Annotated in this window: 55 protein-coding genes and 7 pseudogenes; 37 read left to right on the top strand and 25 right to left on the bottom strand. The window is 46.9% G+C overall.

What is annotated here, in order from left to right:
- Positions 1 to 324: 324 nt before the first annotated feature.
- Together QGT73_RS02135 and QGT73_RS02140 are read right to left on the bottom strand one after the other, a co-directional pair.
- Positions 325 to 1,542 (bottom strand): primase-helicase family protein, encoded by a 1,218-nt coding sequence (locus tag QGT73_RS02135; protein ID WP_280121216.1) that lies wholly within the window; start codon positions 1,540 to 1,542, stop codon positions 325 to 327.
- A gap of 4 nt (positions 1,543 to 1,546) precedes the next feature.
- Positions 1,547 to 1,876 carry a helix-turn-helix transcriptional regulator gene (locus tag QGT73_RS02140; protein WP_280121217.1) on the bottom strand — a complete coding sequence of 110 codons (330 nt, stop codon included), beginning with the start codon at positions 1,874 to 1,876 and terminating at the stop codon, positions 1,547 to 1,549.
- A gap of 495 nt (positions 1,877 to 2,371) precedes the next feature.
- On the opposite strand from QGT73_RS02140, the gene QGT73_RS02145 reads away from it, so the two are divergent.
- Positions 2,372 to 2,674: a hypothetical protein gene (locus tag QGT73_RS02145; protein ID WP_280121218.1), complete on the top strand. Its 303-nt coding sequence runs from the start codon at positions 2,372 to 2,374 to the stop codon at positions 2,672 to 2,674.
- Positions 2,675 to 3,262: 588 nt separating this feature from the next.
- Here QGT73_RS02145 and QGT73_RS02150 read toward each other — a convergent pair.
- The 3 genes from QGT73_RS02150 to QGT73_RS02160 form a co-directional block, all read right to left on the bottom strand.
- The gene (locus tag QGT73_RS02150; protein ID WP_280121219.1) at positions 3,263 to 5,896 is read right to left on the bottom strand and encodes an SIR2 family protein; all 2,634 of its coding nucleotides are present in this window, start codon (positions 5,894 to 5,896) and stop codon (positions 3,263 to 3,265) included.
- A 33-nt stretch (positions 5,897 to 5,929) separates the two neighbouring features.
- Positions 5,930 to 7,183, bottom strand: coding sequence for an ATP-binding protein (locus tag QGT73_RS02155; RefSeq protein WP_280121304.1), 1,254 nt, complete (start codon positions 7,181 to 7,183; stop codon positions 5,930 to 5,932).
- A gap of 137 nt (positions 7,184 to 7,320) precedes the next feature.
- Complete coding sequence (locus tag QGT73_RS02160; protein WP_280121220.1) at positions 7,321 to 8,814, bottom strand: tyrosine-type recombinase/integrase; 1,494 nt, start codon at positions 8,812 to 8,814, stop codon at positions 7,321 to 7,323.
- An 810-nt stretch (positions 8,815 to 9,624) separates the two neighbouring features.
- Between QGT73_RS02160 and QGT73_RS02165 the strand changes: the two genes are divergently transcribed.
- The 12 genes and pseudogenes from QGT73_RS02165 (at position 9,625) to QGT73_RS02215 (ending at position 16,379) form a co-directional block, all read left to right on the top strand.
- The gene (locus tag QGT73_RS02165) at positions 9,625 to 10,398 is read left to right on the top strand and encodes an IS5 family transposase (protein ID WP_280121221.1); all 774 of its coding nucleotides are present in this window, start codon (positions 9,625 to 9,627) and stop codon (positions 10,396 to 10,398) included.
- Positions 10,399 to 10,457: 59 nt separating this feature from the next.
- Positions 10,458 to 10,592 (top strand): annotated as a pseudogene (locus QGT73_RS17395) (Arm DNA-binding domain-containing protein); the annotation flags it as partial.
- 9 nt (positions 10,593 to 10,601) lie between these two features.
- Positions 10,602 to 11,093: pseudogene (locus QGT73_RS02170) on the top strand (site-specific integrase); the annotation flags it as partial.
- Positions 11,094 to 11,446: 353 nt separating this feature from the next.
- On the top strand, positions 11,447 to 11,704 hold the full coding sequence (locus QGT73_RS02175; protein ID WP_280121223.1) for a hypothetical protein: 258 nt from the start codon (positions 11,447 to 11,449) through the stop codon (positions 11,702 to 11,704).
- A 79-nt stretch (positions 11,705 to 11,783) separates the two neighbouring features.
- Positions 11,784 to 12,071, top strand: a complete 288-nt coding sequence (locus QGT73_RS02180) for a hypothetical protein (protein WP_280121224.1) — start codon at positions 11,784 to 11,786, stop codon at positions 12,069 to 12,071.
- A 231-nt stretch (positions 12,072 to 12,302) separates the two neighbouring features.
- Positions 12,303 to 12,512, top strand: a complete 210-nt coding sequence (locus QGT73_RS02185; protein WP_123615793.1) for a helix-turn-helix transcriptional regulator — start codon at positions 12,303 to 12,305, stop codon at positions 12,510 to 12,512.
- Positions 12,513 to 12,514: 2 nt separating this feature from the next.
- Positions 12,515 to 12,739: a DUF3791 domain-containing protein gene (locus QGT73_RS02190; RefSeq protein WP_251621000.1), complete on the top strand. Its 225-nt coding sequence runs from the start codon at positions 12,515 to 12,517 to the stop codon at positions 12,737 to 12,739.
- Positions 12,736 to 13,224, top strand: coding sequence for a DUF3990 domain-containing protein (locus tag QGT73_RS02195; RefSeq protein WP_280121225.1), 489 nt, complete (start codon positions 12,736 to 12,738; stop codon positions 13,222 to 13,224). Before QGT73_RS02190 ends, QGT73_RS02195 begins: the two co-directional genes overlap by 4 nt.
- Positions 13,221 to 13,442, top strand: coding sequence for a hypothetical protein (locus tag QGT73_RS02200; RefSeq protein ID WP_123615796.1), 222 nt, complete (start codon positions 13,221 to 13,223; stop codon positions 13,440 to 13,442). The genes QGT73_RS02195 and QGT73_RS02200 overlap by 4 nt, the downstream gene beginning before the upstream one ends.
- Positions 13,443 to 13,446: 4 nt before the next feature.
- A complete protein-coding gene (locus QGT73_RS02205) occupies positions 13,447 to 13,890 on the top strand; it encodes a hypothetical protein (protein ID WP_280121226.1) in 444 nt (147 codons plus the stop codon).
- Between the two features lie 28 nt (positions 13,891 to 13,918).
- Positions 13,919 to 15,640: pseudogene (locus tag QGT73_RS02210) on the top strand (type IV secretory system conjugative DNA transfer family protein); the annotation flags it as partial.
- 10 nt (positions 15,641 to 15,650) lie between these two features.
- A complete protein-coding gene (locus QGT73_RS02215) occupies positions 15,651 to 16,379 on the top strand; it encodes a TraX family protein (RefSeq protein WP_280121227.1) in 729 nt (242 codons plus the stop codon).
- A 77-nt stretch (positions 16,380 to 16,456) separates the two neighbouring features.
- Here the strand turns inward: QGT73_RS02215 and QGT73_RS02220 are convergent.
- The 3 genes and pseudogenes from QGT73_RS02220 to QGT73_RS02230 form a co-directional block, all read right to left on the bottom strand.
- Positions 16,457 to 17,053 (bottom strand): annotated as a pseudogene (locus QGT73_RS02220) (RloB family protein); the annotation flags it as partial.
- 97 nt (positions 17,054 to 17,150) lie between these two features.
- Positions 17,151 to 18,458: an AAA family ATPase gene (locus QGT73_RS02225; RefSeq protein ID WP_280121228.1), complete on the bottom strand. Its 1,308-nt coding sequence runs from the start codon at positions 18,456 to 18,458 to the stop codon at positions 17,151 to 17,153.
- Positions 18,459 to 18,607: 149 nt separating this feature from the next.
- A complete protein-coding gene (locus QGT73_RS02230) occupies positions 18,608 to 19,237 on the bottom strand; it encodes a glucosaminidase domain-containing protein (protein WP_280121229.1) in 630 nt (209 codons plus the stop codon).
- Positions 19,238 to 19,301: 64 nt separating this feature from the next.
- Between QGT73_RS02230 and QGT73_RS02235 the strand changes: the two genes are divergently transcribed.
- From QGT73_RS02235 to QGT73_RS02325, 17 genes and pseudogenes are all read left to right on the top strand, one after another.
- Positions 19,302 to 20,087, top strand: a complete 786-nt coding sequence (locus QGT73_RS02235) for a DUF4099 domain-containing protein (RefSeq protein ID WP_280121230.1) — start codon at positions 19,302 to 19,304, stop codon at positions 20,085 to 20,087.
- Positions 20,088 to 20,160: 73 nt separating this feature from the next.
- Positions 20,161 to 21,074, top strand: a pseudogene (locus tag QGT73_RS02240) (MutS N-terminal domain-containing protein); the annotation flags it as partial.
- A 32-nt stretch (positions 21,075 to 21,106) separates the two neighbouring features.
- A complete protein-coding gene (locus QGT73_RS02245) occupies positions 21,107 to 21,334 on the top strand; it encodes a hypothetical protein (protein ID WP_280121231.1) in 228 nt (75 codons plus the stop codon).
- Complete coding sequence (locus QGT73_RS02250; RefSeq protein ID WP_280121232.1) at positions 21,318 to 22,637, top strand: ArdC family protein; 1,320 nt, start codon at positions 21,318 to 21,320, stop codon at positions 22,635 to 22,637. Before QGT73_RS02245 ends, QGT73_RS02250 begins: the two co-directional genes overlap by 17 nt.
- Positions 22,638 to 22,639: 2 nt before the next feature.
- Entirely contained in the window at positions 22,640 to 23,830 is a 1,191-nt protein-coding gene (locus QGT73_RS02255; protein ID WP_280121233.1) for a toprim domain-containing protein, read from the top strand.
- 6 nt (positions 23,831 to 23,836) lie between these two features.
- A complete protein-coding gene (locus tag QGT73_RS02260; protein ID WP_425278374.1) occupies positions 23,837 to 24,571 on the top strand; it encodes a hypothetical protein in 735 nt (244 codons plus the stop codon).
- A gap of 24 nt (positions 24,572 to 24,595) precedes the next feature.
- Positions 24,596 to 25,141, top strand: a complete 546-nt coding sequence (locus QGT73_RS02265) for a topoisomerase C-terminal repeat-containing protein (protein WP_280121234.1) — start codon at positions 24,596 to 24,598, stop codon at positions 25,139 to 25,141.
- Entirely contained in the window at positions 25,138 to 25,677 is a 540-nt protein-coding gene (locus QGT73_RS02270) for a hypothetical protein (protein ID WP_280121235.1), read from the top strand. Before QGT73_RS02265 ends, QGT73_RS02270 begins: the two co-directional genes overlap by 4 nt.
- Positions 25,678 to 25,699: 22 nt before the next feature.
- Positions 25,700 to 25,882 (top strand): histone H1, encoded by a 183-nt coding sequence (locus QGT73_RS02275; protein ID WP_280121236.1) that lies wholly within the window; start codon positions 25,700 to 25,702, stop codon positions 25,880 to 25,882.
- Between the two features lie 5 nt (positions 25,883 to 25,887).
- Entirely contained in the window at positions 25,888 to 26,514 is a 627-nt protein-coding gene (locus QGT73_RS02280) for a hypothetical protein (RefSeq protein WP_280121237.1), read from the top strand.
- 384 nt (positions 26,515 to 26,898) lie between these two features.
- Entirely contained in the window at positions 26,899 to 27,387 is a 489-nt protein-coding gene (locus QGT73_RS02285; RefSeq protein ID WP_280121238.1) for a hypothetical protein, read from the top strand.
- Positions 27,388 to 27,398: 11 nt separating this feature from the next.
- Positions 27,399 to 27,635 (top strand): annotated as a pseudogene (locus tag QGT73_RS17460) (DUF6926 domain-containing protein).
- A 47-nt stretch (positions 27,636 to 27,682) separates the two neighbouring features.
- Positions 27,683 to 29,434: pseudogene (locus QGT73_RS17465) on the top strand (ParB/RepB/Spo0J family partition protein).
- An 831-nt stretch (positions 29,435 to 30,265) separates the two neighbouring features.
- The gene (locus QGT73_RS02310; protein WP_280121242.1) at positions 30,266 to 31,762 is read left to right on the top strand and encodes a class I SAM-dependent methyltransferase; all 1,497 of its coding nucleotides are present in this window, start codon (positions 30,266 to 30,268) and stop codon (positions 31,760 to 31,762) included.
- Between the two features lie 955 nt (positions 31,763 to 32,717).
- A complete protein-coding gene (locus QGT73_RS02315; RefSeq protein WP_280121243.1) occupies positions 32,718 to 32,933 on the top strand; it encodes a hypothetical protein in 216 nt (71 codons plus the stop codon).
- A 4-nt stretch (positions 32,934 to 32,937) separates the two neighbouring features.
- Positions 32,938 to 33,561 (top strand): hypothetical protein, encoded by a 624-nt coding sequence (locus QGT73_RS02320; RefSeq protein WP_280121244.1) that lies wholly within the window; start codon positions 32,938 to 32,940, stop codon positions 33,559 to 33,561.
- Positions 33,562 to 33,617: 56 nt separating this feature from the next.
- Positions 33,618 to 33,890 (top strand): hypothetical protein, encoded by a 273-nt coding sequence (locus QGT73_RS02325; protein WP_280121245.1) that lies wholly within the window; start codon positions 33,618 to 33,620, stop codon positions 33,888 to 33,890.
- Between the two features lie 348 nt (positions 33,891 to 34,238).
- On the opposite strand, the gene QGT73_RS02330 is transcribed toward QGT73_RS02325, so the two are convergent.
- From QGT73_RS02330 to QGT73_RS02375, 10 genes are all read right to left on the bottom strand, one after another.
- Positions 34,239 to 35,489, bottom strand: coding sequence for a thiol-activated cytolysin family protein (locus QGT73_RS02330; RefSeq protein WP_280121246.1), 1,251 nt, complete (start codon positions 35,487 to 35,489; stop codon positions 34,239 to 34,241).
- Positions 35,490 to 35,509: 20 nt separating this feature from the next.
- Complete coding sequence (locus tag QGT73_RS02335) at positions 35,510 to 36,820, bottom strand: hypothetical protein (RefSeq protein ID WP_280121247.1); 1,311 nt, start codon at positions 36,818 to 36,820, stop codon at positions 35,510 to 35,512.
- A gap of 40 nt (positions 36,821 to 36,860) precedes the next feature.
- Positions 36,861 to 37,370: a hypothetical protein gene (locus tag QGT73_RS02340; RefSeq protein ID WP_280121248.1), complete on the bottom strand. Its 510-nt coding sequence runs from the start codon at positions 37,368 to 37,370 to the stop codon at positions 36,861 to 36,863.
- Between the two features lie 139 nt (positions 37,371 to 37,509).
- The gene (locus QGT73_RS02345) at positions 37,510 to 37,953 is read right to left on the bottom strand and encodes a hypothetical protein (protein ID WP_280121249.1); all 444 of its coding nucleotides are present in this window, start codon (positions 37,951 to 37,953) and stop codon (positions 37,510 to 37,512) included.
- Between the two features lies 1 nt (position 37,954).
- Entirely contained in the window at positions 37,955 to 38,359 is a 405-nt protein-coding gene (locus tag QGT73_RS02350; RefSeq protein WP_280121250.1) for a hypothetical protein, read from the bottom strand.
- Positions 38,356 to 39,351, bottom strand: coding sequence for a DUF4249 domain-containing protein (locus tag QGT73_RS02355; RefSeq protein ID WP_280121251.1), 996 nt, complete (start codon positions 39,349 to 39,351; stop codon positions 38,356 to 38,358). Before QGT73_RS02355 ends, QGT73_RS02350 begins: the two co-directional genes overlap by 4 nt.
- Complete coding sequence (locus QGT73_RS02360; RefSeq protein WP_280121252.1) at positions 39,339 to 41,750, bottom strand: TonB-dependent receptor domain-containing protein; 2,412 nt, start codon at positions 41,748 to 41,750, stop codon at positions 39,339 to 39,341. Before QGT73_RS02360 ends, QGT73_RS02355 begins: the two co-directional genes overlap by 13 nt.
- The gene (locus tag QGT73_RS02365; protein WP_280121253.1) at positions 41,747 to 42,193 is read right to left on the bottom strand and encodes a hypothetical protein; all 447 of its coding nucleotides are present in this window, start codon (positions 42,191 to 42,193) and stop codon (positions 41,747 to 41,749) included. Before QGT73_RS02365 ends, QGT73_RS02360 begins: the two co-directional genes overlap by 4 nt.
- A gap of 4 nt (positions 42,194 to 42,197) precedes the next feature.
- Positions 42,198 to 42,779: a hypothetical protein gene (locus tag QGT73_RS02370; protein ID WP_280121254.1), complete on the bottom strand. Its 582-nt coding sequence runs from the start codon at positions 42,777 to 42,779 to the stop codon at positions 42,198 to 42,200.
- Between the two features lie 82 nt (positions 42,780 to 42,861).
- Complete coding sequence (locus tag QGT73_RS02375; protein ID WP_280121255.1) at positions 42,862 to 43,362, bottom strand: RNA polymerase sigma-70 factor; 501 nt, start codon at positions 43,360 to 43,362, stop codon at positions 42,862 to 42,864.
- 502 nt (positions 43,363 to 43,864) lie between these two features.
- On the opposite strand from QGT73_RS02375, the gene QGT73_RS02380 reads away from it, so the two are divergent.
- The 6 genes from QGT73_RS02380 (at position 43,865) to QGT73_RS02405 (ending at position 45,839) form a co-directional block, all read left to right on the top strand.
- On the top strand, positions 43,865 to 44,059 hold the full coding sequence (locus QGT73_RS02380; protein WP_280121256.1) for a hypothetical protein: 195 nt from the start codon (positions 43,865 to 43,867) through the stop codon (positions 44,057 to 44,059).
- Between the two features lie 12 nt (positions 44,060 to 44,071).
- On the top strand, positions 44,072 to 44,389 hold the full coding sequence (locus QGT73_RS02385; protein WP_280121257.1) for a sulfide:quinone reductase: 318 nt from the start codon (positions 44,072 to 44,074) through the stop codon (positions 44,387 to 44,389).
- Between the two features lie 4 nt (positions 44,390 to 44,393).
- Positions 44,394 to 44,561, top strand: coding sequence for a glyoxalase (locus tag QGT73_RS02390; protein WP_280121258.1), 168 nt, complete (start codon positions 44,394 to 44,396; stop codon positions 44,559 to 44,561).
- Position 44,562: 1 nt separating this feature from the next.
- Positions 44,563 to 44,925: a hypothetical protein gene (locus QGT73_RS02395; RefSeq protein WP_280121259.1), complete on the top strand. Its 363-nt coding sequence runs from the start codon at positions 44,563 to 44,565 to the stop codon at positions 44,923 to 44,925.
- A 55-nt stretch (positions 44,926 to 44,980) separates the two neighbouring features.
- Positions 44,981 to 45,358: a hypothetical protein gene (locus tag QGT73_RS02400; protein WP_280121260.1), complete on the top strand. Its 378-nt coding sequence runs from the start codon at positions 44,981 to 44,983 to the stop codon at positions 45,356 to 45,358.
- A 97-nt stretch (positions 45,359 to 45,455) separates the two neighbouring features.
- Entirely contained in the window at positions 45,456 to 45,839 is a 384-nt protein-coding gene (locus tag QGT73_RS02405) for a hypothetical protein (RefSeq protein ID WP_280121261.1), read from the top strand.
- 226 nt (positions 45,840 to 46,065) lie between these two features.
- Here the strand turns inward: QGT73_RS02405 and QGT73_RS02410 are convergent, their stop codons facing one another.
- The 7 genes from QGT73_RS02410 to QGT73_RS02440 all read right to left on the bottom strand — a co-directional run bounded on the left by QGT73_RS02410 (position 46,066) and on the right by QGT73_RS02440 (position 51,887).
- Entirely contained in the window at positions 46,066 to 46,311 is a 246-nt protein-coding gene (locus QGT73_RS02410) for a hypothetical protein (RefSeq protein ID WP_280121262.1), read from the bottom strand.
- Complete coding sequence (locus QGT73_RS02415) at positions 46,259 to 47,002, bottom strand: P-loop NTPase family protein (protein ID WP_280121263.1); 744 nt, start codon at positions 47,000 to 47,002, stop codon at positions 46,259 to 46,261. The genes QGT73_RS02410 and QGT73_RS02415 overlap by 53 nt, the downstream gene beginning before the upstream one ends.
- Entirely contained in the window at positions 46,914 to 47,606 is a 693-nt protein-coding gene (locus tag QGT73_RS02420) for a hypothetical protein (protein ID WP_280121264.1), read from the bottom strand. Before QGT73_RS02420 ends, QGT73_RS02415 begins: the two co-directional genes overlap by 89 nt.
- A 125-nt stretch (positions 47,607 to 47,731) precedes the next feature.
- Positions 47,732 to 48,088 (bottom strand): hypothetical protein, encoded by a 357-nt coding sequence (locus QGT73_RS02425; RefSeq protein WP_280121265.1) that lies wholly within the window; start codon positions 48,086 to 48,088, stop codon positions 47,732 to 47,734.
- Entirely contained in the window at positions 48,051 to 48,341 is a 291-nt protein-coding gene (locus QGT73_RS02430) for a helix-turn-helix domain-containing protein (protein ID WP_280121266.1), read from the bottom strand. Before QGT73_RS02430 ends, QGT73_RS02425 begins: the two co-directional genes overlap by 38 nt.
- A 197-nt stretch (positions 48,342 to 48,538) precedes the next feature.
- Positions 48,539 to 49,702, bottom strand: a complete 1,164-nt coding sequence (locus tag QGT73_RS02435; protein ID WP_280121267.1) for an IS4 family transposase — start codon at positions 49,700 to 49,702, stop codon at positions 48,539 to 48,541.
- Between the two features lie 196 nt (positions 49,703 to 49,898).
- Complete coding sequence (locus QGT73_RS02440; RefSeq protein WP_280121268.1) at positions 49,899 to 51,887, bottom strand: alpha-L-arabinofuranosidase C-terminal domain-containing protein; 1,989 nt, start codon at positions 51,885 to 51,887, stop codon at positions 49,899 to 49,901.
- Positions 51,888 to 52,084: 197 nt separating this feature from the next.
- Here QGT73_RS02440 and QGT73_RS02445 point away from each other — a divergent pair.
- Positions 52,085 to 52,546, top strand: a 462-nt coding sequence (locus QGT73_RS02445) for a DUF4372 domain-containing protein (RefSeq protein WP_280121269.1), incomplete at its 3' end; no start/stop codon positions are given.

Genomic DNA, 52,546 nt, shown 5'->3' on the forward strand with positions numbered 1-52,546 from the left:
CTTTTCGTCAAGCCATATGTCATAGGACTGTTCCGTGCGCTCGAAGCGCACCATCTCAAATAGTTCGTCCATGCCCTCGGGCAGGCACATCCATATTGCATCTGCGGTTTTCATACCGCAAATTTAACACTTTTCTCAAAATCCATGCACCGCCATTTCGGCTTGACCCAGAAATTGCGTTTTCTCTCGGTGCCACTATTTTTTCTTTCATTGCCTTTCATCCTTTGATGAAGTGTTGATGAATAACCGATGAGAAGAAAAAGCACTGAAAAACAATAGTCTGTCTCTCTTTTCATCAGTTCATCAAATTTCAACGAGAAAAAATTATAAATTATCTAACATCTGCTGGGTGACGGTGTAGTAGCGTCCGCAACGGCGGGTCTCGACGTATGTTTCTTCGTTGAGGAACATACCGACGGTGTAGGTCGTATAGCAGAACGAGTTGGAGGCGGGTCTGAGTTTCCAGCAGTCCTGCACCACCTTCCGGAGCTGGCTACGGTCAGCCTTGACTTGACGGTAGCCGAAAAGACTCAGGATGTCGTTGAAGCAGAAATCAACCTCGTCGATTTTGCGCGAGTCCATTATCTCGGTCAGCAGCTCGGCAAGCTCCAGCTCCACACGGTTGCGGTTGGCGCGGATGATTCTCTGCAATGCCTCGGTGTCGAGTAGCTCGGGATTGAACCACATGCGGCTTTCCTCGGCGGTTATCAGCTGCCGATAGGTCAGGGCATGGAGAAATGCCGGTATCTCGTAGCGGATTTTCTCCAGAAACGTGGTGTCGTCCGTTGTGAGCCTCGGAACCTTCCGCACCCAGTAGCGTGTCTCTCCGGGGTCGATGACCACGGGGAGATACTCGTTGTTGGAGCACAGCACGAATTTGGCGAAGAAGCTCACCTCCTCGCGGTCGCGTCCTTTTGCCTCCATCTTGTAGTTGTAGGTGGTGCTGAGATTCTTCAGACGCTCGGAGTCCTCGCGCTTGTTGAGCAGCACCTCGTCAACCACGATGACGAGTTTACCGTTCCAGTCGTCGTTAAACTGGCTGCGGAAGTTTTCGTTGGTGTTGAACGTGACATTAGCCTCAAAGAGCAGTTTTAGGAAGTTCAGGAAGGTTGATTTTCCAGTGTTGCGTTCCTCCGACACCAAAAGCAGAATCGGAAGTTTCTGCAACGGCATGGTGTAGAGGATTTGCAGGTAGTCAAGACCGAGGTCGTACTGTTCGCCAAAGATGTGGCGCACAAGAGATTCGATGCACGGCCATTCTCCCTCGGCGGGGATATGGCTGAGTGGCGAATACTTGTTCTTGAAACTGCCGACTACCGGCTGGTAGTCCAGATGAGAGGGAACACAGCAGAAACCGTCGTATTTGGGGACGTTGGCGAGAAAGTCCTTGCCGTAGTCCTGACGGATTGCCTCGATTGTCCACGGGATGCTGCGCTCGATGAGCTGTCCGGCGGCGTTTGGCTGTCGGACAATCTTGTAGTAGGTGGTGCCGATGCGCTCAAAGCGGTCTTCGGCGGGAGGTGTAACTATTACGTCTTCCATCGGCTCAGTCATCGTTAGAGGGGTTGATAATAGAGTTAACTTCCCGCAGGCTGTAGCGGGTGCTTCCGTTCACCTTGAATGGGTGTAGTCTGCCGTCCTTGGTCATGTTATAGACCGTGGTCTCGCAGACGCCGAGCCGCTCGGCAACCTCTTTCTTGGAGATTGACCTGTCCTGCTCCGCCTCCATGTAGAGGGGGAGCAGACGCTCGCGGGTGGCTTCGATTGTGTCCACCACAAGCTGATGAAGGTCAGAGAGGTGAACGTTGAGGAGGATATTTGGAGAGTCAGGGTCGAGTGCCGACGCCTGAAGGAGGTCAAAAAGATTCAATTTCATCTGAGGGAAATGAATTTGAAGAGTTATATCGCCGAGTAACTCGCATCACCAGCAGCCCCGGCGACGAAAGAGGCTGCGGTGACGTGTCCCCGAAAGGACATAAGAAGGGCTGTCGGCTATGCTTCGCTAAAGCCGACGGTTGTTGCTGCCTCCCTGTCAGGGTCGGCAAAGGGCGTAGTTCACCCTTTCCCACATCGTGCCGAAAGGCAACGACATGAGAGGCATCTGTTCCTTATACGGGGCAGATACAATGGCGGTTGTGTCTTACTTTGCAATAAGGTAAGGCATACGCATACGCATTTTTTCTTCTTTTTAATTGATTGCTTTTGACGTACAGATTCTGTACGGGCACAATTATGGCTGTCCGCTCTCTTATTATTGGCTTGTTACGGCTCACTTATGGACACACATCGTGCTGCACCGCCTTATAGTCTGTGGTTCTCGGTGAGATACGGGTGTCGCAAATGTAGGCCTGTAACGGCTCTATGACAGCTCATGGCTGTGCCTCTCTTTCTTCCTCTGCCGTTTTGCCACGAATTTAATCCGTTGACCATCGCTTCCTTAAGGCGAGTTGTTGCCGGGTTAAACCGTTGCGGTACATTCCGCATTCAACAGCAGGTTCTTCATAGTGATGCCGGAAACAGTGTTCCGGTCTTTCTGATTGAGGTACCTCTTTTTATTCGCTATCGCTTGAATGTCCGGCATGGCATCCATTCGGGAAACATCGTTCCAAGCCCGGTATATAAAGATGAACGTGTCGCGTCCGGTATGCTCTGCCCTCAATCAATCGTTACATAAAGATAACAAAAATTTTTGAGGATTCCAAATCCGCACAAATTTCCGCCGGTGTGTTCAATCTTGCCAGCTATCCTGTTTATGATGTAGGTGTGACAAAAGTTGCCACAAGCATCTCGCTTGAACATAGACACCGGTGTCAGTGTAAAAGTCGGGTTCATACCCGCACACCGATTGGGTTCGCCGGCTGCGAATTTCAAGCACACACTTTCGTGGTTGTGCGTCAGTTGTCCGACCTTATGGGTCGAATCATAGTGAGTCAGCCCACTCTTGGACTGTGGGATATGTATGCGTCGGATATGGTCGCAACCGTCCCGGCAGAGCAGTCTGACGCTCCGCTATGGTCGCAAAATTTGCCACCGCAACTTTCCTAACAAAGCTTTGTTCAAAAAAGTTCAGCGAAGAATCATTTTTTCGATTTGTCCAGTGGTTGCCGAAATCTGTCCAGCTTTAGTCTTCTTTTCAGCGCAAAGATAATGCGAGCATATTCTTTCTGTATAGAATTCTTATATTGACGTATCGCTCATTTCACATATGATTGTAATATATATTTTGGTAACATTGCCATGAAAAAGGAGTCATGACCATTTATCACCTCTCTTTTGCTTGCTCCAACTTCTTTTCAGACGGAGATAATAGATTGATTATCTTTGTATCGTTGAGATAAGGTTCAAGTATTGGCCAATCTCTGACAATATATTTATCTAAAGGATTTGCCTTTATTATCTTACTTAGATAAGATATAATATCATTCTTATTTCCAATAACACAAGCCGCACCAAATTTTTCAAAATTAGAATAATCAATAAACTTGTTATCGAATATTTTTTCTTTAACCTTGGTCTTTATTTTATCTGCTGTATTTCTCTCACGTTTTAATCTCGCATATTGATAATTAATAATTATTGCGCCATCTGTAAGTTGAGGATTGTCAAAATATGGTTTCAGCAGAGATATGACAGAATCATAATTCTCGGTTTTAAGTAGCGAGAAGGCGTAAGCAATAATTTCACTTTTTGTTAGTGAAGTTTTTACTAATTTTTCTTGATATAAGTCCACCAATTTTTCATGGTCATTGATTAGACTATAATAGTGTTCGAGATATTCATCCTTATTAAGAATACCCTCATAGAATTTTGTTAGTTCATCGTTGTTATTCTGATATGCAAGGATGGACATTATTTGCTCATTAGCCTTATAGCTATTTGGCAACGTGCGAAATATTTCAAGTGCATCCTCAAAATATTCTTGTCCCATTAAAAGTTTGCCTTTTAGGTACTTATAACTATCAGAACATATATAGTCTGTTTCAAATTCCTCAAAAGTTTCCAGCACCTTATTGAATTCATTTTGACAATTATACCAGTGTACTAACTCAATGTATATCTTTTCAATAAAAGCCTCATTATCCGCTTTCGAATAAAATTCCAACGAATCTCTTATTCTTTTTTCTGAAAGAGCTTTAGACTTTGTTAAACGAAGAATATGAAGCGTTTGCGGATGATACTTATATTTAGTAGTAATCTCATTACACAGCGAATCTAATTCTTCGGCCATTTTTTGCCTGTTATCAGCATATACTAGCTGAATATACCTAACACGATAAGAGTAAGCCATGTTGTCAATGTAAGGGAACAATTGCAAACTCTTATTAATATTATCTTCTATAGTTTTAGCAACAGATGGGAAATCATCCTGCTTAACACGATCTTCCCAAAAATCCAGTAATGATGAAACGTATGAGTTAATGATATAGTAATCATTATTAAACTTTTCACTGGCAAGAGAAAGGTAACTCAATGATTGCGCAGCATCTGATGAACGGTTAGCTGCAATCTCATAATAACGCTCATTTGTTGGATCTAATCGTATTAACTCATCGAAGTATTTCCGTACTTCATCATCCTTCATCTCTTTTTTAAGATCGGCTTCTAATTCCAGAAGCTCAATCTTGAATCTTCCGTCCTCTAAATCAAAAGTATTTTTAGCCTGCAATTTCTGTAATACAGTTATTGGATGCCGCAATCCATACGCTTCCGAAACCAGGTCATTTAGTTCCTTCTGCTCTTCCGATGTAAGTTTAGGAAAATGTAAACGCTTTCTAGTTCGTCTATTTTCGTTATTTTTAGATTGATCCGCCTTTTGCTTTCTAATATACTCTAAAAAGTCATTGGCAAAATTATCCTCAAAATGGTCTTTAAGTTTCTTACAATCTTCTGCCAAAAACTTATTTTCCAAACTTAACCTATTATTTTCTGTAAGTTCTTTTATAATTGTTTCCTGATGTGCACGACTAAGGAAAGCATCATCAATAGGAAGTGCTCCGTTATTAAGTTTGTGGTTAATCTCCGCAAAAAGTTCATCAAAGCCATCAATCTCCACAAAGAAAACCCGGTCTCTCCAAAGTAGTTTTTTTAGTTCTGCGCTAATATTGCGTTCCCCCTTCCTAATGCACCAGTATATTCCATTCTTAAAGTAGTCTTCATGTTGAAGTAGATACGTTAATATATCCATAATAGAGCGATCATTGCCGGCATATCCTACGACTATCAACCCGAAATCCTTGGCAAATTCTTGAAATTTCATTTTCATGTTCATTTCCAAAGACTCGGTTTCTCTAAGGGTTGTTTTTATATCATCAAATAGATAGTCCCCATGTAATTTAATTATTTTAGGCCTAGTGGATGTTACACTTATTCCTGAAATAGACGAATCATGAGCACAGACTATTGGTCTATTTTTTGAAAAGCGATAGAAGGCTTCATTTAGCAAATCATCAAAATTTGTAGTAAAAACAGTATTGAAGAATCCCTGTTCTATTAATTTTACTAAATAAGCGTAACCAATTGATGGTGTTTTCCCAGATACTTCATGCTCAACAAAAATCCTACGATGGCGTTGTAGGTCATATCTATTTTCAAATAGAGCTGAATATGCATTGCTTTCCTCATACCAATCGGGAGCATTAGTAGAAGAGAAGAATTCCTCCAAAGTCATTTCAGAAGTTTTATCGCTTTCTTGATAAACTTCTTTTTTCCATGTGTCAATCAAATTTTGACCAGATCGTATTCCTGAAGTTATTGAAGCGCCAGAACCTAACAAAACAGAATAGTTTGGAGCTTTCATTCCTGTCGCTTCGTAATTTTCAGATGCATTACCAATAAATCTTATCAAATCTGCAACTGTCTTTCTTTTATGCGATAGTTCTTTTAAGGTCATGGTCATAATTATACTGATGATATTACTTAAATGATATTTCTACCAATTTATAAGTTCTGAATTTAAGAGAAAATCAATTAATCCGATTGTTACAATGCCTTCTTCATTCCTTTTGGGTTTAATGTAGTCTTTAACGATGATGATTTTTTTGAAAGAATCATCAATGTTAAGCAGGGAGGCGGACTCTTGACGTTCTTTGGCATCAGTAGGCATTATAAAGGCCGACTGAATGTAGTAACGTTGGCTACCTTGATTCGCCACGAAATCCACTTCGTATTGCTTGCGGATTCTCTTGCCGTCTTTATCCGTTGTCCGATGCTCCACTACGCCTACATCGACTTGGAAACCACGTATTTTTAATTCATTATAAATGATATTCTCCATAATGTGGTTTTCCTCCTGCTGTCTGAAATCAAGGATTGCATTACGGACACCCACATCCGTGAAATAATATTTTGACAGGGTGTTTATATATTTCTTACCCTTGATGTCATAACGTATTGCTTTTTCTGTTAAAAATGACTCACAAAGGTACGTCAGATAGTTATCGATTGTCTTATTGGACAAAGATACGTTTTTTAGGCTTTTGAAGGTGTTTGCCAACTTATTAGGATTGGTCGGAGAACCTATTGCAGACGCAATTATCTGAATCAATTCTTTTAGTTCAGATTCTCCTTTAATCTTATATCTATCAACTATATCATTGATATAGACTGTTGAATATAACCTTTTAATATAGTCAATTTTCTTCTTCGGTGTTTCTAATGTTAATACATGGGGAAGTCCTCCGTATGTGTAATAATCAGCCCATGCTTCAATTGGATGCCTACTATCCACTGACATAAATTCACGGAAAGAGAGCGGGTATACATGAATCTGATCGCCTCGACCTCTGAACTCTGTGATTATGTCCGTAGACAAGAACCGGGAGTTGCTTCCTGTGACATATATATCGGCATTCGCTACTTTAAGGTAGCTATTAAGCACATCCTCAAATTCTGGGACATGCTGAACTTCATCAAGAAGTATGTAATACATCTTGTCATCGACCATCTTAGAGTCGATGTGAGCAAGCAACGCATCCGGATCACGAAGGGCCGCATTTCGCCTATCCTCTAAATCAACTTTAATGATATGATCAACTGGTGTTCCTTGTTCTTTCAGATAGTCACCGAATAAATGAAACAATAGATATGACTTGCCAGATCTTCTTAACCCGGTAACAATCTTTATAAGCCCATTATGCTTACTGGCAATGAGTTGATTGAGATAATAGTCACGCTTAATAATCATATTCCATTCCAAAACGTTGGTCATTTGACCAGATTTCTGGAATGCAAAAGTAGTCATTATATTTTGCTCCTCCAAATATCCACTCCAAAAAAATGGCCATTTGCCCATTTTTTTGGAGCACGAACTCATATATACCTTTACCACATGTCATTCTCTTTCTTGGACATGGCAGCTATTTCGTCGGCTATCTCCTCGGAGGATAGCTTGATGTAGTCCATGAAGGTCTTTTGGGTCTTGTGGCCGCTGACGTGCATCATCTGGAGGATGGTGTACCTGTGGCTGAGATACATGTTGGTGATGCCGGTGCGTCGGGCGGTGTGGCTTGTAACACACTCATAGCGCGGCACAATCACGTTGCCGTTGAGGTCGGTCTCCGGTTCCTTTTTCTCTTTTCTCAACGCCTCCTTCTGTTTCATTGTGAGCTTGGTCTGCACCTTCTCTTTCAGTGACGGCAACTGCTCCGAAAGGTCTTTGAGAATATCCTTTATGTAGCGGTTCAGCACCTGCTCGTTGGCTTTCGGTATGTTGTAGCCATACTTCTCGCAGATGGTAATCAGATTCTCATTGAGAATGGGAATGGTTACCTCGGTCTTGGTCTTCTGCTGGACAAGGCGGATTATGCGTGTTCCCTTGCGGGTGGTCTCAAAATTGTCAGCATTGAGGTTGTTATAATCGCTCACTCGCTGACAGGTGTAGCAGCCGATGAGAAAAACATCACGGATATGCTCCTTCTTTCCGGTAAGTGGCATTTTGTAGAGGGCTTGCAATTCCTCTTCGGTGAGATAGATCTCGACAGCCTTGTCGCGGTCTTCAATCTTCTTCTTGACAATGAGAGCTGCCGCTCTCTGATTATCGTGTACGCCGTCAATGAATGCCGCGTTGATAAGAGCCTTCAAATTTGTCAGATGCTTGTTGACAACCTTTGCCATGTAACCGTGCTTCTGCAAATAGTTGATGTAGCGCGACACAAACGCACGGTCAATATCCGCCCACCCGAATTTGTGCAATGGGTCAAAACCTTCATAGACACCGACAAAACTTTTCCATGCCTTGCAGGTGCCGGGGGCATAGTCGTCACTGCCAATCTTTCGCGCCCCGCTCTTGATGTCATCGACAAACTGAACGAGGAACGGCCAGATAAGGCGATTCTTCTCGTCCTCGATGCGTTTCTTTTCCTCGGCTTTCTTGCGGGCTTTTTCTTTCGCCGTCTCACGTTTGGCGATAGCCTTACGCTCGGCCTCGGCGGCTTCCTCCATCGCCCGGCGTTCAGCCTCCACCTTATCCGGCTCGGAGATAAAGCGCACATCCATGTCAAGAGCCTCACGGTCAAAGTTCACCTTTGCGAGATGCGCCTTGACTATGCCCTCAATCTGTGTCAGCTTGGCGTGAAGCTGATAATTCTTCTTCTGATGCGCCAGCCATGCGCGAGGCGATGCCGTTGCCTTCTGCCAGTCGGCAACTTCGACCTGAAGCATGGTCGAAATCAGCACATCAACCTTGCGGGTATGGATGCGGATAAAGAGGGTCGCTATGTCCTTCTTCAAATCCTTGGTGCGGACATGAAAGGGGGTCAATTTCTTCGCGGGACGAAGCGACTGCGTCGATGATTTCGGAGAGGGTGATTTTGTCATATCTTCGATGTTATAAATTTCTGAATGGCGGCGTTTGCATTCGTTCACAATCAGCCACTTTGGTTCTGCAAATATAACAACCCAAACCGCAATTTGTCAAGTCGGGTCACCACGCAGGTCACCACGTTTTTTGAATAAATCTGTAAATCCCCAAAATTCATTACAGTTTATATTGCGCTACTATTCAGTATTTTGCCTAAATCAACCATTCAAATTCATTCGTATTCATTCAGAAACTCAGGTGCTGGTGGCACCACGAACCTAAATTTTAGGAGAAGATAAAACACTGAATATCAATGATATTCGGTGTTTTTCTCATTTTAGGGGTAGCGCAGAATGCGGAAAAATGATGAAATCGGCAGGTGTAGATTTGGTGGAGATAAATATTACACCGACTTGCTCCACCAGTTGTTATCATACCGAACTGATATTCCGCATTTTACATCATTTTGCCTTGATGGTGAATGTCGCTCATTTCGAGTGAACATTAACAAGAACATTGACATGGAGGGTGAATTTTTCGAGAAAAAGTCGAGTGGCGAAAATGAGTCGCAGGTGTAAATCCAGTGTTACACCGAATAAAGCGAACAATTTAAAAGCCATTTGCGTCCATCTTACTTGATTATCTAATTAAGTACAATTGCAACCGTAATACCAACTGATATTCAGCACGTTAATTATGACTACTGAAAACTTCCGAAGTTTTCATGCCACAAATTTAGAGTATGTTTAGTTTTAAACCAATTTAAACATTAAGGAGCACACAAAACCCTCAATCAGAGTGTTGAAAGGAGAAAAAGGTTTTTGAATATGCATAAAATATTCTTCTATCAGACACATCTGACCGAGGGTCAATGGTCTTATATAAACAAAGTATTCTTTGAAAATGATTGCAGACACCGCAAATATTCCTTGCGCTCCATATTCGAGGCCGTTCTCTATCTTTTGGTTAGCGGCTGCCAGTGGCGCATGCTTCCAAAAGACTTTCCCAAATGGCAGGCAGTGTACTGGCATTTTCGCAAATGGAGACAAGACGGAAGAATTGAACACTGTATTGAGAAACTTGTCATGAAAATACGAAGGAAGCGAAGACAAAATGAACTTCCGACCATCGGAACTCTTGACGCACAAAGTGTAAAATGGGGCAATCGCCACAGCGACAACGGTTTTGATGCAAACAAGAGGGTAAAGGGCATCAAACGTAACATTGTGGTTGACCGCAACGGATTCATTCTTGGCAGGACTGTCGACACAGCGTCCAAACATGATTCCAAATTGGCTTTCAGACTTTGTCAAGTGACTGCATATACATGGAGAACTCTCAAAAAGATTCTCTCTGACCGAGGTTATCGAGGTGAAATAGCAGAGCAGATAAAACAAGATCTGCAGATTGAACTTGAAGTCAGTAATACGCCTGACGGAGTCAAGGGATTCACTCCCAAACCCCTCAGATGGGTAGTTGAGAGAACATTTGCATGGCTTGACAGTTTCCGCAGATTGACTAGAAACTATGAAGCCTCTACTGAATCCGCAGAAGAGATGATTGACTTCGCAACTATTAAATTGCTCCTAGCTCACTTGTAAAATTAAATTTCAGTTAAAACTAAACACTCTCTAAGATACCATTAAAGCCACAAGACAAAATGAAACTATCCAATGAAAGCTACTTTTCCTTGAACTTCATCGCGAGGAAAAGAGCCAACAAGGAGGGTGAGCTGCCGATAACCCTCCGTATCACGATGAACGGACAGCGTGCTGAAATATATGTCAACCGCACTGTCAGACCCGATGTCAAGCTGCTTGTCGCTACGCCTTGTAAGATTCCCGTTCTGAAACAGGCGGTTCTGTTTAGCTGCATGACCGGACTTCGCATAAGCGACATCCTGCAACTCTCATGGGAGCATATCCAGATGGGACAGGATGGAGGCTATCTTATCAGAATGTGTACTGAGAAAACTGAGGAAGAAACCAACCTTCCTATCAGCGATGAGACTCTCGCACTCTGCGGTGAACGTTCGGAAGGTTTGATTTTCAAAGGTCTCAAACGCCACATGGTGAATCATCCTCTGAAAGAGTGGATTAAATCCGCTGGCATTACCCGACGGATAACCTTCCATTCGATGCGCCACAGCTTCGCTACGTTGCTTGCCGCCAACGGCGTAGACATTCTCACCATCAGCAAGATGTTGACCCACAAAAGCGTGAAAAACACGCAAATCTACGCAAAAGTCGTCGATGAACGAGCGAGAGAGGCATCTATGGTCATTTCGCTGAAATAGATGCGATTGGCTCGGTTTTCAGAAAAATGAGTTATATTTGCAAATGAAAAATGTAACGAAAATGGATATAACCGAACAGCAATATGAATCAGCTCTCCGTCGCATAGAGGTACTATTACCTCTTATTTCGGATAACACTCCATCGACAGATGCTAATGCCGTCGAACTTATCGAGGTTTCAGAGATTGTCAGAGAGTATGAACAAAAGCATTTTCCTATCGGGCAATCTTGATTGACATTTAGCAGTATGCAGTGCCACTCCATTAACTCGGGGTGGCACTTTTTATGTCGCTGAACATCATTAGGGTTGTGTTCGTTATAAAAATTGATGAATTTTTCACAAAATTAAAAGAATGAAGAACGGACATATCCCCGAACACTGGCAACTAAAGTTATGGATTGGCTTAGCTGCTCTTGCGCTCGCCGCAGTTGCCCGACAATCCGCTATAGACACCGGCGGCATGAGTAGTTTCAATGCCAATCTGATATTTATCGGCATTATCGTTGCCTTTGTACTGTTTTACTTGGGATTCAGCGATTTTTTTATCAAAACTTTCGAGTCTGCCTTCCAGAGCCTTTTCAAATGGCTCGGCTTTCAAGAGCGACAATGAGGTCAAGGACGCTCTTTATGAAGGATTCCGCAGGGAGTTTGCAGATGAGCGAAAAAAGCTCTATGACGTGGTGAACGACATGCGCTACAAAGCCCAGTCGATAATCTGGGGGCAATGGTGGCGTGCTACCCCACATTGGGTCTATGCCATCTTTGCGGTTCTACTTCTCGCCGCCGGAGGCTTCGGCTACGGATTCTTCTATCTGTTGAATCAGAACAGCCGACTTATCGAAGCCGAATGGCTCTACCGCAGAGAGCGTACACTCTACAAGAGCGAAAAAGAACTTCAACTCCTATTGAATCACGAAAAGGATTTCTTCACAGGATCGTCCCATGAGCAGGACAGCATCAAAGACGTAATCCGCTAATGGGAGCAAAAAGACGATTTCGACAAGACTTTCCTCTACTTCAACCCATCCGAAGACTAATTCCAACGCCGCCGAGAGGGTGGTGGCTCTCGGCGGCGTTTTGTCTATAATTGTCTGACATCGTTGTCGGTAGTTGCAAAATTTATCTTTGTTTTGATTGTAATCTCAGATTTTATATGTAACTTTGCGTTTAACATCAAAGAATTGTAATCAGTAAGCAAAACAAGTGAAATGGAATCACAGAAGATAAACAGGATAAAGATTGCGTTAGTTGAGAACGGTAAAACCGGCAAATGGCTTGCCGAGCAAGTCGGTAAAAATGAAGCTACGGTTTCCCGATGGTGTTCCAACAAGATGCAGCCCTCCCTTGATACGCTTGTGAGGATTTCAGAGTTACTTGATATTGATGTTAAAGACTTAATCGTAAGCAATAAAGCATAGTCATGGACAAGAAAGAAATATTTGACAGAATTGAATATGTAGTGGCATGTGTCGGAGCTTTCGCACAGCGATATAATCTCTCCAATATGCAGGCCTACGCATATCTGCGCCGTTTCACAGGCATAGATTTCCTTCTTGATTGCTATGCTGCCGAACATACCCTTTCCATTGATGACGCTGTTTCAGACCTTCAGGTCATTTGCCAACGGGAAGGAGGGAAAATATGATACGCCTCTATCACGGGTCAAACGTAGCCATTGAGCATATTGACCTCTCACGCAGTAAGCGTGGCAAGGATTTCGGACAGGGCTTCTATCTCAATGCCAATCCCAACCAAGCTATGGAAATGGCAGTCCGGACAACCCGATTTCTCAACGAAGGAGCTGCCACTTTATCGTGCTTTGAGTTCGATGAAGACGAGGCTGCAAATAACGGGCTTAACATAAAGATTTTCCCTGACTATTCCGAAGAATGGGCGGAATTTGTGGTGATGAACCGCAAGAACAACTCCGACATTCCGGCTCATCCCTACGACATTGTTATCGGGCCTATTGCCGATGATACTGTTGGCGTTCAGATTCGCCGTTTCATAATGGGCTATCTGTCGGCATCTGCATTGGTCGAAGAACTGAGATTCAAGGGCGACCATGCTGTACAATACTTTTTCGGCACACCCAAAGCCATACAACTCTTAAAACGCATCGAATTATGACACAAGACATACAGTTTCAAATAGAATGCCTTGCGGCAGAACTTGCCGAGATGCTTATGGCAGAATATGGCTGGGACATACACCGCGCTCTCGACGAACTATATTCATCAACCACCTTCGCCAAGCTCAATGACCCCGAATGTGGCCTCTACTACCAAGGCGCAGTATATATCTTCCAATTCCTCAAATCCGAAATCGAAACCGGCAAAGTCGCGTAAAAATATGGCAAAGAAAGCCAAATCATATTCACAGGTGCAGGCTACCGAAGCTTTGGAGCAGCTTGGTCATGGCGGCACTTCGGCGTCGGAGTTCATTTACGACCTCCTGCGCATCTTCGCCGGATATGGCGACGGTCAGATACGCCGTACCAAGGACGGCCCCGGCAATCTTGCTAAAGATGGCGAGACAGTCCTTATCAAGAATCTTGTCGCATATCGCGAAACCGTTGTCAATACTCTCGACGGCGATTGCTCTAAGATGTACGATGTCATCAACGCTATGCGCGATGACGCGAAGATTGCCAAGCACTCTCCACGTCTTCACATCACAAGCAATGGTGTTTTCGTTGTGGCATACGACCCAAAAGAAAATGATTGGTATGAGAACCGCATCGACCGTCTGTGGAAAGACCCACAATTCCCCAAAATTCCATTTAGCGAAGTCTGAATATCAGACAATTACTCCAAAACTATGTACCCCATTCCGAGGAACGATTGTATTGGGTACGCCGGGTTCGGGTAAGTCCTTCGGTATCATTGACCCGTTCATCAGACAGCACTCCGCAAAGGGCTTTGCCATGATGGTATATGACTACAAGTTCCCGACACTTGCCAAAACGCTTTTCTATCAGTTCTGCAAGAACAGGCATTATGGCAATCTTCCCGAGGGGTGCTGTTTCCGCATCGTGAATTTCACGGATGTCGAATATTCCAATCGTATCAATCCCATTCAACGCAAATATATTCCCGACCTTGCCGCCGCCTCGGAGACTGCGGCCACTCTGCTCGCTTCCCTCAATAAAGGTGGCGGCGAGAAAAAGGGAGGCTCGGAGGCGTTCTTCACAAACTCTGCCGAGAATTTCCTTGCGGCTATCATATATTTCTTCGTTAACTTTCACCCGACGGGGTTCCTCAAAGGAAAGAAGCTCAAACGCTTTATTCTCCATGAGGGAAAGAAACTCGAACTGGTTATCAGGAACTGGGATGACTATAATGCCATAGACGCTGAAGGTAACGTGGTACTCGATTTCGTTGACCGGCTCGGCAAGGATGTATCCACCGACGAGGACAGGATGTTTGTTGACCTTAACAAGTTTTCCTATATCGACCGTGTGGGCAAACTTATACTTATCGACCGCTGCTGGTATGAGGATGAGAACGGCAACGAGGTGGAACCGGACACTGTGACCGGAGAATATTCGGACATGCCTCATGTGCTGTCGTTCCTCGGACGCAAGTATTCGGAAGTGTTCGACATTCTTATGATGGACGACAAGATAGCCTCGCTGATGGCTCCCTTCAAGAGCGCATACGAGAACAAGGCGAACGACCAGCTTGAAGGTATGGTAGGCACACTCCGTGTCAACGCCGCACGTCTCGTTTCCCCGGAGGCCTATTGGGTTTTTACCGGCGACGATTTTGACCTGAAGATTTCCGACCCGGCAAATCCGAGCTATCTCGTGATTGCCAACGACCCCGAGAAAGAACAGGTAATCGGTTCGCTCAACGCCCTTGTGCTCAACCGCCTCATTACCCGAGTCAACTCCAAGGGGAATATCCCGGTCAGCATTATCGTCGATGAGCTGCCTACGCTGTATTTCCATAAGATTGACCGGCTCATAGGTACGGCGCGAAGCAACAAGGTAGCCGTAACTCTCGGTTTTCAGGAGCTTCCGCAGCTTGAAAGCGACTACGGTAAGGTGGGTATGCAGAAAATCATAACAACCTGCGGCAATATTTTCATGGGCGCGGTCCGTAACAAGGAGACTCTGGAGTGGGCGCAGAATGATGTGTTCGGCAAGGCAAAGCAGACTTCCACCTCCATAACCATCAATGATTCCAAGGTCTCGACCTCGATTTCAGAGAAGATGGATTACCTCGTTCCGGCAGCCAAGATCGCGGACATGGCCACCGGCTGGCTTGCAGGTCAGGCGGCACGTGATTTCACGGCCACCGATGACCGCATGCTGTCGCATTTCGACATCGAGCAGTCGGACGAGTTCAAGACTACCAAGTATTTCTGCAAGACACATTTCGATATGGCACGTATAAAGGAGGAGGAAAGCAGGTATGTCGAGCTGCCAAAAATCTACTCGTTTCAGGACCAGCGCGAGAAGGAGATTATGCTGAACCGTAATTTCAAGCGTGTCAACCAGGAGGTCGAGGATATGGTAAAGGAATTGCTCGGAATACAATAACAGGTCAGCTATGGCGATTGATACGACTGTTCCGATTTCACTGCCTCTCTCCCTGCGGTTGAGCGGTAGCGCACTGAAGATACTGGCGGTAATCTCGATGATGGCTGACCACTGCGCGTATTTTCTGCTGGAGCATGACAGCGCTCTGTATGAGCCGTTGCGTTGCTTCGGCAGGATTGCCTTCCCGGTTTTCGCCTTTCTGGTGGCCGAGGGTTTTGCGAACAGCCGTAACCGAATGAGGTATTTCCTTATGCTTGTCTGTTTCGGCATTGTCAGCGAGCTTCCATGGTATCTGCTCAATGGTGCGGACGGCACACACAATGTCATGTTCACGCTCGCATTGGGAGTGGCGGCTCTCACTATGTTCGACCGTCTGTGCGAACACGGACCGATTGCGTTTTTGTCTGTGGCGCTGACGGCGGCTGCCGCATGGTGGTTGAAAACGGATTATGACTGGAGAGGGGTTTTGATGATAGTCCTTTTCTATATCCTTCGTTACCGCACTATCAGGCCGTGGCTCGAAAGACAACATATCTGTTTTCCCTCGCAGGCACTGTTGCAGATCATCTTCACCATCCCCCTTATGGCTCATTACGGACTGACAGGTGCCATCCTTGCCGGAGCTGTCATATTCCTCTATGACGGCACACGGGGATTTATCCGTGGCCGGACAGCCAAGTATGCTTTCTATGCTATTTATCCTGTTCATCTGCTGCTTATTGCGGCATATATATTATAAATTCAGCGGTCAGGTTCTCGCCTGGCCGCTTAACTTGTGGGGTATCTTGTGGAGGTCTTATCCTCTACCGGACACTTTCAACCTAATTTGTTCCGCAGTTTTTGTAATTCAGTGTTTACGAATCCGTATATTTCTTTTCCAAGTAGATACTGTTCAGTTGAGAATAATTCAGGATTCCCGTTGTCTTTCCGACTAAACACTTTTTCGGCATTCTCTATGGCATCCTTCAGTCTTGCCTGGTCCTTCTGATAGTCAAAGCCGCCGGCAATGCAATGGTTGACAAATGCCTTGACCGATGGATGTCTCTTTATATCCTCAATATCCGGTACAGTATCATACAGATGATAGTATAGCCATATTTCAAAGCAAGGATTACTTTGAGCCACACACCAGGCCGGATATGGCTTGACTTCATCATACTTGTCTGATATATGGCTGTTCTGGTACGCACAGAAATCCCGTAATGGCTGAATCTTGCCCTCATCTTCCCATGTGTCGGTATCTATGGCAAACCACACTTTGTCGTTTTGCATGAAATCCAGTGTATGAGTCCTTGTTTCGTCCAGTAGTTCACGATGTGCCAACTCCATAAGTTTCAACGGGTCAGTGCCTTCTTCCGGAGGTATCACTATAAGCTCAAGATTTGATGACAAACCCTCAAAGAATCCGAAATAGTTTTTCTCTGTCTAGGCACCTTCGCAGACTATATATATCTTACTGGCATTTCTTGAGGGGGCCTGCTTGCTGTAATCCTTACGACGTGTTATCATATTACCATTTCAGATCAGAGAGATTTGACAAAAACGGAATACCACCATATCGTCCGTTAAGATAGCCGTTCTCGATATTGGCGGTCTTGTGTATGTTGTAGTCGCTTAGGGGATAAAGCTGTGTTGACTGATTTACATCTTTTTGGGCAAACCATATCTCGTCAGGGCGGAAAATGGACTGGTCGAGCAGGCAGCTTTCATGGGTTGTGAAAATGATTTGTCCGCGTGCTTCCCGGTTTTCCGAGATTTTGCTCATAAGTGTTTTAATCATTATCGGATGTATGCTTCGCTCTATCTCGTCAACCACAAACACATTGTCCCCTTTAAGAACAGCATACAGCAATGGCATGTATTCTATGAGGCGCCTCGTTCCGTCCGATTCCATAGTCATGTTCATTTCCACATCACGCCCATTGGCATCGGCATGTATCGCCACGAGAGTTTTGAGATACGCAATGCCGTCTTCTACAACGATATTGGAAATCTCATCGTTTCGGGTTTCCATCAGCATCTGAGGCTTGCCCGGCTTTTCTTTTGCAGCTGCAAGCGCTTTCGATATGGCCGAGTTCCCACGTATCTCCTCTTCATTGATGACCTCTTTGCTGACAGTGAGCCTTGATATGCCGGTCTTCAGCTCGGGTATCACATTGTTCACAAGGTCTGCAAAGTCACTGTCTCCGTCAAGAACATGGGGAAGATAGCCGATACGCATTGCCGGAAGCACCACCTGAATATGTGTCAGCCAGTCAAAAGCGTCCTTGACCAATGGCAGTTCCTCAGGGTAATAATGACCGAAAAAGGACAAGGCCGGCATATCCGGACGAATTATTCTGTTCATAGCGTCGAGGAAAACCTCTATGAAATCTACTTTGTCTCCCGGTTTCAAATATTCAGCCCGAACATTCACGTCATTATCTTTGCGACTGAATATAGGTATATCCTTATTTTTCTGACTGATCATCAGCTCTTCTTCTACAACCTCCTGTCTGTTGAAAACAATGTGATAGTAGAATATCCTGCCATTGGCGAAGAACTCAATCGCAAGCTCGGATGGTCTTGTCTTTCCCTGTTCGTCAAGACGGAAATACAGGTCATCCGTCAATGCCAGGTCTCCTAATTTTTCTGCACCCACCATAGATTTCAACAATGAAATACATTTCAGAAGATTGCTTTTGCCGGCGCCGTTGGCTCCGTATATGGCACTCATCCGCAAGGCCGTGGCATGACTGCACGAAACCTTATGCCACTCGTGGCTGTGACTTTTGCTTGACGGAAAGGTGTTGAACTCCACCGCCTCTTTGAATGACATGATATTGTCTGCTGCGAATCGTAGTAACATAGTCAATGCGTTTATAATCCACGGCAAAGATAGTCATTTTAGCCTATTTATACAAATTTACGGCTTAAAAACGCTCCGATACCGTTAAATATTAACGGTATCGGAGCATGAATAGTTTATTATAGCTGTTTCAGCACCTTTATGACGGCGCGGATGTAGCCGGGGTCTTCGGCATAGCCGATTTTTTTGAGCCATAAAAGATAGTTGCCCCCCTTATAGCGGTACTGTACCTTGGTATAATAGGCCCGGACTGATTCAGTCCAATGACCGAACTCATAGTAATTGCCGGTCCGTGGATTTGTGAGACCGAACAGATTATGCTTGTTGCGGCATACTGGCGAACGGAACCAGCCGGTTTCAAGTATCGCCTGCGCCAATACGATTTTAGGATATTTGATGTTGTTGCGCTTTATCTCGGCAAGGAGATTTGGAATGGTAAGCTCAGGCAGTCTGTCAACCGTGTTTTCTTCGGATTTATGAGAGGCGAAAATGGTGACAGGATGTGCGTATGAGGCATTTTTATTGTTTGGCACGATTGGAAAGTCAGCTTTTTTCTCAGATGTTTCCGTCGATGTCGCTGTGTCCGTTGTCTGCTTATATTCAGCGATATATCTCTCTTTTGTGTTTTTTGCACCGTCAAAAGGCGTATCCTTGGTTATAGTGTGAAACTGCGCACTCGCAGGTAATGTGGCTAAAACGATACAGCCACATAGAACAAAACTGTTCGGAATTTCAAATTTAGCAATCATGTGGGAATAATTTTGATGCCGACAAGCGGTTAGACCGCAAATTTATCACCTCAAAAACGTGTAAATGGAAATCCCGAACAAAAAACAGCATGAAGACCTCCCTTATGAAAAGCTGGCACTGCTCGGCATTGACCGCGACAGTGCGGATAAACTGCCGCAAGATATTAAACAGAAGCTACTTGGCGGGGAGGTGACGCCTTTATTGAACGTGTCAATCAAGGCTCACAATGGCACTACCATCTCATTACCCCTCAAATTGCAGCTTGTCGCCGACAAGGAGGGGAACCCAGCTCTCATCGCATACCCGGTACAGAAAGAGCTGTCGCTCGACAAGGGAAACGAACTCAAACTTACATCACAGGAGCTTGAAGCTCTAAAACACGGAGACGTGCTTCGACGCCCCGTCGATGTTGACGGAGAGAAGACCCAGCAGTATCTCCAGCTCGACCCTGAAACCAAGTCTATCATCCACCGCCGCGTTACCGAAGTCGAAATCGAGCGCAAGCTCAAGGATATGGAGAAGGTGAACGACATCGAACTCGGCATCCGGCAGAAACAGCAGATACGCGAGGGTAAACCGGTCGAACTCAATGTCGGCGGAGAGAAGGTGTCTGTCGGCATCGACCTCAAAGAGCCGCAGGGCTTCAAAATCGTCAAAGGCGACCTCCGGGAATGGGAACGCCAGCAGAAACTGCGTTATGATGACCTGCATCCCGAATATATGGGGCTCGTAATGACCGACAAGAACCGCTGGGAATATCAGAAAGTGGTGGAACATAACTCCAAGGAACGCGCCATCCACCTTGATCCAGACAGGAAGAAAGAACGCGGCTCAGGTATGAAACTCTGACAGCTCCATATCCTATGCCCGTAAAAGGAAACACATCCGACAATCCCCGGTAAAGGAATAATCCACATTAACAGATTCAGATATGCCAAGAAAGAAGAAAGAAAAGGCACAGCAGGAAGAGCCTGCCAAGACCGCCAAGGCTGCGGTCGAGGAAAAGTCTGCGACAGAGAAGAAGAACGATGTCAAATCCGGCGACGACCGCGAGGCGCAGCAGGAACGCAAGCCCCGTGAACCGCAGATGGTGACGGTCAACGGCGAGAAAGTGACACACGGACACGCCTACCAGAGTAAGACCAATCCCGAAGACTGGTATTTCACCGCAAAGCTCGACGGACAGCAGCTCAAACCGCAGAAGATGGACCCCGCCGACCTTGCCGCCTACCAGAAGAAGGAACTGACGGTGCCGCAGCTCATGGAGCGCTATTATATCCAACCAAGCTCATGGCAAAGGTGCCGGAAACCGCCTATCAGTTTCCCAATGTCATCGCCGGCCCCGACAAGGGTACACTGACCGTTGACAAGTTCAATGTCTATAAGGAAAAGGACGAGCAGCGCCCCGACTTCGGCAAATACAAGTTCTATGCACAGATCGGCGAACAGAAGATGTCGGCCGTCGCATCGCACCAGGATCTCAATGCCTATTTCGACCGCGTGATGACACCCGGCCAGCTCGTTGAAAGGAATTTCGGCGAAAGACTCCACCTCAAATCCCACTACGAGCAGTTCTCGCTTCCAGAGGGTGTTGACCCCAAGAGCGTCCGCGTGGCGAAAGACCGCTCCGACGGCTTGTGGAAGGTGTCGGCTGACCTCGGCGAGCACGGACGCACCTCCAAGAAGGAAATCTCCTTCGACGACGGCTTCTCGCTCTTCAAGACCAAGACTGCCACACGCGAGCAGATTGCCGCCAAATATCTCGGCGACGAAATCAGGACAATGCTCTCCGCACCCTCGATGAAGACGGAACAGGCTGCCTCAATGAAAATGTAATCTCAATACCCAACAACACAAATCATACTGATATGTCAAAGATACAATACGACGAGCTTGTGCAGCTCCTTCAGGACGGCCGCATCGGTCATTTGGAGTTCGTGATGAACACCGACAGCGCCGAAGACTATCTCGCATGGTGCGAGACCCACGGCACAGAGCCGTCCGACGACTCGGCGGAGTTTTTCAACGACCTTACCGAAATAGACATGATGGAGCGCCAGCTCATAGATGACGAGGAATATGGCGTTTGGAACTAACGGGCCTGGAAATTCGGGCCAGATTGCCCTCGACCGTTTCGCCGAGATGATGGTGGAACGCATGGAGCGCATGAAGGACTCCGACTGGCAGCAGGGATGGATCGGCGGGGTACGCTCCGCCGGTCTTCCCCAAAATGTCCTCGGCCGAAATTACTCGGGTTCCAATTCCTTCTTCCTCCAGCTCTACACCGCACAGCAGGGCTACGAGCTTCCCGTGTTCCTGACATTCAAGCAGGCACACAATTTCAAGGCCCACGTCCTCAAAGGCGAAAAGGCTTTCCCTGTAATCTACTGGGATATGCTTGTGCGCGACAAGGACGGCAGAAAGGTCAGCTCGGATGAATACCGCGCCATGAGCCGGGAGGAGCGCAAGAATCTCGACGTGATACCTTTCGTCAAGGCGTTCCCGGTCTATAATATCGACCAGACCAATTTCCGTGAGGTGCAGCCCGAGCGTCTTCAGAAGCTGCTCGACAGATTCAAGGTGCCGGAGCTGCGCGACACTCAGGGGATGTACGTCCATCCGGCGCTTGACCGCATGGTAAGCGAACAGTCATGGCTCTGCCCCATACAGGCCGACAAACGAGAGAGCGGGGCCTATTATTCCCCATCCCGTGACATTGTTGTACTCCCCATGAAGGCCCAGTTCAATACCGGAAGCACTCCGGAAGAGGTGTACCGCGACGGCATGGAGTTCTATTCCACGATGCTCAATGAGATGACACACTCCACCATGACACCCGAACGTCTCAACCGCGAGGCAGGCGGCCGCTTCGGAGACCCGAAATATGCCAAGGAGGAACTGGTGGCCGAGCTTACTGCGGCGATGATTTCCCACTCAATGGGCTTCGATTCCAAAGTTACCGACAACTCGGCGGCATATCTCGACTCATGGATAGGGGTGCTGAAACAGGAGCCGAAATTTATCGTTTCGGTCATGGCAGATGTCAACAAGGCTTCAGAAATGATACTCGACCGTGTTGACACGCAGCGTCTCGCCCTGGGCGAACAGCCTTATCTGGCAAAGAACGATCCGTGGCTCGCACCGATGTCGGAAGAGGTCTGCCCGTTCAAGAACGCGGCGATAATCAAGACACGCTCCGGCGACTATGCCGTTCGCGCCTCGTACAACGGTGTCGATCTCGGCATGAAGCCTATCGAGCGGTCAACGGCACAACTCTATTTCCGCATGACCGACCAGCGGGAGAAAGATGTATTTCTCGGCAATACAATACGCAAGAATTATGAATCGGAAATCGCCGGCATCGACCGCGGCGCTTCCAAATCACTCTCGATAGTCTGACTATGGCGAACGGCGACCACAAGATTAATTTCCGTGACCTCAAATCACGTGTCGGCATCGACGACGTGGCATACTCCCTCGGATACCGCCTCGACCGAAAGGCAGGGGTGGGCAGATACATCGAGCTTGTGCTCGGCGAGGGCACCGGCAAACGTGACACCATAATAGTGAGTCATCCGCGTGACAAGGCGTGGCAGACTTTCTTCAGGCGCGACGGCTCCAAAGGGGATGTCGTCACTCTGATTAAGGAGAATCTTGACGCTTTCTTCGTAACCGGCAAGACAGAATGGGAGAAGATTGCCAAAGTCATGGCCCGCTTCGCCAATATGCCGGAGCCTGAATACCGTGAGGACCGGGAATATGTCAGGTCGGCGGGGGCGCACCGTGAGTTCGACCCCGGTCGCTACGAGGTCAAGCCTCTCGACCCCGACCGTCCGCCCGGGCTGTTCCGGCAGCGTGGCATTTCCGACAAGACGGTACGCCGCTTCGCCCCATTCATAACGCTTATCCGAGACACCCGCAACGCCAGCTTCGACGGCTATAACGTGGGATTTCCATATACCGAGGCGTTCGACGACACCGTGCGAGGTTATGAGATAAGGGGGACGGGTGGATACAAGTCAAAGGCGGCGGGCACTAATTCATCTTCCGCCGCTTGGGTGACCGACCTTTCTGACGGCAGGAACGGACTTGTCCGCAATGTGTTCTTCTGCGAGTCTGCTTTCGACGCCATGGCCTTTTATCAGCTCAACCGCCTGCGCCTCGGTGACAGCGCGGCGATAGTGTCTCTCGGAGGCACCTTCTCCGACGGGCAGATAATCCGCACCATGGAGCGGTTTCCCAACGCGAGGGCTTTCGACTGCTTCGACAACGACATTGCCGGGCGTATCTACGGGCTGCGCCTAATGGGGCTTATGGAGAAGATACAGATGAAGGTACGCAAGACCGATGACGGACTTCTCATGGAAGCGGACGGCAAGAGCTTCACAGTTGACCCTGACAGGTCGATATACAGCGAGGTCGGACGGCACATCACCCTACGCTACCGCATGGGGCAGTGGCAGCCTCCGGCCGATTTCAAGGATTGGAACGACTGTCTGCTCAACAAGCGTATCGAGCCGAAGATTCTCCCTTCAAAACTTGACCGTGACGAAAACCTTGCCGGACGGCGTGCCTCCGGTCTCAAAATGTGAATGATTATGAACAGGAAAACAAAGACATTTCTATTCTCCCTCTCGGCCATGCTGCTCTGCGGCATCGTTCAGGTCCGGGCGCAGCAGACCGACCCGACACTGACGGCGGCTGTGATACTCCAGACCGAGGAACTGAAAAGCATCCACAAGAAACGCAAGTCAACGCAGGAGAAGATAATCGCCGCCGAAACTGCCGTCACCCTCGCTCTCGACCGTGTACACAATGTCGAGAACAAGATGTTGGAATATCTTTCCAATGCCCAGGGCGCCATGCAGAATCTCTATCAGATAAAGCGGGCCGCAGAACTGGTGGCAACGGAGATTCCCAAGAACTGCGACCTGCTGCGCAAGTCCGTTCCCGGCCACCTCAAAGGCACGGCTATCGCCGTCCTCGTATCCGACGAGCTGACCGACGCGGCATCACAGATGGCGGCTCTCTATCCTTTCATGAAGCAGCTCGTGACTTCCGGCTCCTACGATATCACTAATGCCGATGGAAAGACCGAGAAACACAAGGTCAATCTTCTCAACTCGGCCGAGCGGTATTATATCGCCAACGAGGTGGTGACGCGGCTGGAGACAATCAACACCGACCTGTGGCTGCTTGCATGGCAGGTGCGCACGCTCTCATGGAACGACCTCTGGTTTTCACTCGATCCTGACGGCTGGGCATCCATCATGTCGGGCAAGGCGATAGCCGAGACTCTTGTGTGGGAGTGGAACACGATAAAATACAGATAAACAATCAATCAAGAAACCAAACGAATGGAAAATGAAACTAAGATAGTGGGCCGCTGCCCTCTGTGCGGCGGCAAAGTGGTGAAGACCTGCAAGGGGTATCGCTGCGAGAACAATACAGGCGAAGCTCCAAAGTGCGGTCTGTTCATCAACGGTGTGATCGGCAACCGCAAGATGGCCGACCATGAGATTGCGGAACTGCTCTCGCAGGGGCGCATAATGCTCGACGGATTCGCAAGCAAAGAGTGGAAATCGTTTCCCACTGTGCTTGTCCTCAATGCCGACGGCTCTGTGTCGATGGAATCACGTGTGGCTGTCTGCCCCCGCTGCGGCGGCGAAATCCGTGTCGGCACTAAGGCGTTCAACTGCTCCAACTACCGTCAGGAGGACGCGAAATGCGAGTTTGTAATCTGGCGTAACATCTGCGGCCATCTTCTCACTGAGAAGGAGGCACGCGAGATTTGCGAGAACGGTATAACAACCGAGGAAATCGAACTTTACGGCGACGACGGACACATCTACCGCAAACGTCTCGGCCTATCTCCCGACAAACTTAAAGTGATCAAGGTATGAAGCCGGGGATGAAACTTGCCATACTGCTCGGCGGTGCCGTTGTGGTGTGGGGACTTATAGCCTATGTGTTCTTTGCCGGTAATTCGCCGGCGAAGAAAGCCCCGGAGGTTGCAAAGACCGCGCTCTATGCCTCCGTTGACTGCCCGGAATCAGTTAGTATTGTGGCGGTCAGCAAGCCGGACAGCGTTTTCGGACGCGACTACATCAACGATGACGAGAAAATGGCTATCGCCATGTCGATGATGAAGATTAACGAGAAAGTGATGTCGCAGACAGGCGACCTCAGTGAAATCGACTTTGAGAACAGCGAGCTTACCTCGCTTGTCGAGCGTCAGATGTCGGCGATGTCGGCAATACGTTCCCTTGTGTCGTTCGACAGCGATGCCGACAAGCCCCGTCCGTTCAACGGCTGGAAAGTCAAAATTGAATATGAGGCAAAGACCGCCGACGGCTCGCCTTACCGTTCGGAATACTGGTTCATACTCGACAAGGAGGCCCAGTGTGTAGTTAACTCTTTTGAAATCCCCATTTTATAAACCATCTCAAATCACATATAAGATGAAAGAACTTATCGGACAGATCTCCGCGCTCGGAGATTCATTCCTGAAGGATGCCAACGCCCAGCTTGAAAAGGGCAACAAGGCCGCCGGTCTGCGTGCCCGCCGCGCCTCTCTCGAACTGGAGCCTATGCTCAAACGATTCCGAAAGCTATCTCTCGAGGCCGCTTCCGGCAAAAAGTAACCGGTATGACACTTACCCCTCTCCAGACTACGGTATCGCGCCTTGATAAATCCCTTCCCTCAAAGGATAAGGATGTTTGCCGACTTGTCATTGACAAGGCCCGGCCATACATGGCGATACGACAGAGCAATAAAGTGACGGTGTGCATGTGTTGTGGCAACAGCACGGTCTATTCCGGCAACGAGCGTTTCGTGAAATGCTGCGAATGTGGCCGCACGGTCGAGATTATCGAGGAAGAGGCATGGCTTTCCTCAAAAAGATCGGTGCAGAAATATTTTGCCACTGTTGATGTTGTCGAGGGTATTCAGTTGATGCGCACCTATGATGTGGTGCTTCGTTACTCGGCAATCAACCGGCTGAAAGATGTCTCTGTTCACGAACTCTGCCGCCACTGGATCACATCGGACGGCCGATGCGAGGTCACTTCCAAGCGGCGCTTCATGGGTACATTTATCACTCTGTTCAAGTCGATGAAACTACGGCTGAAATCCACTGATGTCGAAGATTATCTCGCCAACCAAGCCGTCGTGCTTCCTGAGATAAGGCTTCTGCCGGAACTCTCTCTCAAGCTCGTGTCAAGCGACAGGCTGATACCTGGCAATGCACTTGCCACAATAAGGAACCTGCTTTAACCTGACTATTCTACCATATAGCTTTTTCTTTTCTTACTGCCATTGTAATAGGACAATTTCTTTGCTATCCGGAATCCTGGTGCGTGAGCATCGGGATTTTTTTATATCCGTTGGCTTTCGCGTCCGTTGATTTTTCGTTACAAAGTTACGGCGGGCGGTGCCGACGGCAAGCGACCGCCTCCGGCTTGGCGGCATGAAAAAATCCGGCAGCCTTCCGCGATTTGTGCCAAATCGGGTATTCCCGATTTTTTCACTTGCCACACTTGCCTTACGCCCCCTGTGCCCGTCGTCTTGAATGGTATCGAAAAAATTTCCCGGACGCGAGAAGCCAAAAGGCTTCAAACAAAAGGGAAAAGAATTAGAAACTCAAACATTTCAAGAACTATGCACAGCTTGATTTTTCAAATATCCAACTGTCCGATTGCCGAGGACAACTATATCGGCATCGACCATGTGGAAGCAGGGGAAATGGCATCAATCGACTATTGCGATGAAGTCGAGAAGTCTGAACGCAAGAGCGTTATCAACAATCTCGTAAACCGCACCCTCCCTGCAAGTATGTTCACAATCAATCCCGACGGAGAGTCGCTGACCTATCGTGGTGGCTTTACGGAATGGTGTCGGCAGTATGTGCGCTCCCTGCATGACAAGGCTATGGCAATCAACGAGGCAAACGTATTCAAGTATATCGGTCCGGCTTTTCAGTTGCAAAAGGCTATTGTCAATCCTCTCGCCACTGACATTCTCTTTGTCACCGACTTCACCGAAGGAATGGGAACAGCCGAGCGGTCGCGACAACTTATGCGCATAATAGGAGAGCTTCAAATCGGTGCAAAACTCTATATCGGGGCAATCCTTAACTATCACGGCTGATACATACGACTATGAAATTTACTGCCGAAAAAATCCCGACATGGGCGTTATGCTATCTCATTAACGGAGACGCAAGCGGTCTCACTGATGAAGATGTGGCAATCGCCGACAAGTGGTGCGAGGTCAACAATGTAACCACCGTCTGCGCTCCCGACACACAATAGGGAGAATGTAGCCCCTATTTCACACATTGTCCGGCTTTCGGTCTGCCTTCCGATGTCGTTGACTGCCAAGTGATGATACTCTGACAAATTAAAATCCAAAACATTTCAAAGAACTATAAAATCAAAGAATTATGGAGACAACCGCCATTCAGTCAGCAAACGCTGTAAACGCCACAATCGTGGCTCTCGCCAACATCAAGCCCAATTCGTTCAACCCTCGCCGTCATTTCGATGACGTTGCCCTCGGCGAACTTGCCGACAGCATACGGCAGCAGGGTGTGTTGCAGGCCATCGGTCTGCGACCCCTTGAAGAAGCCGACCATTACGAAATCATCTATGGGGAGCGCAGATACCGCGCCTCACTCATAGCCGACAAGGTGGATATTCCGGCTACTATCCACCATGTCACGGAGGAAGAAGCCGAGGAAATGGCTATTGCCGAGAATCTGCAACGCACCGACATTACCCCTATTGAGGAAGCCAACGCCTATCAGCGTCTGTTGGCAAGCGGACGCCACGATGTGCAGTCGCTTTCGGTGCAGTTCGGCAAGTCGGAGGCTTATATCCGCACTCGCCTCAAATTCTCTGCCCTCATTCCCGAACTTGCAGAAATGCTTGACGCTGATGAAATAACCATAAGCGTGGCAACCGAGATATGCCGTTATTCCGAGGATATTCAGCGTGAGGTATATAACTCATACTTTGACAACGACAGCTATCGTTCATGGAGAGGTCTCAAAGCCTCCGAGGTGGCAAGGAACATCGAACGAGACTACACTGCCAACCTCCGAAACTATAAGTTCGACAAGTCGGCGTGTGCCAACTGCCCCCATAACACCTGCAATCTCCTTCTAATCGTATAGGACGGAGACGAGGGCAGATGTGCCAACCGCCCATGCCTGGCAGAAAAGAACAACGCCCACATTTTTGCGTCCGTACTTTCCCTGATAGGTCAGTATCCGACTGCAGAAATCACCTACAACAACTATTCCTACAACGAAGCCGTAGTAGAGCGACTGACCGAAATGGGCTATGAAGTATCCGAGGCTTATTTGCCGACGGCGTTTCCCACCGAGCCTGTCGCTCCTTCCGAGGCTGACTGCGACACCCCCGAGGAATATGCCGAGGATATGGAGAAATACCAAACCGACCTCGCCAAATACACCGAGGAACGTGACACTATCGACTCTCGCCTCGAGGCAGGAGAAATCACTCTCAAAATCTACATAACCCAAAATGATGTCACAATCGGTTATTCCGTAAATCGGCACACTGAAGATACCAAAAAGCAGGACGGCACTCCCGAAGCACAGATAGCCGAACTGGAAAAGAAAGACCAACGCAACAAGGAAATCGCCCTTGAAAAGACCGTGACCGACACCAAAAAGCGTATATTGTCGGTTGATACCACCGGCACCAAGTTCGGCGCAGACGAAGACCGCATGTTGTATTATTTCATGCTATCCCAAATCCGAAAGGTCAACATCGAGGCTCTTGGCATCAATCCCACCAATCACTGCCACCTCTCCGACGCAGATTAAATGGAGGTAGTCGCCAATCTCAACGCCAAGACCAAGGCTATAATCCGGCGTGATTGGTTGCTCTACAATTTCAAGGAGGCTTTCGGCTCAAATCAGACCGCAACTCTCTTGCTTGACTATGCCCGTAAGCACATGCCGGAGGAACTTGCCGAGATAGAGCGAGGCTACAACGAGACCTACGAGAAGCGCCACAAGCGACTTGCCGAGCGCATTGCAGTAATCAAAGCCTCTACTGCCAACGAAACCGAGGCAACGGCAGAACCCGAAACAGCCACCGAAGCGGTCGAGGCAGAAGCCATACAGCCCGAGGCAACAGCTCCCGATTCAGAGGACGCTGCCTAACCCCACTATACATAAGCAACGAGCAAGCCGGAGCGACATCCCTTGCTCGTTGCCAATGAAAACAATATCGTCAGTCGGCTCACGAACCCATTTTTGAGTTCTTGAAATGTCATCCGCTCCAGCCCGTGACGGGTCGGGGCGGTTTTGCTCCGCTCACTCCGCAAAACCGCCTTCCCGGAATATCTGCCTGTAGTTTGTCGGCCATAGGTTGTCACTTATGGCTGACAATCCGGAATCTTTGAAAACTGTTGCTGCGCAATGACGGCCCGCACACCCGACGAGCCATATTACATGTGGCGCCGGGCGTCAGCGTGCCTACCTCGGGAGATTGAGGCCGTAAGGCTTGCTCCGTGTCAGGCGACACCAAGCAATCCATACGATTGTCGCAGACATCTGTCCGGCATCGCCGGAACGGACACCAACGCCAGAGCCGCAACAAGTGTCGGCTTTCGCGTCGGTGCCCTTGTATATGGAGGCTTGTATCAATCTGTTGATATTTGGAGAGCTGGGTGCTGTAAGATTATGCTCGGGACAGTCCCTGTTGCAATTTGAGGCGCGGCAGGCTTGCGTATTTCCGTGCGAAAGTTACTGCGCCCGGTTGAAACGTCAAGTGACGCTGCGCTTGCGGTCGGAGGGCTTTGACGGCAGCCTTCCACAATTTTCATGCAAAAATTGGGTATTCCGTCCGTGCCCTCAGACTGCACACTTGCCTTATTCACCCTTTTGGACGCAGTGGCGGATGCGCACGAAAAACGGCAATCCCTGCCGGTAGGCTCAAAGAGCCTTACAAAAGGGAAATTGATTACAAAACTACATTTCAAGACAAAAGCTATGAACATTTTTACTGAAAACGCAGATTTCTACCCGACCCCCACAGAGGTAATCGAGAAAATGATGATGAGCGAGTATATCCTGAACAAGACCGTACTGGAACCGTCCGCAGGAAAAGGAAACATCGTGGACTGGCTGAAAGCTCATGGAGCAAAAGAGGTCATCGCCTGTGAGAATGACCCGCATCTGAGGAAACTTCTCAATGGAAAGTGCGATATAATCGCCGATGATTTCCTCTCCCTTAAGTCCGAAGATGTGAGCCATGTGGATTATATAGTGATGAACCCGCCGTTCAGCGAGGGTGCGAAACACATTCTCCATGCTTTCGACATAGCCCCTGCCGGATGTACTGTGATAGCCCTATGCAACTCACACAGCGTATCTAACGGATGGCGCACTGATTCAGTTAAGGAGAAGCTGATTGAGATTATAGACCTGCATGGTCGTGAGGAATATCTCGGTGATGTGTTCTCGACAGCCGAACGCAGGACTGACGTAACCGTCTCTCTTGTCAAGCTATACAAGGAAGGGGTCGGAGAAAATGAGTTTTCGGGATATTTCTTCTCGCAGGAAGATGAGGATACAGCCGACTGTAACGGACAGGAAGGGTTAATGCAGTACAATGTAATTCGTGACATCGTTAACCGATATGTCACCGCTGTAAAGCTCTTCGACGATACCCTTGAAGCCGCCGAAAGGATAAATGAAATGGCTAAATTCCCGGATTCGGACGAATATGACTATATTCCCATAAAATTCGGAACCATGACAGGAGGGTATGACAGCCGTGGTGTTGAGATTTCACACCAGCAGTATAAGAAGAGTTTGCAGAAATACTATTGGCGTATCATATTCAAGAAAATGAACATGAAGAAATATGCCACCAAACAGCTTCGTGAGCAGATTAACAAGTTCATCGAGCAGCAGGAGAGCGTGCCGTTTACCATGTTCAACATCTACCGTGTCATAGACCTTGTAATACAGACCAACGGACAGAGGATGAACACGGCATTATTGGAGGCTTTCGACCTTATATGCTCTTTCTCGGCAGAAAACAGCACAGCCGGAGAAAAGTGGAAAACGAACTCCGATTACATGGTGAACAGGAAATTTATAGTCCCATATATGTGTAATGGCTATCGTGACAGATACGTGAGCCACGGCAGCGGCTATTACATGAACATCACAAAGAAAGGGAAAGAGGCGTACCCCTTTGTTCAGATTGAGGGGTGGAGCGCGGAAAAAATGGAGGACGTATGCAAAGCCTTGTGCTATGTGACCGGCACGAACTATGATTGCGTCGGAGGACTGAGATATGCCCACCACGATAAGGAGGCATGGGGAGAATGGTTTAACTGGGGCTTTTTCAGGTGCAAGGCTTTCAAGAAAGGTACAATGCACTTCGAGTTCCTTGATGAAGATGTCTGGTATAAATTCAACGTCGAGGTAGCTAAACAGCGAGGCTGGGCACTCCCGAAGAAAGCGGCTAAACGATGAGAATACGAGTGTGGAGTTTATGACAAATAAGCCTTGTTAAAAGCTGGCTGTATGCGCCCGGCGATCCATATGTTTATGGCGTCGGGCGTTATTGCGCGGTATCGGGAAAAATCGCGGTGACCGAAATACTCCGTGTAAATACACCGAGCATTTGCGGTCGTATGGTATGGAGAAAATGATGGCATAACCGGTGTACGCTGCCGATGACAAAGCCATCGAGGTTCCGCATTGCTCCTCTTCAATGGCTTTCACATCGACACCTGTCTTCGGCAGACTGCTTTGCTAACTGAATATTTGTCTGCAAATTGTAGACCGGTCCGGATTAAGTCGGCCATAGGTTGTCACTTATGGCTGACAATCCGGAATCTTTGAAAACTGTTGCTGCGCAGTGACGGCCCGCACACCCGACGAGCCATATTACATGTGGCGCCGGGCGTCAGCGTGCCTACCTTGGGAGATTGAGGCCGTAAGGCTTGCTCCGTGTCAGACGACACCAAGCAATCCATACGATTGTCGCAGACATCTATCCGGCATCGCCGGAAAGGACACCAACGCCAGAGCCGCAACAAGTGTCGGCTTTCGCATCGGTGTCCTTGTATATGAAGGCTTATATAAAACTGTTGATGTTTGGAGGACTGGGGCTGCAAGATTATGATCGGGACAGTCCCTGTTGCAATTTGAGGCACGGCAGGCTTGCGTATTTCCGTGCGAAAGTTACTGCGCCCGGTTGAAACGTCAAGTGACGCTGCGCTTGCGGTCGGAGGGCTTGACGGCAGCCTTCCACAATTTTCATGTAAAAATTGGGTATTCCGTCCGTGCCCTCTGACTGCACACTTGCCTTATTCATCCTTTTGGACGCAGTGGCGGATGCGCACGAAAAACGGCAATCCCTGCCGGTAGGCTCAAAAGAGCCTCACAAAAGGGAAAATGATTAAACAACTCACAATAAGGAATTATGGCAAAATACAGAGTACAGACACAACTTGTCTTCAACGGCTATTTCGATGTGGAAGCCGACAGTGTAAGCGAGGCTGAAAGCAATGTAATCGAGCAGTGCGGATTGGTTCTCGGTGGCAACATACATTCAACACTCCCTGATGAAGATGTGGACTGGTCTTTCCCGTCTCACCCCGAAACAGAGATTAAATCAATTCAAAAAATCAAGGACTGAAATCATGGACTATCAAACAGTAGCGGAAATTATAAACCGCAATTCGGGATTATACACAATAACGACCGATAAAGGCAGGGAGCGTAAACGACTGTTCCTGTCGGCACAGGGTAATGTATGCGAGTTCGCACCACGCTCTCGTAAGCGTGGTTACGCCATACCGCTTGGCGTTGTGGAGAGTTGGCACGGCATAGAGAAGGAGCAACGTAACGAAACCGATACGGTAGCAAAGTTCAAGCGTTATGCTGCCCGTGCCACCTTTCCCTCAGCTTTCGTGCGCAAGTGCCTCGCAGCAGACCCTACAAAGGGCTGTTACGAAAACCGATTGACTACCGGCACCCGCATTGACGGAGAGATTATCTCCCTTAAAGCCATTGAGCGATATGCGCCGTGGGCTGTCGGCGAGTTTCGCAAGGCTCTTATGGAACGGAGGGAATACCATTCGTACAGATTCGACTTTCGTGGATATGACGGAAGCCTATGGATAGATATTGCTGATAAAGATGACAACTACTATCGCAAAGGAGATGTCATGGCTGGGTTCAGCAAGGAATACCGGGGCTGTGGCAACGGCTATTACTATTCGCTGATAGATGATGAACACTTTATAGGCACTGATATTGACTGATTTATTAACCGCTGCTGCGTCCGACCTCGGCGCAGCGGCACAACAAGAAACTCAAAATGACTACAACTGAAATCAACTACAGGGGCGAGAATTATACTTGCCGTGTCGTGAAAAGTAATGAGGGCGAAAATTTGATAATCGCCGGAACACGTCTGCTTGACGCGCTCATGCCTTATCCTGCAAGCGACGGCTCGGACGGCTTCGCCGACAAGGAGGCTGAAAAGATAGATGAAGATATTTTCTTCTATACTGCCGACAGCAACCTCCGTCTGCCCGATGATGAACTGATAAAGGAACTCAAAGAGGATAACCCGGAATGGTTTGACTGAAAAAACGGTGGGGCGTGAGGCGCGTATGCGTGTCACGCCATACCGCAATTTTCGGACGCGGTTCTATGGAAAACCTGTGAGCCGCCGAACCATTGAAGATTAATATAATGATTTCATATCCAATTTCAGTAATCTTTGCGAACGAAAAAAGAATAAAAAATACATGTATTGTAATATTGCCAATATTGTTGAGACATCTTGTCTCGTATCATATTCTTATTAAATTAATTTGAAATATAAATTGGTGAGACTATATTATAATAAAAGTAACCTTCACGAAAAAAAGAATAATCGTGAAGGTTATTTATGAATTGCAGTGTTTATTTTTCTATGTAAATTATGCCACAATTAGTGTCTACCTGTACCTCCAGGTCTCCCGGGTCTTGTGCCAGCTCCTGGACGACTGCCTGATCCTATTCCCGAGGTTGTTACTGTGAATATAGAATTATCTTTTGTATAGAAACCCTTGCAATATATAGGTAAACCATAATGATTTTCAGAATAAGATATTTTAAATATATCCTTAATCTTATCAAACGAGTCAAAATATTGCGTTATTGTTGATTCATCGGAAATCACACAGATAGTACATGTTGATTTCTGTAGAATTTCTTTATCCTTAGCCGTGAAGTTAGCACCTCCTGAAAAGAGATTGAACTTAACACCGGCTTCAATAGCTTTTTTTACTTCTTCAAATGTATATTCACTTTCAATAGCCATTATTGCCATTTTCCCATAAGAAAGAGATCTGATATATACCGGGTTTTCAGCTCCCGTATCATGAGATTTATCCTTAAAGAATCCTTTAACTGGCACATCCATTGTTACCGTGAAATTACGCGATATAAGTTGAGCAAATAGACGACTTTTTATATTTGTCTTTTTTGAACTGCTCTGCACTTTTGCAGAAAATATTTTTGCAAAGCCTGCATTTGAAGACAAGGCTTTTTCTATATCCGAATAAGAAAAAACTTCAGTACATTGGAAATCCAGTCCTTCCCGGCTACCTCCTTGTATAAAATTCTTGTACTCAGAGGATCTTATGACTTCCTTCATAAATTTTTTATATCCAAGGGCTCCCGTTTCCTTGGTAATTTCTCCAATATAAGGGTCTGGGAAATTGGTATATACATCTATTGGATTCCGTGGATATACGAGCTCTTTAGAATAATCCTTGGCAAACGTTGATTCAGGGAAGGCCGCTCCTACATAGACTATATTGGGATCAATAAGAAGCATTTGGTCTGTTGATGTTGAAGTACCCGTACTTGGTCTATGATTTCCTGTTCCTCCATTCCCAGGTCGGTTTGGTATTCTTCCACCATTAGTCGATCTACTTTGTGCGTTAGCTGGCTCAACGACTTCCACCGGGTAGATAGTCAGGCCTTCATTTTCTTGGATGGAATCCGTTGAGAACGAATAATCCCATTTGAAAGATTCTTCATCGAACCTTCCTTTGCCTTGTTGTGTCTCAGACGTTCTTGAAGTCAAAGAAATATCCGATGACGGCATTGCTGGTTCGAGTTCTTCTGAACATGATGTGATCAGCACAACTGCCACAATCATAATTACATAATAAAAGAATTTGTTGATTTTCATTGTTTATAAATAGTTTATAGTTACTCATTTAGTTCGTTGAAATGGAAAAATCTATTGTCATCAAGGTAGCAACCCGTGCAATAGATTGGATAACCATAGCTCCCTTTTGTATAAGGGGCTTCGATAAAAGCATTTAGTGCTTCAAACGATGTCGATAAAGCCGCATTCTGGTCAATCGAAGAATTTGAGATAAGAATAATGGCTGATTTGGATAGTTTTTCTTTTGCATTATCCACAACAGATGGAGTTGATAAGAGCGTCTTTACTTCGTCATAAGGTAGATTGCTGCCCATTATAAAATAGGCAGTAGCTCCATAGGTCATACTTCTTAGATAAACCAACCCTTTCGTTTGGATATTACTGTTCTCAAACAGTCCCTTTTGTCCCGGAGTATCCATTGTTACTGAAAATCCCTTGAACACGACTTCACCAACAATCCAATTCTGAAAATGCTCCGCATTCACCTTCTGCTTGACTATATCTTCCAAAGATTTTGCAAGTTTTCCATTATCAGGAAAAATCTTTGATAGGTTTTCAACAGAGCTTATATTTGCAAGTCTATACAAATGTAAATGGGGTTGCTTGTTGCTTTCATATTCCTCAGATTTAATCAAATCTTTCACAAAATGCTGATATGCTACTCCAGAAGGCTGTTTGATTGTCGATACAAACGGATTGCTGAAATCAGTATAGAGTGATATTGGTCTTTTAGCTTCATTCACTTCTTTGTCAAAAGACTTAGCAAAAGTTGTCTCTGGAAAAACCGCAGATGGGTAAATCTGAGGAGGATTGCCGATACAATCCCAATTTTGGATACCAAGATATTGGTTGCCTATAAACAACTCGTTTGAAGACAACTGATTGCATACGATGTTATCCCATTTGACATTTTCGTTTGAAACGTTCCCCTTTTGGATAATAGTAACCCATGCGGTTATATAGACTCCCCCAAATCGCAGCCTAAACTCGCGATCCTTGGCAGAGTTGTTTTCTGTAATCACAATCTTTGTTGTATAAGGGTTGGAGTTGATCAGTTCAACACATCCCCATTCTCCTGATACAGCTACGTTGTGATCAGGATTGTCATACTCATCTTTATTGATATGATATACTTCGTCTCCAATCTGAAAATCATAGAGAAAACCTAAATTCGCATTCTTGCCTACCGCAACAAAAGTCAGTTCGTTTTCAGCGGAAGGAATATCGCCATATAATGAAACTGCATTGTTCTGCAATTTCAATGATACTCCTGTCGTTTCCAATTCAATAAGTTGGAATTGTTCTTCCTCATTACCACAGGACTGAAATCCGAACAAGGATAGGAGTGTCATAATTAATATTAATAATCTCATTATCGGGTTATTATTGAAATTAGTTGATTTTTCCGTTTTTATTGAAGCGGATGACGAAATTCACAGCACTACCGCTCCTTTTATGCGTTTGCTTTGCATATTCTACCTGTTCGCAAACAAGCGTGCCGCCTGCCGCCGCCGGAGGTCTGTTGGCGGTGTATTTCAAAAAGCATTTTAACGATGCTTTCTGTTTTCCGAATTTTATCGTCATTTTAGATATACCGGTGGCTTCCCGACGGTCTTTAGACCATTTCATGTCGTTCTGATCAGGTAAGTCGGCTTCGAAGCATAGGCGGTTGTTGCTGACTGTGAATTTCACATTGCTATGTGAGTTGTCACCTTCTACCTTGATTTTGCCTGTGAAGGATTTGTCTGCGAGCAGATTTTCTCCTGACGCTCCAATACATTCAATCTCAATAGCGCACGACTTTGAATTTGTCTGAATCGGGGTATAATCCTCTTTGCAAGAAGGCAACAGAAAGGCTGAGATAAGCATAAGAATGCTTATCCCGGAAAAGGGATATTTCATTATTCTATATGGCTATTTTATTGTTTTGTCGAATGTTACTGTCACTTGCCCGGCTCTGTTGGATGGGTTCAGACGCACTGTGGCGCAAGAGGATGTCACCAACAGAACCAAGAAGATAACAATAAAGACTACGTCCGTTTTAATTCTGCTTTTCATTACAGATTCTTCCGACAGAGATATTGGTGGAATTCATGTTTTTGCCACTGATTCCTTCCACAATGAATGTGTCATAGATACCTTCTGCCCCGACATCTTCAATCGGGGTGAAAGATATTCTCAACGTATTGTCGTTGACTTTGGTGACAGCGCAACCGGTCGATGCGCTCTTGAAAGAGCCGTCTGCATTATTGCCTTTGAAAGAGAGTGATGTGTAGTTAGTACACTTGAGCGTTATGTCGCCACTGCAATCAGGCTTTGCCACGATCTGCACCTGATTGACATAATCCGGCGCATAGACAGCGGTTATCTCTTTGTTGTCGTAGTTTGAGAACTCCCATATTAACTGAGCGGGAGCATCATCACTGCATGAGGCGAATGATAGAGCCGAAAGAATCACGGCTGCGATTAAAAAAATTCTGTTCATCTTATTTATTGTTTTGTATTTGAATTTTATTGAAATCTATTTTTAATGGAATGTCAAGGCTCCCCTTCAATTCCACGTGGGTGCTACCAAGGATAATGTTATCTGTATCGGGAATTATATATTCGGCACTGATTACATATATACCGGGCGTGACGTTATAAATAATCATATTGTCATTGATTTCGTCTGCATGGCGCACAATAAAACTGTCGTTTTCATCTGTGACAAATATCCCTATCCGAGATAATTCTCCCTGAAAATCCTCCAATCCGTCATATTCAAGATGGATTATCATTTCGGCTATTTTAGGTGGAGGATCAGGACCGTCAATACCTTCGCACGACGTGAACACTGCCGACATTATGATTATGCCAATAGACATAATCAATAACTTCATTCTTTTCATCTTATGGCGTTTGATTGATTTACAATCCTTTCAAGAAATTCTTTCAAATCTATGGTATATTTTGCCGATGATTGTGCTGCCACGACACCTGCACCCGTGGAAACATTGCTGTAGCCCCATTTTGATTCAGCGAGACCTATGTCCGAAAGGTCACCTATGATACCTTCATCTGCATTCCATTTATACACCGCCCAGTTGTAGTAACTCTGTGAGACCGTGGTAAGATAGAGATTCAAACCACATTCAAGCAGAGACTCATGATACTCCTGCGACTCGACATGAAAGGAGTTGTCTGAAAAATTGAGATGAAGCGTATAGGTTTTTCCTGAGAACTGGCGGTCGGAAAAAAATACAAATTGAGTATCCTCGTCATTGCCCATAACGGTCTCAAATACTCCGATGTGTTCTTTGAATATCGGCTCGGAATTATACTCGAATTGTCTGATTGACAGTGTCGGCGAACCGTCAGTATCTGAACCAAACCAGTTGTATCCGAAATGATAATAGTTGTCAGTTCCAGCCGGGTCATTGACATCCATTTCAATATTAAGGTTGAATATAATGTCGGCAAGCATCTCGTAGTGAAAGAAATCCTCATCGCCTTTCCATATACTTGTGACAACGGGCGTGAATTTCACTTTACCTATCGGAGTGGCATATGGCACTGTAACTTCCGCCATAGCACTGCCGTATGTCGGACTTTCTGCCATAATACGGATTTTATCTCCTTCTCTGGGGAGGTAGTCACTTCCCACAATCCTCTCGTTGGCAAGTATGGTAATACTTGCATCGGTCACTTCATGGTTGCTCTTGCCCTTCTCGTCATTGAACATCCATGTGTGCGATACCTTTACTTCTATCGGTTCACCGGCTGTAATCAGCGAGTTCAGACATAGTACAGGCCTGGTATCTATCTCAGGACTAAAATCCTCATAGCAACCTGTCAGAAGAGTTGCCGCCAATATGGGAAGTATGTATCTTAGAATTGCCATGTGTATGAAATGGAGGGGATTATCGGTAAAAGTTTTACTTTCTGGAACACCGGACGATTGGAGTTGGTGTAAGTACGCCTTATCGCCACAGTGTTCATGTGGCAGTATGCGTTGAACAGACTGAATGTCCAATAGCCTCTTTTGTTCCTGACTGTGCATGAGAGGTCAAGGCGATGGTAGAACGGCAACTGATAGTTGTTGATCCGTGTCTTTAACGGTGATTCGTCGCCGACATAACTGTTCCCGAATTCGGGGGCATCCCACACTTGCGGGAGCAGCGTGAAACGGTTGCCGGAATGTCCGGTCCATGCTGCATTGAGACTTACTTTCTTGCTTATATTCCAATTGACGAGAATGTTTACAGTGTGTCTGTTGTCGAAACGTGCCGGGAATGTCAGACCGTTGTTCTTGTCAGGGAAAGTGCGGTCAGACCAAGCGAGTGAATAGGCTATATGTCCGGTAAGTTTTCCGAACTGTTTTTCAACCTTGAAGTCAAAGCCTTTGGCTGTTCCTTTGCCGGAACAGAGCTGGGCGTTCCACATCTCGGTAGGGGGTTGAAGATAATACTCGTCGCAGTAATCCACAAGATTGCGCATTATTTTGTAATATCCTTCTATGGAAGCTGCGAACATCCGGTTATCAGACCGCCAATAAAGACCGAGAGAAACTTTGTCGGCATTCTGTGGCCTGAACTTTCCGGTAATGGGAACCCATTGGTCGGTAGGCAGCGACAGATACGTCTGAGAAAGTTGATGAACATACTGGTTTGTCCGGGCGTAGGCGGCCTTTACAGCCCAATGTTCGTTTGGCCGGTAGCTGAGTGACAAACGTGGCGCAATGCCGTAATTTGTCTTGCCGTCGATATTGAACAGCGACAGATGCAGCCCTGCGTTGGTGCGGAAGTGGTCATTTATTCTCCAGTCATCCTCAATATAGGCATTTGCCTCATTCGCTGTGTATGTCCACGTAGAATCACGGGTAACAATCTGCGTGGTACCAACTGTATAATTGCGGTTTGTCCTTGCCGGAAGAAAGGAGTGCAACGTATAACCTCCACCAAAACGGACGCGGTTGGTTTCACCGGGACGCCAGTCAAAATCAGCTCGGAATATCCAGTCGTTGATGTTGTTGCGTGTCTTGGTGACGGAATGTGATTCAACCGTATTCTCTCCAGTTGTCTCCTTTGAAAGCCAATCATGCGTCATACCCGAAAAATAACGGGTATAGGCGGCTGTGAACTCGGCGGACATTTCCGGCTTGAATTTATAATTCAGCCCGGTCTGCGCTACAAGGTTCCCCCAATTGAAATCGGCCTTGTCATCGTCATACCAGCCGGTCTGAGGCTGTTCTTTGTCGGATGAGCCGGTCCTGAGGACATCGTTCCCGAAATATACCGATGCGAACGCTGTGGCGTTGTTTGAAAATCGGTGTGTCACTTTCGCGTTGAGATCCATGAATGCATAGCGGAATCTGATTTTTTCATCATCACTTGAGGAGTTGATTATCGCCAGCATAGGTATCGACAACACATCGAACCATGAACGGCGCAACGCCACGGAATAGGTTGTGCGTCTTCCGATCGGGCCGTCTATATTGAAAGAGCCTGATGTGAGTCCGAGTTTAGCCGAGCCGTGGTGCCCATCGGGATTGCCGTTCTTGGTACGCACATCAAGGTACGAGGACAATCGTCCGTCATATTTGGCAGGTATCGACGACTTGAAAAAGTCGATATATCTGATGGCCTCGGCGTTGAACGCAGAAAACAACCCGGCAAAGTGATTGACCTGATAGAGAGGAACATTGTCGAGCATACAGAGATTCTCGTCGGCATTTCCTCCGTGTACATTCATTCCCGCCAGACCTTCCTGACCCTCTGATATTCCCGGCTGCATCTGCAACGCCTTTATCACATCGCTTTCGCCGAACATCACCGGAGTATTGATAATCTCCTGCGCGGTAAGTTTCTTCGCGCCTATCTCGGCTGTCTCAACCGCTGGAGCCTCAAGTCTGGAGACAACGACAACCTCTTCAAGCATTTTCGGAACTGTAATGGAGGACGGGTACAATGTGACATTCTGACGCTTGGCAACTTTCTTGTCCTCTTTCTTCTTTGGCTGCCGTCTGGTCAGAATCACGTTTTTCCCTTTTATCCTGTATTCAATATCGGAACCTTTGAATATCTCCGAAAGAGTATGTTTCAAGGATTTATCCTTGACGGTTACCGACACTTTCATGTCTTTAAGCAGTTCAGAAGAATAGACGAAGTTCATGCCCGTCTGCTCAACGATGGAACGGAACACTATTGCCGCCGGTTGGTTCACAGCCCTGATAGTAACATTCTGCGCTTGGAGAATGATTGGCAGAAGAAGCATTATTATGAATGGTATATACTTTTTCATTGATTCTTGACCGTCAGTTCCGTTCCCAATATTTCGTTGATTGTCTCCACAAGATCGGAGGCGGTTCCCTCATAGTGAAGTGAGAGCCGGTATTCTTCCGGTGATTCAGGCAACCCCGTCACCTTGACATTATACGTTTCATTGATTTTCTCCACTACCACTGTAAGCGGAGTGTTCTCAAAGTCGATTGCCTTTACCACATCTTTATCTGTTTCAATAGGTGCGGTCACCTCAGTTCCCGATAATATTGACGGAGCTGTGCTTGCTTTGTAGATGATGGCCGCCGATGCGGTGAGGACAACTGCTGCCGAGACTGCCGCAGCCACACGGTACTTTCTCCATATCGAAAAGGGGCGTATGCCGAGACTGTTCCACGCCTTGTCGGTGGAGAATCTTCCCTTCTTGTATCTGTCTGCGATGAATTTAATCTCTTTGTTTTCCATAATCTTAAAAATCTATACCAACACGGAATGTGAAATAGATACTTGAGCCGTGCTTCTTGCCTACATACTGGATTTCATAGGAGTCTGGAGCGGTTTGCGTCCCCTCATAAACTTCAGAGGTATATCCGGCAATACTCATGCCCAGTCCGAGATTCACCCCCATTTTACGACCCCAGTTGAAACGGTATCCTACCGTCGGTGAGACATAGATGCCTCCTCCGTTGGCGACATTGTAACCAATACGCAAATCGCCGAAAGGGGTGAATTTTCCGAATGAAAAATCAGCGCGTCCTTGCATAAAGACCGGGGCTATCCAACTGTCCCATTCGCCACAACGTTCCATGCCGAGACCTGCTCCCACGAAGAATATAGGATTTATCTGATAGCCATGTGACGTGGAGAACCCTGTATAGAATGTATTGTCACGGTATGTCTCAAACGACCCGTCTATAGTTATAAAGCCGAGCCTGTCGGAACGGACGCTGCTGCTCCAGTCCAGAAATCCGCGATAGCCTTTGTTGGGTTGTCTTGCCCCGGCCGTTGCCGTTGCAAGTATCATTGTCAGTATGAAAAGTATTTTCTTCATGATGTGAATATCCATTGTTCACACCTATGACCGGACAGTCCCGAAAAAGTCCTATCCCAAAAAGAAAATTTTTTCAAAAAAATTATAGGAAGGGGAGAAAGAACGGTTTGTGTCCACTGTTCAACGCCTCGCGCAGACGGCTGAAAGCCTTGGTCATCTGATTCTTGACTGTCTTTATGGATATGCCGAGTTCATCGGCTATCTCCTCGTTGGAATACCCGTCACGCTTACTCATCAGAAATATCTCCCGACATTTCTCAGGCAATTCATCTATTGCTTTCCAGATTCTCGCATCGCGGAAGGAGGTGTCAATCTCCTCTTCTCCTGCCTCCGGAATAAACTCTTCACCTACTTTCTCTTTTAATGACGAAAGATATGAAAGACATTCGTTGCGCACGCTTCTATACATGAATGCCTTGAAATTTGATATTTCCAATCCTCCCTCCAGTCTTTCCCATGTATTAAGAAAAGCGTCCTGCACCATATCCTCTGCAACATCGGCGTCATCGACAATGCGGAGGGCGTACATGCCAAGCGGCAGGTACAGCTTCCGGAAGAATATTTCAAATTCCTTGGTTGTCATTGTCAATCACAAACGCTTAATGTTCAGATATTAAAAGTTTGCAAAATTACTCATAATAATCAAGATTGACAAGTTTAATGATTCGATGAGTTTGGGTTTAACCAGCCTGTTATGGGACTTTAGTTTACTGTATTTGAGTATAGACGACACTTTTGTAAGTCATAGATGGATTTTCCTGTGAATTATTCGCTGCCGTCAGGATTGACGTTTTTCTGTGCGAAATTACTGCGTCCGTGAGCAACGTCAAGTGCCGCTGCGCTTTCCGTCGGCGTCCGCGACCGTGAGCCTCCACAACCTTCAGCTCGAAACCGAGCATTCGGTTTCAAATTTTCTCATACCTCCAAAATTTGGGTATCCCGGTCTTGCCGCCGACTCCACCCTTGCCTTATGCACCCTCATGGCCGCAGCTGTAGGTTGCACGAAAAACGGCCAGCCCTGCCGAAGAAGCTCAAAAGAGCTTCACAAAAGGGAGAAAGAATTAAACCTCAGAAATTAAGGAACTATGAGAGTAAAACGAATGACAATCGAAGAGGGCAAGCGAGTAGGCATCAGCCGCTTTCCGAACTTCCACAAGACAGGGAGCGTGCGAGGTATGAGGAAGCTCTATTACGGGCAGAACTGCCTTTTAGTGCGCTGTGGCGACTATATCTATAATGTGTCGCCGGAACCCCAAATATACAATCAGGCAACAATCTAAATCCCACCCGACATGAATACAGACATAGACTTTATGAATATCGCCGAGGACGACAAGGCGTTTGTGGCATCGTTTGAAAACTTTGTCAATGGCAGAGTGAGCAGCACTGAAAAGACCGGCATGGCTATGACCACCATGCACCGCTATCTCCAACAGCAGGCTTTCAAGGTGTTCATGGGCTACATGAAGGCTCTTGCACACAACTACCGCAAGGGTCGTTATGATGACAGCAACGAGTGGGCTTCGCGTATCGCTGACGAGGCTTACGGACATCTTGTTGACTGTGACCTCGTATATGACGCAGATTATATAAAACTCAAAAATAGATAATGACATGGAAGATACCGATTTCCCCGAATACGGACGGCAGTGTGAACTCAAAGAGCCGTGGCGAGGCTACCACAGAGGAACAATAACAGGACGCAACGGCTACCGCTTCATCATTGAATTGGGCAGCGGTGCAAGAATAGAACTATACGATGACGAAATAGAATTTGACTGATATGTGCAGATTACAGACACCACAACTGGAGGAAGCCTTAAATGGCTTCCCCCTTTACTCCCAGGACGGCAAACGAAAAGAAGCGATTTGCCGTGCAATCTTCGCAATTGGCTCTGCCTGTTGGTACATACTTGAGGGCGAAAGAGAGGGTGATGACACCATCATGTTCGGCATAGTAATTGGCTTGCTTGAAGATGAATACGGCTATGTGTCGTTGAAAGAACTCTCTGAGATTGAACTCAACCTCACATCATATGGATTTGGCATACTCCAAGTTACGCAAGTGCCGGATTTCAAGCCAACCGCGTTGAAAGATATTAAGGATTATCGCCTGCAACAACTCCTCTCAAGGCTTGAAGATTAAGAAACCCGTCAGCCGTGGTACTCTCTACCACGGCTGACATAAACACCTACAGACTATGTATATCGACGATTTGACAGACGCGGTGGTTGCTTGTGCCGAAGCCAAAGGCTGGCATGTGGAAGCGGGCATCATCTACAAGGAGCAGAAAAGTGAATTTGAGTTTGGCAAATACAGTCCTGCCGGACGTGACTTTTCTTTCAACGCCACAATGAAATGCGCCAACATCAACTCTCTTATCGAGGACATTGACAATTACTATGAGTGTTTCGATGTTGACTCCGAGACTTATCTATGGCTCGACCATAACGGACACGGCAAACGTGGCGCGCCATACCGCATGAGAGCCGTGCTTGAAGACATGGAGGCTACAGAGAAGATGATTGAAGAACTTTTGGACGCGGTAAAGGGAATGGAGGTGCCGGAAGAATACTGATTTTTCCCTTAAAGCCATAAAAGCGACCTGCCATATCCATCACGGACATGGCAGGTCTGGATGTGCGGAATTGTACCCAATTAAAAACAAAGCAGGCATGTTACATAGTGATATAATCAAGATAGCGGTCAAGAATGGTTGGGCAGTCTCGGTGACTGCCTCGGCCGATGGTTCCTATTATTTCGACTTTCAACGCCAGACGCTCGGCGGATTGCTGTTCAGCTTCACCGCCGAGCTTTGCGGAGGACGTGTCGGCTCACTCGTTGACGAGATCATCTCCTTCGTCGATACACTCGACCCCGAGCGATATGCCGCAGAGTGGCTGGAGTCAGCCGGACCGCTCACGCCGTCACGTCACAGCCAGGCAATAGCCGACATGGACGACATGCGCACCCGCGCATGGCTTCTCGCTTTCGACCTCTCAGCCGAGGCCGAAAAAGAACGTATCCTTTTCGACCTTCCCTGGTACCGTCTGAACTAAAGCCTACCGATTTTTTCGTCTGCGTCCACGTTTGACCTGCGGGTTCTCTTTCAGCGATATTATGTCGCTGCCGAGAATGAGCCTGTGCCAGCCGTTTTTCGACCTTTGATAAGGAAGCACCGGCGGGCATTTTTTCATGTACTCGTAAATTGTGGTCTGTCCTATACCCAGCAGTCGCTTCGCCATGCTGACTGAATACAAGGCATCCGGTATGATATTCTTGAAATCAAGGCGCATGGCACGAACCTCCCGTATCCTTGCCGCCTATACTACGGCGATATTCCCTGATGAATTTATCTGCCGCCTCCACAGCCATCTCTGCGGCCACTCTCACATAGAGCGGCCAATTCTCAATTCGGGAAGACGGTGCATGGTCGGCGGTTTGTCGCAGATCGTAATAGAAGAGTGCCGAAGCAAGTTCAAACTGTCTCTTCTCCCAGTTTATCCGGGTCTTTTTCTGTCTGTGTCTCATTTTCGTAATTTTTTTGTGTTGATTTTCTAAAAGTGCGTCCGCGCAGGGCAACGAAATTGAACATCTCCTTGAAGCGGTCGTATATTCTCGCGCCGTAATATTCAGCTATCTGGTCGGGCGTGTAGTTGGTGGTGACGTGGGTGAACTGATGGAAACGGTTGTCATAGCGTCTTTGGAAAATATACTGCATGACATTCTCAAAGTTTCCCCATCTGCCGGTGGGCTTTGTCTCACTGCCCAATTCGTCAAAGGCCTGTCGGGGACAGTTGATGTATTCCTTGATGGCACGGTAGCCTCCGTTGGGGGATTCATCGGCATAATCAGCACAGATGTCTATCACGTTGTTTATCCTGAAATAGTACATCATGCCGTCTACAGGCTGCCTTACAATCCGGCAGAATTCCCGAATTATTCTCAGCATTGTCGATTTCCCGGTACCGACTTCTCCCCAGATGAAAAGCCCTTTGTCCGGATCGAGATTCCCGTCATAGTCCATCATCGCCCAATGTACGATGTCGGAATAGGTGGCCTTCAATTCGTCACGTATCTCGAAGTCCGGACATATCTTCCTTGCGCAGATTATGAACAGTTGCTTGTACCGGTTAATCTTCGATAAGTCCGCAGCCTGGTTCGAGCGGCGTTCGCCGGCCTCTTTTATTTCCCTGATTGCCTCCTCCGGGTTTATTCGCATTGGTTGTGCCATCTCTTTTTTCCTTGTCTAAGCGGGCGCGGGCCCAGTTGAAAAAATGTTCTTTGCATTGCAGGACTGCCTCGTATCTCTTCTCCTTGATACGGCTTTCCTGAACAAAGTCCGGATACATGGACGTAAGTTTCTCTTCTTTGCAGTGCAGAGCCAGAGCTATTTCCCTGAACGCGTCTTTATCCTTTAATAAAATTTCAAAAAACTCTTCCTCGCGCGCGGGAGGAGAAGAAATATTTTTATTATTCTTATTATTATAATTTATGTCCCCAAAAGTGTCCCCGGAAGTGTCCCCAACCGTGAGCGATTTCGCTTCTTCGATTGTAGGAGAATCCGTATCTTCCCTAATTGTAAATCCGGGAATCTGCTCCATCACGAGGACTGTATATAAGGTGACATTGCCCATAACCTTGCGTTCTATCCATTTCTGAGACTCCAGTATCTTCAGATAACGCCCGACAGTATCCTTGTCAACGCTTATGGCGGCCGCGAGCCTTCGGGTTGATGAAATGAACTGCCCGGGACGAACCTCCACAGACATGCCCTTTACAGGATATGTGTCCTTCGACCTCTGGACGCGAAACAGTATTTCCATCCACAGATGGAACAGCCTGCTTTCGTTGTATAGCCAGCCTACTGAACGCAGTTGGTGAAGTACTGGTATCCATGAAAGGTTCATTTCCGTAATCGAGTTTCCTTATATTATTTTCAGGACGCTGATTACGCCTTCCCGGTATCAGGTTTCGATTCTGTCCGGGGAGTGCGCGGCGTGAAAATGCAGGTTTCACCCTCGGAATACAGTTCGCGGAGAAAGACCCTGCAGCCTGCAATCTTCTCGATGATGTCCTTGCAGAAATCCGGTATGCGGCAATAACCGGCCTTCCAGTTGTAGAATGTCTTTTGCTTGATGCCGTTGCCACATTCGGCTACTACTTTCCTTACGAAAAAGCGGTGGTTTGACTGCGGTATGGTGGCGAGATAGTCATTGAGACACTTGCAGTCAATCTCGCGTATCTGGTTGTTGGTCATGGCTGTGATATTAAAGATGAGTAGAGTCAGATCTTCCGTTTTTTTCAATCATTTCGAAGCCCGCTCGCCGTCTGACATCGTGATATGACAGAAAATAGCGTCGGCCCGTGCGTGTGGCGTCAAGAGTGCCTTCGTGGATTGAGTCGCGCACTCTCTGGGGTGTACAGTGAAGTATCTCCGCTGCCTCGTTGACGGTTATTAGTCGGTCGGGAGGCTCAGGCTCGTGGAGCGTGCGCTTTATCTCTTCGAGTGTGTTCTCGATGCGGGTTAGCCTCATTGTTATGCGTCTGTCTTCGCTCATATCAATTATTTTTTGAAGTTTTTGATTGTTTGTGTTTAGTAATCATTAGTAATATTTAGAAAAATGATTAATTTTACAATTAGAAATGATTAATCTAAATTAGTCACTCGCAATTACACAAACAAACTAATAGTGCTAAATGATTGTTTGATGTGTTATTATTGGAAGACACTACTGTCCAATAAAAATGGACGGGGTTAAAAATTAAATAAATTCGGTTCACTTGAACCATAGAGAACATTGACATTTTTGAAATTCGATTTGTCGAAGAGGTCTCCCAGATGAGTCTTGTCAGTCAGCGAGATTCCAAGAATCTGAAGTACTTCATAGATGCTCCGTTCCAGTTTCATATCGTGTTGTACGATTGCAACAAGGCAATAAGTAATTATAGCGCAATAGATTTGGATGCGTACTGCATTCTCTGATGTTCCCCAGAACTTCTTGATACGCAGATGCTGCTTGATCCATTTGAAGAACAGTTCCACGCTCCATCGGTTGCGGTATAGATCGGCGATTGTCTCGGCGGAAGCAGTCAGATTGTTGGTCAGGAATATGTATCTGGTACCGTCCTCGGGATCGATGCAGATTACTTTACGGAGTTTTTCCGGGTAATCCTTTGAGCTTTTATAAACCGTGAAGTAGCCGATTGCGTCTGAAACAACGTTCTCGGGAAGCCTCCGTTTCCATGTCTCAGGCTTGAACCGGACATTGGTTTTCGCCCTGACGACAAAGAACGCACCGATCCGATTTATCGTGTAAAGATTGCCGAAATCGTTGTAGCCACGGTCGAAGATATAGTGCGCGCCCTTCTCATACGGAATCTCCGGCATAGCCTTTGAATCATGGACTTTTGCTTCGGTAATATGCACGAATGCAGGAACTTGAGCCTCTACATCGTAAAGCGTGTGCATCTTGATTCCGCCCTTGTGCTTGCGAAACTTAGCCCACTCAAACACCGATAGACACAGGTCTATGGTGGTGGAGTCAAAGGCATAGACATGCCCGTCAAGCTCAAAGATTTTCTGTATCCTACGCTTGCGCGCCTCCGCAATTATATAGAAAGCGAACTCCTCAAAGATGCGGTAATCGCGTTGCTCGTTAGCTTTGCTAAGATTACTCCGCGTCACGGATTTTCCGATGCCGAGATGGTAGAGTTTCCCCGCATGGGCTTCCATCGCTACGATGAGATCGCGAAGGCTCTCACGATTTGACAATTGTCCGAACATCAGCGTAAGTAGTTGATTCCAACAAGTATAACTCTTCACATATTTGTCGCCATCATACTTATCCACAAGATGACGGAACTTGTCATTGTCGAGGAACTTGACTAATTGAGCAAAAACGTACTTGTCTTTTAACATAACAGCCTGATTCAGACTGCAAAGTTAATTTCAAATCGTCGCATCTCAAAAACGCTCACAACAAATTGAATTTCAATAATTTCAAAGTACTCTTATGATTTTTTAGTGGACACTAATGGGAGAAGATACATAAATACAAAAGTCTCAAAAGCAATATAAACTTTTGAGACTTTTGTATTTATGTATCCCTTATGATTTACCTGACTATATATACGGCAAATGACTCGGGCTGCACTACAGCACTGAAGTCATGGCCCGATATTTTGGCGGAGGTCTCGTAAGGCTTCACGGCATCGGGACGGTCAAGAGTATTTTCGGCACGTTTGTCAGCCGCGCGGAGATATATAATACGGACATCCGAAAGAGATGCTTTCTTCTTCATTCCCACAAAGTTGAATTTCACTTCACGTGGCTGCGACGATGTGTTGGCGACCTTTATGATATAATGGCCCGATTCATCAAGAGCGGCCGATGCAAAGAGTCCGTGCTGATCTGCGGCTCCCGCAACCGGTTTGCCGGCCATTGTGAGCGGGAGCACACGCGCACCCTTGTATGTGCCATAAAGCTGTTGCACATAATAACTTGCGGTGGGCACCGAGCGAAGATTGTCAAACCATATCATGTCAGGCCGCCACTGCCACCCTTCGACATGGGCAAAAAGCGGTGCGTAGGTTGCCATGCGCACAATGTCGGCATTACGCTCAAGTCCGGTCATAAAGGCGGCCTCGCAGAGAGCGGCGTTGAAATGGTTGCGCTTATAGCCTTTGCCATGACATGCATATTCTCCGGCAAACACTTTTGGCCCCTTACGGTCATAGCTGTCATATCGCGCGCCCTGAGAAAGAAACCAGTCCTCAGGACGATAAAAATGTTCGTCGACAAGGTCGACTTTTAGCCGTTTCATCTCGGGCCATAGATAGTCAAACTGTTCACCCTCGGACTGCGGCCCCGACGAACCGACGATTTCAATCTCGGGATGTGCCGAGCGGAGAGCGTCGACAAACTTTGTGAGTCGTTCCACATATTCCGGTCCCCACTGCTCGTTGCCAACAGCAAGATATTTGAGGCCAAACGGAGCCGGATGGCCCATCTCCGCACGTAGCGCGCCCCAGACAGTTGTGGTGTCACCGTTGGCAAACTCTATGAGATCGAGAGCGTCCTGTATATAGGGCTGCAGGCTATCTACCGGCACATGCGCCTCGGGATTACGATTTTGATACTGGCAGGCGAGCCCAACGCTTATCACCGGGAGCGGAGCAGCTCCCATCTCTTCCGACAACAGGAAATATTCATAAAATCCGAGTCCGTTGCTCTGATAATAGTCAGGATAAAAGCGTCGCGGAAACGTATAGTGCCAGCGGTTCTCGTTGAGTGGTCGGTTTTCGACCGGGCCTACAGTATTTTTCCACTGGTAGCGTGTAGCGAGATCGGTGCCCTCCACTATACATCCGCCCGGAAAACGAAACACACCGGGCTTTGTCTCGGCAAGAAGTGTCGCAAGGTCGGCCCTCAGTCCGTTCTCATGACCGCGCCAGGTATTGGTCGGAAAGAGCGATACATGTTCGACATCTACCCCCTCGGGTGAGTCAAGAAATATGCGCAGACGTCCTCCCTTGGCAACGGTCCTGTCAGGCTTCAATGTTGCCGAGTATTTTTTCCACTCCTTCGATGACACTTTTATCTTCACGCTGACACACACTTGAGACTCTCCGTCGGCATCGGGCTCAATAAGTTCGACGAGCAGACGCGACGGCTTGTCGGAGACCTGACGAGCCCATATCGAGAAACGATAAGTAGAATCCTGCATAAAGGCTATGCCAAAAAATCCCTCATTGTCCAGGCCGGTGCGTTTGTCGCTATGGCCCGGCGAAATAAGCCTCACATAGTGGGGATTACGCTCAAACGGGCCGTCATCCATAACCGACACCTTGCCAAACGAACGCCAGCCCATGAGACGGTCGGGAAACTCAAACGAACGGTTCTTGATCATCTCGGCATAAAGTCCGCCGTCGGCAGCATAATTTATATCTTCAAAAAAGAGGCCATACATGGTCGGGGCAATATCGGCTCCGGGCTTGTTGACATGGATGTCAAATTGTACCATATCATTCTCGACAGCTCCGGTCGACAATGCCGCCCCCAACATCGGCAAAAAGCCGACAGCTATTTTCACAAACGGATTCATAAATCTAAGGTTAAATTTTTCACCGTAAAGATAGTCATATTTCCATAAATAATTATTACTGTCCGCTAAACTTTTTTTGAGCGATTGAAAAATTAGGGCTGATTCTTGCTAAGGCAAGCGACAAAAGTCGATTACCATTTGCAGGAGTCAGCCCTAATTAGTTATTTTTGGTGTCGTCAAACAAACCATGAATAACCATGAGCAAAAGTAGTAATTTCTTCGGACAGCCGATATATGGGCAGTTGATAAAATCGCTCGACCGCGAAAAAATTGTTGAAATCAGCCGAAAACACGGCGGAGAGAAGTATATAAAGAGTTTTGACGGCTTCACTCACCTGTTGACGATGCTCTATGCCGTGATACAGCGGTTCGACTCATTGCGTGAGATAGAGACCGCCATGACGGCGGAGGTACGTAAACTGCATCATGTCGGAATTAAAACTGTTCTCAGGCGCAGCACTCTGTCTGACGCAAATGCCAGACGCCCGGAGAGCTTCTTTGAAGAGGTATACCGCTATCTGTATGATGTCAATAAAGGAATCCTTTCATCGGACAGCCGACGCAATGGCACGGAAGAATGGATAAAACAGCTTCGCATCATTGATTCCACGACCATTTCGCTTTTTTCCAATGCCATTTTCAAGGGTGTTGGCCGGCAT

The sequence above is a fragment of the Duncaniella muricolitica genome, from assembly GCF_910574735.1.
GTDB lineage: Bacteria > Bacteroidota > Bacteroidia > Bacteroidales > Muribaculaceae > Duncaniella > Duncaniella muricolitica.

Bases quoted from the DNA above. Each gene is read 5' to 3' on its own strand.
- QGT73_RS02135 (WP_280121216.1), bottom strand. From the start codon at position 1,542: ATGGAAGACGTAATAGTTACACCTCCCGCCGAAGACCGCTTTGAGCGC.
- QGT73_RS02140 (WP_280121217.1), bottom strand. From the start codon at position 1,876: ATGAAATTGAATCTTTTTGACCTCCTTCAGGCGTCGGCACTCGACCCT.
- QGT73_RS02145 (WP_280121218.1), top strand. From the start codon at position 2,372: ATGGCTGTGCCTCTCTTTCTTCCTCTGCCGTTTTGCCACGAATTTAAT.
- QGT73_RS02150 (WP_280121219.1), bottom strand. From the start codon at position 5,896: ATGACCATGACCTTAAAAGAACTATCGCATAAAAGAAAGACAGTTGCA.
- QGT73_RS02155 (WP_280121304.1), bottom strand. From the start codon at position 7,183: ATGATTATTAAGCGTGACTATTATCTCAATCAACTCATTGCCAGTAAG.
- QGT73_RS02160 (WP_280121220.1), bottom strand. From the start codon at position 8,814: ATGACAAAATCACCCTCTCCGAAATCATCGACGCAGTCGCTTCGTCCC.
- QGT73_RS02165 (WP_280121221.1), top strand. From the start codon at position 9,625: ATGCATAAAATATTCTTCTATCAGACACATCTGACCGAGGGTCAATGG.
- QGT73_RS02175 (WP_280121223.1), top strand. From the start codon at position 11,447: ATGAAGAACGGACATATCCCCGAACACTGGCAACTAAAGTTATGGATT.
- QGT73_RS02180 (WP_280121224.1), top strand. From the start codon at position 11,784: ATGCGCTACAAAGCCCAGTCGATAATCTGGGGGCAATGGTGGCGTGCT.
- QGT73_RS02185 (WP_123615793.1), top strand. From the start codon at position 12,303: ATGGAATCACAGAAGATAAACAGGATAAAGATTGCGTTAGTTGAGAAC.
- QGT73_RS02190 (WP_251621000.1), top strand. From the start codon at position 12,515: ATGGACAAGAAAGAAATATTTGACAGAATTGAATATGTAGTGGCATGT.
- QGT73_RS02195 (WP_280121225.1), top strand. From the start codon at position 12,736: ATGATACGCCTCTATCACGGGTCAAACGTAGCCATTGAGCATATTGAC.
- QGT73_RS02200 (WP_123615796.1), top strand. From the start codon at position 13,221: ATGACACAAGACATACAGTTTCAAATAGAATGCCTTGCGGCAGAACTT.
- QGT73_RS02205 (WP_280121226.1), top strand. From the start codon at position 13,447: ATGGCAAAGAAAGCCAAATCATATTCACAGGTGCAGGCTACCGAAGCT.
- QGT73_RS02215 (WP_280121227.1), top strand. From the start codon at position 15,651: ATGGCGATTGATACGACTGTTCCGATTTCACTGCCTCTCTCCCTGCGG.
- QGT73_RS02225 (WP_280121228.1), bottom strand. From the start codon at position 18,458: ATGTCATTCAAAGAGGCGGTGGAGTTCAACACCTTTCCGTCAAGCAAA.
- QGT73_RS02230 (WP_280121229.1), bottom strand. From the start codon at position 19,237: ATGATTGCTAAATTTGAAATTCCGAACAGTTTTGTTCTATGTGGCTGT.
- QGT73_RS02235 (WP_280121230.1), top strand. From the start codon at position 19,302: ATGGAAATCCCGAACAAAAAACAGCATGAAGACCTCCCTTATGAAAAG.
- QGT73_RS02245 (WP_280121231.1), top strand. From the start codon at position 21,107: ATGTCAAAGATACAATACGACGAGCTTGTGCAGCTCCTTCAGGACGGC.
- QGT73_RS02250 (WP_280121232.1), top strand. From the start codon at position 21,318: ATGGCGTTTGGAACTAACGGGCCTGGAAATTCGGGCCAGATTGCCCTC.
- QGT73_RS02255 (WP_280121233.1), top strand. From the start codon at position 22,640: ATGGCGAACGGCGACCACAAGATTAATTTCCGTGACCTCAAATCACGT.
- QGT73_RS02260 (WP_425278374.1), top strand. From the start codon at position 23,837: ATGAACAGGAAAACAAAGACATTTCTATTCTCCCTCTCGGCCATGCTG.
- QGT73_RS02265 (WP_280121234.1), top strand. From the start codon at position 24,596: ATGGAAAATGAAACTAAGATAGTGGGCCGCTGCCCTCTGTGCGGCGGC.
- QGT73_RS02270 (WP_280121235.1), top strand. From the start codon at position 25,138: ATGAAGCCGGGGATGAAACTTGCCATACTGCTCGGCGGTGCCGTTGTG.
- QGT73_RS02275 (WP_280121236.1), top strand. From the start codon at position 25,700: ATGAAAGAACTTATCGGACAGATCTCCGCGCTCGGAGATTCATTCCTG.
- QGT73_RS02280 (WP_280121237.1), top strand. From the start codon at position 25,888: ATGACACTTACCCCTCTCCAGACTACGGTATCGCGCCTTGATAAATCC.
- QGT73_RS02285 (WP_280121238.1), top strand. From the start codon at position 26,899: ATGCACAGCTTGATTTTTCAAATATCCAACTGTCCGATTGCCGAGGAC.
- QGT73_RS02310 (WP_280121242.1), top strand. From the start codon at position 30,266: ATGAACATTTTTACTGAAAACGCAGATTTCTACCCGACCCCCACAGAG.
- QGT73_RS02315 (WP_280121243.1), top strand. From the start codon at position 32,718: ATGGCAAAATACAGAGTACAGACACAACTTGTCTTCAACGGCTATTTC.
- QGT73_RS02320 (WP_280121244.1), top strand. From the start codon at position 32,938: ATGGACTATCAAACAGTAGCGGAAATTATAAACCGCAATTCGGGATTA.
- QGT73_RS02325 (WP_280121245.1), top strand. From the start codon at position 33,618: ATGACTACAACTGAAATCAACTACAGGGGCGAGAATTATACTTGCCGT.
- QGT73_RS02330 (WP_280121246.1), bottom strand. From the start codon at position 35,489: ATGAAAATCAACAAATTCTTTTATTATGTAATTATGATTGTGGCAGTT.
- QGT73_RS02335 (WP_280121247.1), bottom strand. From the start codon at position 36,820: ATGACACTCCTATCCTTGTTCGGATTTCAGTCCTGTGGTAATGAGGAA.
- QGT73_RS02340 (WP_280121248.1), bottom strand. From the start codon at position 37,370: ATGAAATATCCCTTTTCCGGGATAAGCATTCTTATGCTTATCTCAGCC.
- QGT73_RS02345 (WP_280121249.1), bottom strand. From the start codon at position 37,953: ATGAACAGAATTTTTTTAATCGCAGCCGTGATTCTTTCGGCTCTATCA.
- QGT73_RS02350 (WP_280121250.1), bottom strand. From the start codon at position 38,359: ATGAAAAGAATGAAGTTATTGATTATGTCTATTGGCATAATCATAATG.
- QGT73_RS02355 (WP_280121251.1), bottom strand. From the start codon at position 39,351: ATGGCAATTCTAAGATACATACTTCCCATATTGGCGGCAACTCTTCTG.
- QGT73_RS02360 (WP_280121252.1), bottom strand. From the start codon at position 41,750: ATGAAAAAGTATATACCATTCATAATAATGCTTCTTCTGCCAATCATT.
- QGT73_RS02365 (WP_280121253.1), bottom strand. From the start codon at position 42,193: ATGGAAAACAAAGAGATTAAATTCATCGCAGACAGATACAAGAAGGGA.
- QGT73_RS02370 (WP_280121254.1), bottom strand. From the start codon at position 42,779: ATGAAGAAAATACTTTTCATACTGACAATGATACTTGCAACGGCAACG.
- QGT73_RS02375 (WP_280121255.1), bottom strand. From the start codon at position 43,362: ATGACAACCAAGGAATTTGAAATATTCTTCCGGAAGCTGTACCTGCCG.
- QGT73_RS02380 (WP_280121256.1), top strand. From the start codon at position 43,865: ATGAGAGTAAAACGAATGACAATCGAAGAGGGCAAGCGAGTAGGCATC.
- QGT73_RS02385 (WP_280121257.1), top strand. From the start codon at position 44,072: ATGAATACAGACATAGACTTTATGAATATCGCCGAGGACGACAAGGCG.
- QGT73_RS02390 (WP_280121258.1), top strand. From the start codon at position 44,394: ATGGAAGATACCGATTTCCCCGAATACGGACGGCAGTGTGAACTCAAA.
- QGT73_RS02395 (WP_280121259.1), top strand. From the start codon at position 44,563: ATGTGCAGATTACAGACACCACAACTGGAGGAAGCCTTAAATGGCTTC.
- QGT73_RS02400 (WP_280121260.1), top strand. From the start codon at position 44,981: ATGTATATCGACGATTTGACAGACGCGGTGGTTGCTTGTGCCGAAGCC.
- QGT73_RS02405 (WP_280121261.1), top strand. From the start codon at position 45,456: ATGTTACATAGTGATATAATCAAGATAGCGGTCAAGAATGGTTGGGCA.
- QGT73_RS02410 (WP_280121262.1), bottom strand. From the start codon at position 46,311: ATGAGACACAGACAGAAAAAGACCCGGATAAACTGGGAGAAGAGACAG.
- QGT73_RS02415 (WP_280121263.1), bottom strand. From the start codon at position 47,002: ATGCGAATAAACCCGGAGGAGGCAATCAGGGAAATAAAAGAGGCCGGC.
- QGT73_RS02420 (WP_280121264.1), bottom strand. From the start codon at position 47,606: ATGGAAATACTGTTTCGCGTCCAGAGGTCGAAGGACACATATCCTGTA.
- QGT73_RS02430 (WP_280121266.1), bottom strand. From the start codon at position 48,341: ATGAGCGAAGACAGACGCATAACAATGAGGCTAACCCGCATCGAGAAC.
- QGT73_RS02435 (WP_280121267.1), bottom strand. From the start codon at position 49,702: ATGTTAAAAGACAAGTACGTTTTTGCTCAATTAGTCAAGTTCCTCGAC.
- QGT73_RS02440 (WP_280121268.1), bottom strand. From the start codon at position 51,887: ATGAATCCGTTTGTGAAAATAGCTGTCGGCTTTTTGCCGATGTTGGGG.